The following is a 53,400-nucleotide window of genomic DNA, read 5'->3' on the forward strand; positions in this document are numbered from 1 at the left end:
ATTGAAAAGGCAAGAAGACGCACATGGCCTGGATGTGCATACCCCGGAGTGAACATGGCTCTCTCGAAACGGCAGATTTCGAACCTCAAGAAGATCATTGCGACAGCCCAGAAGATTCTTGCCACTGAACAGTCAGAAGATACACGCGGAGCAGGAGACGGAGTGATCAGGCGTCGCCGCAGCCGTGTGGAGGCAAGCAAGATGCGTGCTGAAATCCTCACACAGCGCGAGAAGGGGGTCCCGGCAACGCAGCTCGCTAGGAAGTATGGCGTCAGCACCGCCTATGTTTACATGATCAAGAACATCGGCGACTGAACAATATTTCACATCCAAGGTTGTCTTTTGGCTCAGCGCTACAACCCTTTAGCTCAGGAGCGAGTCACATCCGTCGCTTCCTCCTTACCGCCATCGTAGGATGGCGTTAGGGGTTGTCTTGGGGATTCTGGCTGAAGTTGTTATTACAAGATTCGCGGACATGAGCTTTGATTGCGGGACCAGAGCAACAGGCTTGCCGAACCTTCCTCAGCACGAGTGGGTTGACCGAGTCAGACCTCGGCATTTCCTCCTGCCGAACCCCAAAGCACACAGCCGCTCCCATTGACGTCTTCGTTTAGGGAAGTTCAGGAAGACACGCACTGAATCCAGACATGGAACCCTGAAGACTCAGCAGTGTTGCCCGGGGACTTCCAGTGCCGCCTGGATTCTCAGCTCACTGACCGCCCCTGAAAAGGCACGACCTGTCCATCGTCTCTAGCGAGGGTTGGAGCAGCTGGCCGTTCAGTGGCCATAGCTCGTTTCTAGAGTCGGCAGAGACTTTCACCTCCCAAGGTGGTAGAAACTGGAATGGCCTGAAGCCGTTTCCTTGGGGCAGAAGGGCAAGTGGAGGTTGGCCAATGACGCTTGAAGAGCTTTACCGGCTCCTTCGCGCTGGCCATGTTCAAGCCCAGGGAGTCGTCGATACCATTCAGATGCCCCTTGTGGTGCTCGATCAGCATCTATGCGTGACCAATGCCAATCCGGCGTTCCTGAAACAATGTCACGTCAGGCGGGATGAAACGGTTGGCGAGAACTTCCTCCAGCTGGGGAACGGACAGTGGAACAACCCCGAACTCGAGACACTCCTTCGTCGCGTTATCCCCAGGACGGAGATTGTCCTGGGATACGAGATCGACCACAACTTCCCTCACATCGGCCGGCGAACGATGTTGGTGAGCGCCCGGCGTCTGGTTCATCCGGACAGCAACAGCCAATCCATGCTTGTCGTTTTCGATGATGTGACAGAACAGAGGGCTCAGCTCGCCCGGCATGACATCGTCGAGGCCGAGGTGCGGCACCGCTTCAAGAACTTCCTCGCCGTCGTGTCGTCCCTCGCACGGCAGTCTCCGGCAGATGGGCTCTCTGCCGCAGAGTATCGCGATACGCTCCTGGGCAGGATCGATGCTCTCGCAGAGGCTGAACTCTCGGCCTTCCGCAATGAGCCTTGCGAGCTCTCGGAACTGCTGGTGAGAGTTCTGGCACCATATGGTGAACAGGTACAGATCGGTCATTGCCCTCCGCTAAAGTTGGAGGCGCGGCGCGCAGCATCGCTGAGCATGGTCCTCCATGAGCTGGCCACCAACGCAGCGAAGCATGGTTCCCTCTCCGTGACTGGAGGCCGGGTCCTGATTAGAGCCACTGTTATCCGGGGCCAACACTCGCGACTGAGCATTCATTGGCGCGAAGTGGGAGGGCCCTCGCCTGAGGGCGACCCGCAAAAGGGCTTCGGAAGCAAATTGATCCAAATGGTTGCAACTCATCAGTTGGGGGGCAGCGCTGATCTTCACTTCCGCCCTGAGGGACTCACCGCTGAGATCTCAATTCCGCCCGCGGGGTGAGTGGATCCCGCGGAGCCATCCTGTCCCTGCTCTCCGGCCACCTGCATCTGGTTACGCAGCCGGAACTCGAGCACGACCGTCGTGGAGCGCTTGAGAGGCAGGAGTTCACCGCCGTTCGAGGGGTTCAACAATGTGGCTAACGTTTGGTAGACTTCTGACTGGATCCCCTAGCATTATGATAGCAGGGAGAGAGCGAGCCGATGTCCAAGCCCAAGGTCACCTATTTCGATTTCCCCGGAAGCCGGGGCGAGGAAGTGCGATTGGCTCTGGTACTCGCCGGCGTTGACTTTGACGATTATCGGGTCGGGCGCGCGGAATTCGCCAGGATCAAGCCAGATCTACCATTCGGGACCCTTCCCACTCTCGAGGTCCCCGGCCACGGCGTGCTTGTGCAGACGAATGCAATACTGCGCTTGATCGGTCGCCTTCACGGTCTGCATCCCGGGGATCCTTGGGAGGGTGCGAGGCACGATGCAGTGTTGGAAGCTTGCGAGGACCTGCGCCAACGTCTCTCGGCAACTTCACGCATGTCGGATGCAGCGGAAAAGAAGGCGGTCCGACAAGCGCTCGTGGCAGACTTTATTCCGCGCTGGGCAGAAGGCATCGAAGGGCTGATCGGCGAGGGCTCATTCGTTGGTGGGACTCGGCCCGCCGTCGCGGACATCAAGATCTATATGATCCAAAAGGCATTGAGCAGCGGAACGTACGATGACATTCCCCCAAAGATCCTCGACCGCTTCGCCAGAGTACAAGGCGTGGCCCAAAGGATCGCGAGCCACCCCGCGGTGCTAGCGTGGATCAGACGGGCGTGAGAATGTGAAGCCCGGTTGGAACCTTGATAGATGCGCGTCTATCGGCTGTCGAAATTCTTGGACTGAGACTGTCTTCACGGAATCCTGCGGCCGGATCGAGCAGTGGATCGGAACCGAAAATCCCTAGTCGGTCGGCAACGCAGACCTACGGAGACCCGCTCGCCTCAGTCCCTCCACATAGAGGTCCACAAAGGACGGGTCAGAAAAATGACTCAGGTCCTTCCTCGCCGTGGAAAGACTGTAGTCCGGACGGCGGTACAGAAGGCCGCGCAGGGCTTCTTGCGCCTGCTCGGGCCTGTTCGCCACACCCAGAACTGCCGCCAGCGTGACCCAAGGCCAATGAGTTGCATTTGGAGCGCGGGCGGCGGCTCGTGCATCCCGTTCCGCATTTGCAAGGCTGCCAAGCGCGAACTGTGCTTCGGACCGGTCGTGCAGGAACGTCCACCGATGGGGGTCGTGCGGATTCAGCTCGACGGCCGCATCAAGGAGGCGAACCGCGTCCTTCGCCTGGCCGGCGTAGCAGAGCGTCTGGCCGAGCGCGAAGTGGAGTTGTGCCAGGCTGGGATCCAGCCCGACCGCAGCCTCGAGTTCCGGAATGGCGTCGTCGAACTTGCGACTTAGCGCCCAGGCGCGGCCAAGCGACATGCGCCCGAGCGCATTCTTGGGATCGAGCGCCACGGCCTGGCCTGCACCTGTCATGGCGCGCCTCAACACCGTGTCGCGTGCTTCGGCCGATCCGTACCAATAGAGTTGGATGTCCACGTATGACAGCCGCGCATGAGCGGATGCAGACATGGGATTCTGCTGGATGGCCTTTGCAAAGTATGCCCGCGCATTGACCAGGCTCTCGTGCGTGAAGCGGTACAACTCGCGTGAGCCCTTCCAATAGGCGGCGTGAAAATCAAGCCCATCTCCGGAGGCCACCTCGGCCTTCGTCGTTTCATTGGCCTCGATCTCGGTGCGGATCGTGGCCGCGAACCTTCTGGCAAGCACGTCGTCCAGCGTGGGCAGACCATCCATGATGGGAGCGCGGCGCTCCACCCACAGGAGCCGCCCATCCACCCCGTCGATCAGCCTGAGCGTGACAGCCGGAGAGCCGCCCATGTGGCGAACGCCTCCGTCCACAATGTATTGTGCATCCATCTGGCCTGCGAGTTGACGGACGTCGGACGGAAGCCCGTTGCTGTCGAAACTGTTATCGTGAGGCGTCATGACCGCCAGGCTGCGGTCACGAGAGAGACAGGCGGCGAGGTCCTCGGTGAGCGCGTCGGCAATCTCGCTTGCAATGTGATCGTCGCCCGCGAGCCGCAGTGGCAGCACGGCGACACACGGCCAGGTCCTCCTGTTGAGATAGGGCGACGTCGCCTCGCTCGAAGATTGGGCCCCCCGGGCGACGGCAGCGGGTCCGCCGGCCGCAGAGGGAGGACGGCGGGTCTCGCCCAATGGCGCGGCGGTGCCGGATGCCTCCAATGAGGGTCCCGGAACCCCGCTGGCGGTTTCGATGACGGAGCCGACAAAGCGGAACCCGCATCCGTGGATGGTCCGGATGTAGCGCTGTCGCTGCCCGTCGTCGCGAAGTACCCGCCGCGCAGCGCTGACGGCACTCGAAATTGCGGCATCCGATATTATTCGACCCTGCCAGACCGCCGCGACCAACTCGTCCTTGGACACCATCCGATCACGCCGTTCGATGAGATTCACGATGAGATTCAGGACTTTTGGCTCGACGTGCACAGACACGCCAGAGGCGATCACCTCCCGCGTTCCGGTGTCGATGACAAGAGAGTCAAACGCGTATCTCACAACCAAGAATTACCACAGCCGCCCAACCTTTCATACCCCGCCGGCGGGTCCTGGCGCTCTTCATCTGCATTGACCTTCACTTTCTTCGGAGAGCGGCTCAACGTCCACGTTCCCGCAGGCTGCTCCTACACGGCCCGCATGCCGCTGGCCCAGCATTGGCAAACGACTGACTTCGATGCTGCAATGGGTTATCGTTTCCGCTTCTCACTCGGGCCACGGCAGGCGGGCCCATGAGGGCGAGACCGTGGGCCGGCGGCCGGACACAGATCGGAAACCGCATTGATCACGAAGAACCTTACCATTGCAGGCCTGTTCACCGCACTCGACAATCAGGCGGTGGAAAAGCGCATCGCGGCGCTCCGCGGCGTTCATCATGCCCATGTCAACCCGACGGCCGCCTCCGCTTCCGTGATGTTCGATCCCCTCGTCGTCACAGAGGTCGAACTCGTGGCGGCGATCAGGGCATGCGGCGTGCATTGCAGCGGCGAAGCGGTGCCGAACCACGTCTGCCCGCCAGGAGCCGGAACGCCCGTTTCTCATGCTGCACATGAGGCGGCCGGTGCAGCCGGGCATGACATGCATGCCGACATGGGCCACGGGCCCGGCGGCGACATGAAGGCCATGGCGCGCGACATGCGGAACCGGTTCTTCGTGGCGCTGGTCTTCACCCTTCCGGTGTTCCTGTGGTCCGAGATGGGTCACATGATCGGCTTCACTGCGCCTCCACCTTTCGGCATCGACCGCAACGTGCTGCTCTTCGTCTTCGCGGCCCTCGCGGTCGTCTATCCCGGCTGGCCGTTCTTCAGGGCGGCTTTCCGGGCGCTGCGGAATGGCGTGCTGAACATGGCCGTCCTTGTGCTGATGAGCGTCGGCACCGGCTACACATTCAGCGTGATTTCGACCTTCTTCCTCGAAGGCGTGCAGTTCTTCGAGGCGGCGGCCATGCTGATGGTGTTCATCCTGCTGGGCCACTGGCTGGAGATGCGCGCGCGCGCCGGTGCCTCCGATGCGATCAGGGCACTGATGGATCTCGCCCCGCCCAAGGCGGTGGTGTTGCGCAAGGGCGCCGAAGTGGAGGTGGCCACGGCCGAGGTGATGCTGGACGACACGGTGGTCGTGCGGCCTGGCGGCAAGATTCCAGTGGACGGCACGATCATCGAGGGCTCCTCTTCCGTCGACGAGTCGATGCTCACGGGCGAATCCCTTCCTGTTTCGAAGAGACCGGGCGATATCGTCATCGGTGCCACGATCAACAAGAGCGGCCTCATCCGCTACAGGGCCACGAAGGTCGGAGCGGACACGGCGCTGGCACAGATCGTCAAGCTCGTGCAGGAGGCGCAGAATTCAAAGGCTCCTTCGCAGATGCTGGCAGACCGAGCCTCGCAGTGGCTGGTGCTGGCGGCCCTCGTGGTCGGCGTGGCGACCTTCCTGGCCTGGTATGGGGTGATGGGCGCGTCGCTTGTCTTCGCGGTCACCCTGATGATCACCGTCTTCGTGATCGCCTGCCCCGATGCGCTGGGTCTCGCAACGCCGATGGCCATCATGGTGGGCACCGGGCTTGGCGCCAACCATGGCATTCTCATCAAGAACGCCCAGGCGCTCGAGGATGCGGCGAAGCTCGACGCCATCGTGTTCGACAAGACTGGAACCCTGACGCAGGGAGCGCCGCAGGTGGTCGACATCGTGACTGCCGAAGGCACCAGCACGGAAGAGCTTCTTTCTGCGGCGGCCTCCCTCGAGGCCAACTCGGAGCATCCGCTGGCCAAGGCGATCATGCAGCGGTCGGAAGGTCTTGCCATTCCGGCTTCGGCCGATTTCGCGAACGTGGAGGGCCAGGGCGCCCGGGCGCTGGTGGAGGGGCAAGAGGTGCTCGCGGGCAGCGCCAGGTTCATGACGGACCAGAAGGTCGGGTGGGCCGGCATGGAGCCAATGTCGAACGAGCTCCAGGGGGCGGGCCGCACCGTCGTGCATGTCGCCAGAAGTGGGAAACTCCTTGGCCTCATCGCCATCGCCGATGCGGTTCGCCCCACCTCCCGCACAGCCATCGAGTCGCTGCGGGCACGGGGCGTGAAGGTCGTCATGCTCACTGGCGACAATGCCGGCACTGCGGGCCGGATCGGCAAGGACCTCGGGATCGATGTGGTGCTCGCCGACGTGCTGCCGGGCCAGAAGGCAGACAAGGTCAAGGAGCTTCAGGCACAGGGTTGGCGGGTCGGCATGGTGGGGGACGGCGTCAATGATGCCCCTGCCCTCACCCAGGCGGATGTCGGGTTCGCCATTGGTGCGGGAACCGACGTTGCCATGGAGAGCGCCGACGTCGTGCTCATGAAGAGCGACCCCTTCGATGTGGTGCGGGCGATCACCATCTCCCGGGCAACCCTGCGCAAGATGCACCAGAACCTGTGGTGGGCCGTCGGCTACAATGCGCTCGCCTTCCCGGTCGCCGCGGGCGTCTTCTATCCCTTCACGCTGAGCCCCGAGATGGCGGCCATGTCGATGTCGGGTTCAACCGTGATCGTCGCGGTCAATGCCCTGATGCTCAGGCGCACGCAGCTCGCCCCAGGGCAGAAAGACCCCATGCAGAGGGTGCCAGCTTCGGTTCCGCAAACCTGATGTCATTCATGATCAAACCTCCGGTTCGCTGCAGTTGAAAACCCGGCGTTCAGGCCGGTCGCGCCGGTGCGTCACTTTGGTACCCCGTGAGATATGGAGCGACGAGTTTCGCGAGCAGCGGACCCACATCGAGCCTTGCCGCCGCGCCCGGTATGGTGTTGGTCGTCACCACCTCCGCACCGGCCTCCTCGAGCCGCGCTTTGGCATCCTCCGCGAGGACGCCGTGCACTGCCAGACATATGGGTGAGGCGAAACCCAGTCGGACGAGCTGGCGGACGGCAACCTCCATGGTCTTGCCCGAGGAGATCACGTCGTCGACGAGAACGGGCGTGCGACCTTGGAACACCCCCAGCCCCGAGAAGGTGATCGATACGTCCCGGTCGCCGCGCCGCGTCTTCTGCATGACGATGTGCGGAGCCCCGGCCGCGGCGGCGACGGCCGCCACCCACTGTTCGCTCTCCTCGTCCGGACCAAGCATGAAAACCCTGCCTTGCCTCGGCCGGAGATAGGCGGCGAGCACCGGGGCCGCGTGCCCCACGCCGACTGGCACCGTGTAGAGCTCATCAAGAGACTTGTAGCGATGGAGATGGGGATCGACCGTGACGATCCAGTCGAAGGAGGCGGACACAAGGCGCGCGAAGCCCCTGGAGGTGACCGCCTCCCCGTCGTTGAACTGCTTGTCCTGCCGCATGTAGGCAAGGTAGGGGGCGACAAGCCCCACACGAATCGCACCCTGGTCCCTCAGCGCGGCAGCAGCGAGGAGCAGCGGCAGCACTTTGTGATCGGGGTTGAACAGCGAGCAGGCGAGCGCCACCGAGCGCCCTGCCACAGGCGTCAGGAACCGGAGATAGCTCTCCCCGTCGGGGAAGATGCGATGTTCGAGCCGTCCATCCTCCACCTTCAGGAGGCCGGACAGGGAAGAAGCCAGCGCCTCGTTGCCCGGCATGGCGAAGATCACCGGCCTCATGTCTGGGTAATCCCAATGATGTCACCGTGGGCGCGAGCAAAGCTCAAGGCATAACCGAGTTCTCCCCGCGTCTGCGCATGGACGGTGTAGAGAGGCTGGCCCCTCTCCACCGGCGTTCCCAAAGCCGCATGGAAGTCGACCCCGGCGAGCGGATCGTGGGGAGCGCCGGCAAGCTTCGCCACCTTTGCCAAGCGGCGGTTGTCGATGGCCGTCACCCTGCCGGGCCGCTCGGCGAGGATCTCGGCGCGATGATCCGCCACTTTAGGCTCACGCATGCCGCCCTGCGCCTCGCAAATCGCCTGGAATTTCCTCCAGGCCGCCCCCGTGGCAAGCAGACTGCGTGCCCTCGCGATTCCCGCGCCTTCCGGGCAGGCCCCCATCAGTTCGAGAAGCCGGGCAGAGAGAGCCACTCCACGCGAGGCCAGTTGGGCGGAAGCGCCGGAACGGTTCTGCAGAACTTCCAGAACGTCACGTGCTTCGAGGGATGGCCCGATCCCGCGGCCCACGGGCTGAGAGCCATCGGTCTGCACGATCCTCAACTCCAGGCCAAAGGCGCTGGCGACATGCCGGAACCTTGCTTCGAGGCGCGAAGCGGCCTCCATCGTTCGCAGCTTCGCGGTCGGGCCAACGGGAATGTCGAGCACCACATGGGTTGAACCGGCCGCGATCTTCTTTGACAGCACCGAGGCCACCAGCTGTCCCTCGCTGTCGAAATCGAGGGGACGTTCGACGCTGATGAGGATGTCATCCGCCGGGCTGAGCTGCATGGCGCCGCCCCACACGATGCAGCCGCCCTCCCGCTCGACCACCCGGCGCATGGCAGCGATGTCGAGATCGACACGGGTCAGCGTTTCCATGACGTCTGCCGTGCCGGCAGGCGAAGTGATGGCGCGCGAGGATGTCTTCGGTATGACCAGTCCCGCCGCCGCGATGATGGGAACCACGATCATGCTGGTGCGGTTCCCCGGCAGGCCGCCGATGCAGTGCTTGTCGGCGACCTTTTCCGCCGGCCAGCTCAGCCTCTGCCCTGCACCGGTCATCGCCGCCGTCAGAGAGACCGTTTCGGCAGCATCGAGGCGGTCGCCGGCGCAGGCGGTGACGAACGCAGCGAGGTGAATGTCGTCGTAGCGCCCGTCGGTAACCTCCCTGATGATGAGGTCGATCTCGGAAGGCTCGAGTCCCCCGCCATACACCTTCTTCCGGAGATAGCTGTCAGAGGCGAGCGGTACGGGATGGGACAGTTCGACAGATTGGCCGATCTGGGCACCCAAAGCCTTCCAGGCGGCCTCCGACAGCGACACCTCATGGACGCTGAGAAGGTCGTCGCCCACCGTGTTCAGCGTGGCCACGATGTGACGCCCATTCATGCGCACGGAAATGCGGGAGCGCACCTCGAAGCCCTCCGAGCGGCAGACCTCGCAATCGCGGTTCATGAAGACCACGAATTCGCGATATGTGTCTATGTCGAGGCGACGGAGCCTGAGAGCGGCACTGCCGTTGCCGCGCTGTGATTGCGTCTCCAATCCTGATGCTCCTCTCTCGCCCGAAACCGCTTTCGGTACACCATGAGAGGAGCATCATTAGCAGGCCCTTCGACCTCGAGGAAACCCGCAGTTCCCCGCTCCACCCGGCTCAGGGCGTGATCGGCGAACATATGCCTGCCGGCACCGTTTCTCCTTCGAGGCCGGCACTCCGGTTCTTACACCTCAGGGTGCGATGTTCTGGTTGAGCCGGAACAGGTTGTCGGGATCGTACTTGCGCTTGACCTGCTGGAGGCGGGAATAGACGGCTTCGCCCAGAGCGTTCCGGACAAGACCGTGATCCTCGCCGAGGCCGGGAAAGTTGAGGTAGAGCCGTCCGGTGGAATGGCGCTGCATCTGCGTCCACGTCCTTTTCACCCAACCGATATTGGCCTCGTCATCTGCCGCGTCCGACCAGATGGCATCGAGGCTCAGCATGAAAGGGGCCGAGCGGTCGCCAAATGCGGAGGCATCGGGTGCCACGCGCTGCATGGCGCCGCCGAATTTCCAGATCGAGGCGTAGGTCATCTCCGAGGGGCGCTGCGCGAGATGCGCGGTGATCTCGTGGACCACCTCGTCATCCAGTCCCTTCAGGTAAGTTGATTTCCAGTAACAGCGGTCCCGTCCCTTGGGAAAAATCGCGTCGTAAAGCGTCTGGATCACGCGGTATGGCATGGGAGCGCTCATGTCGAGGAGAGGCTCGCCGAAGGAGCGCAGCGGCGCGATAACGCGCTCGCCCTCTTCAGCCGGGCCGTCATAGACATGGGCGAGTGCCACGACACGGCGGCCCCACATCTGCTCGGGGTATCCCGGATCCTGCGGAATGGTCGAGAACTCCGCAAGTCCGCTCAGCCGTTCCGGCGCGGTCGCCATGAAGTCGCGCCACAGCGGAACAATCTCGTTGGCACGCTCCTCGGGATAGATGGGGGCGCAGAACATGAGTTCGGGCGGAATCTCGTGCAGCGCGAACTCGAAGCTCACCACGACGCCGAAGTTCCCCCCGCCACCACGCAGCGCCCAAAGCAGTTCGGGGTTCTCCGTCGCGCCGGCATGAACCAGCCGGCCATCCGCCGTCACCACATCGGCGGCCATGAGATTGTCGCAGCTCAGGCCATGGCGGCCGCGAAGCCAGCCGATGCCGCCCGACAGGGTCAAGCCCGCAACCCCGGTGGCGGAGATGAGGCCCCCAGGGGTGGCGCGGCTGAAGGGCGCCGTGGCAGCATCGACATCGATCCACTGCGCGCCGCCTTCGATATAGGCGCGGTCCAGGGTTGGCGAGAGGCGGACGCCATTCATCAGCGACATGTCGATCATCAGGCCGGCCTCGCACACCGCATAGCCGGCCACGTTGTGCCCGCCCGAGCGGATGGCGATCGGCAGGCGATGGTCACGGGCGAAACCGACAGCCGCCACGACATCGGCAGCATTGCGGCAGCGGGCGATCAGCAAAGGCCGGCGGTCGATCATGCCGTTCCACACGACACGGGCGGCATCGTAGCCGGATTGTCCGGGCTCCAGCAATTCCCCCCTCAGTTTCGATCTAAGCGTGTCGATCTCGCCGCCCGTGAATTTCCGGCCCAGTTTGTCAGCCATGGCTTTCTCCTCCGGTGAGAGCCCACCCTAGTCGCTCGCGCCGCTACACGCTAAAGTCGATAGGACACGGAACAGGTCATTTGTGCCATGGCGAAGGTGCCTGAGCCATTGAAGGTCGCGGTGGTGGGGGTGCCGGAAGTGACGGCCTCCACGCTGTTCGGGATGTTCGACCTGTTTTCCTCTCCTGGCCGTGACTACCAGTTCATCACCCGCGGTGTTCCCGGAGAGCAGCGGATGATGCCTTACATCGTCGCGAGGAGTCAGCGGGCCTTTTCCGCGGCGAATGGCGTGCGCGTGACCCCGCATCACAGTTTCGCAACTGCTCCGCAGCCCGACATCGTGTGCATTCCGGATTTCTTCGTGAACCCGGGCGACAGCGTGGCGGGACAATACGCTCCCGAAGCGAAGTGGCTGCGCGAGGTGCATGCAAGAGGCGCGGTACTCGCCAGCGCATGCTCGGGTGCGGTGCTGCTCGGCGAGGCGGGGCTTCTCGCCAATTGCGACGCGACCATCCATTGGGGCTATGCGAAGACCCTTACCAACAACTATCCCGGCGTGAAGGTGTACCTCAACCAGCCGCTGGTGATGAGCGGCCAGGCGCAGCGCATTGTCATGGCGGGGGGCGGCACCAGCTGGCAGGATCTTGCACTTTATCTCATCGCGCGGCACGTCGGACTGAAGGAGGCGATCGAGGTCGCCAAGACCTACATGCTGGAGTGGCACGAGCTGGGCCAGCAGCCCTTCGCCACGCTGCTGTCCTTCCGCCAGACGGGTGATGCGGTGATCAACAGGTGCCAGTCCTGGGTGGCGGAGAATTACCGAACTGCCTCTCCCGTGGCCGCCCTGGTGGAGGTTTCCGGCCTCACCAAGAGGACATTCATGCGGAGGTTCCAGGAGGCCACGGGGATGACGCCGCTCGACTATGTGCACGCCCTGAGACTCGAGGAAGCAAAGCAGATGCTCGAGACGGGAGATGAGAGCATCGAGTCCATCGCCAACGAGGTGGGTTATGAGGACACGAGTTTCTTCGGCCGTCTCTTCCGCCGAAAGGTGGGGCTTGCGCCCGGCGAATACCGCCTGCGCTTCGGCGCGCTTCGCAAGGTCTTACGTTAGTTCGAACCCTCGTTCCGCCGAATTCATCAGTCAGACGGCTGAGCACCTTCATAACCGGCCACGATCGCCAGATCCATGACGGAGCGGCCCTTCCTCAAGGCAATCGCGTCCGCGTATTCAGGTGATCCGTAGCAATCGAGCGCAGCCTGGTAGGTCGGAAATTCGATGACGACGACGCGGGAGCGCGGGCTGCCCTCGGGGGCCTCGCGCGGGCCGCCGCGCACGAGGAAGCGGCCGCCATATTTACGGAATGCCCGGGCATTCTCGGCGATGTAGGCCTTGTAACCTTCAGGATCATGCACATCGGCGAATGCGACCCAGTAACCTCTCGGCATGGCGGCCCCTCTCCTTTTGGCGGTTGTCAGAACCCGAGGCGCGCGAGTTCCGCCTCGATGCGCGACCTGGCATTACCGTCACGAATCGGGAAGGCGGCGCGGAATTGCGCGGCATCCGCCCCGGGCTTGCGTCGGCGCGCCTCCTGGGACCAGCGCTCGGCCTGCTGGCGACGGCCGTCGAGGCCGTTCGCCACGGCGGCGATCATCGCGATGAGGTGATGCGCGCCCGGCGTCGACGCGGCTCGATCTCCCCAGCGCGCGGCGGCGCGCGTGTCGCCCGCCTGGAGCAGGGTTAGCGTGCGCACGCCATACATGCCGTAGAGAAGAGGGTCGAGCGGGCTGAGCAACAGCGCGGTGTCGAGACTTGCGTTCACCTCCTCCGCATTTCCCGTCAGCATGGAGGTGAAGGCGCGGGCATAGAATCCCTGCGCATAGTTGGGGTTGAGTTCCACCGCGCGCTGCAGCCAGCCGCGTGCCGCCTCGGGCTCGGCCGTGAGCCAGAAGGAGCGGCCCATGTTGAAGTGGGTGAAGGGGTCGAGCGGGTCGAGCTCCATGGCGCGCTCGGCATGGCGGCGCGACTGAAGAGCCGCGGCGGGCGCCTCCGGGCCCAACTGCAGAAAGGCCTCGAGGAAGCTCGTGAAGGACAGCCCGGCATGGGCGCGCGCGAAATGGGGGTCGACCGCCACGGCGCGCTCGAAATGCTGTCGCGCCTGGAGGACAGCGTCGGCCGTGAAACGGTAGAGCTGGTGCAGACCGAGGTGGAAATTGGCCCAGGCATCGAGCCGCTCCGTGCCCCGGAGCGTGGCACCCCGCGCCTCGTTCTCGGGAACGTGAAGGTCGAGCGCCGCCACGACGCGGACGACGATGCGCTTGCGCAGATCCTCGATGCCGTCGAGCGGGGCGGACAGGCGGTCGCCCCAGATCACTTCGTTGCGGCCCGCATCCGCAAGTTCGAGCGTCACGGCGACAGTGCTGCCGCTCGCCTCGATGAGGCCCGAGAGCACGTAACGGGCTCCGAGGGCCGTGCCGACGAGCTCGAGTTCCGGCTCACGGAATCGGAAGGAGGAGCCGCGTGCGATCACCGCAAGCCAGCGCAGCCGCGACAGGGCCTGGATGATCTCGTGCGGAATTGCATGGGAGAGAATGGCGAGCTCCGGAGCCACCGCAAGCGGGCGGAAGGGGAGGACGGCAATCGAGGGCCGGGTCAGTTCCGCCGCGTTCGCAAGTTGGGGCTGAGGCGCCTCTTCGCTCTCCGAGGCGACGGAGGCAGTCTCGTGCAGCGGGGCGACGAAACGGTAGCCGCGGCCGTGAATGGTACGGACAACCTCCTGCCGCTTGCCATCGTCGCCCACCGCCTGCCGCGCCGAGCGGATGCGGCTTGCGATGCTGGCATCGGATGCAATTCCGCCGTTCCAGATCGCGGCGACGATCTCGTCCTTGCTCACCATGCGCTCGCGGTGGCGCACGAGGTGGATGAGAAGCGCCAGCACCTGAGGCTCGAGCCGGACCGGCGCGCCGCCACAGGTCAGCTCGAAGCGGTCCGGGTCGATGCAATATGCGCCGAAGGTCCAAACCATGCCAAAGGATACTCCAGAAAAGAGAATTTCTGCATGAATTCTTCAGGAATGCATCAAGCAAGGGGCCGCTTCGGAGCGTAGTTTCCCCCTTGAAGGGCAACGGAGCTTCCGCTGCCCACCCGTCCCATTCAACCTCAGGAGGAACGACATGGATGCAAGGGCCATTCGCACAACGTCAGGCCGTGGTCGCCTGTTCGACAGCATTCTCGAGACGATCGGCAACACGCCGGCGATCCGGGTGAACAACCTCGCGCCAGCAGGCGTGAGGCTCTATGTGAAGGCGGAGTTCTTCAACCCAGCAGCATCCGTCAAGGACCGCCTGGCCATCAGCATCATCGAGGCCGCGGAGCGGTCCGGGGCGCTGAAGCCGGGCCAGACGGTGGTGGAGGCGACGAGCGGCAACACCGGAATAGGCCTTGCCATGGTGTGCGCGCAGAAGGGCTATCCGCTGGTCGTCACGATGGCGGACAGCTTCTCGGTGGAGCGCCGCCGGCTGATGCGCATGCTGGGAGCGAAGGTCGTGCTCACGCCACGGACCGAAAAGGGCACCGGCATGTACATGAAGGCGGTGGAGCTTGCCGAGAAGCACGGCTGGTTCCTGGCCCGGCAGTTCGAAACGCCGGCCAACGCCGACATCCACGAGGCGACCACGGCGCGCGAGATCATCGGCGATTTCGCAGGCGACAGGCTGGACTACGTGGTGACCGGCTATGGGACCGGCGGCACGGTGACCGGGCTGGCGCGCGTGCTCCGCCGGGAACGGCCGGAGACGAAGATCATTCTCTCCGAACCTGCCAATGCCGCGCTCGTCAGCAGCGGTACCGCGCAGGAGCGGGGTGCCGACGGGTCGCCCAAGTCAAGCCATCCGGCCTTCCAGCCGCACCCGATACAAGGCTGGACGCCCGACTTCATCCCCTTGGTGCTCCAGGAGGCCCTCGACAACGGCGGCTATGACGAGCTGATCCCCGTTTCAGGCGCCGACGGCATGGCATGGGCGAAGAAACTCGCCTCCCGCGAGGGAATCCTCACCGGCGTTTCTGGGGGGGCAAGCATTGCCGTCGCCATGCATGTCGCCGAACGCGCCGCGCCTGGTTCCGTCATCCTCGCGATGCTCCCGGATACGGGCGAGCGCTACTTGAGCACCCCGCTCTTCGAATCCATTCCCGAGGGCATGGATGAAGAGGAACGGTCGCTCTCGGAATCAACACCCGGATATCGCATCGCGTGATCAATCCGAACACGGAGAAATGTCCATGAACATCGACCCTCGCCTCACCGGTGGTGACGGACTCGACCCTGCCGACTGGGCGGACTCCGCCGCTGCAGCCCATCGCATGGTTGATTATGCGGTCACCCGCCTCCGGGAGGCGGGTGACCGGCCTGTCTGGCAGCCGATGCCGGAGAGGGTGCGCGCCGCATACGACGCCCCTCTCCCGCATGGACCCCAGCCTCTGTCCGGCATCCTGGACGAAATGCAGCGCAACCTCTTCCCCTACGCCATGGGGAACATTCATCCGCGCTTCTGGGGCTGGTACATGGGGTCGGGCGACTTCACGGGAGCACTGGGCGACTTCCTCGCGGCGATCGACGGCTCGAATCTCGGAGGCGGCGACACGGCGGCAAGCCTTGTCGACCAGCAGGTGACGCGCTGGATCGTTGAGATGACGGGCTTTCCGGCAGGAGCAAGCGCAGCGCTGGTGAGCGGCGGTTCTATGGCCAACATCGTAGGGCTGACGGCGGCACGAAACGCCATGGCGGGCGTCGATCTCCATCACGAGAGCGTTGCCGACATCCCCGCTCCCTTGCGCTTCTACGCCTCCGACCAGGTTCACAGCTGCCACATGAAGGCAATGAACCTGCTCGGTCTCGGCAGCAAGGCGCTGCGCAAGGTAGCCTCGGACGGTGCGCTGCGCATGGATGTCGAGGCATTGCGCGCGGTGATCGCCGAGGACCGGGCCAAGGGCCTACGGCCGGCCTGCGTGATCGCCACCGCCGGCACCACCAATACCGGCGCCATCGACCCACTGCCCGCCATCGCTGATCTTTGCCGCGAGGAGGGCCTCTGGCTTCACATCGACGGCTGCATCGGCGCGCTGATCGCGCTCGCACCCGGGCACAGGCACATGATCGCGGGGATGGAGCGGGCAGACTCGCTGGCCCTCGATCTCCACAAGTGGCTGCATGCGCCTTTCGACGTCGGATGCGCCGTGCTGCGCGACCGCGAGCTCCACCGCAGCACCTTCGCCGAGCACGCCGAATACCTCACGCAGGCGAAGCGCGGCTTGTCGGCGGGAGAGTTCCTCTTCGACTACACCCTGGAGACCACCCGCGGCTTTCGGGCGCTGAAGGTGTGGATGATGCTGAAGCATCACGGTGCCGACGCCTTCGGCAGGCTGATCGACCGCAACATCGAACAGGCGCGGCACCTCGCGGCGCTGGTCAGGGCCAGCGGGAAGCTCGAGCTCATGGCTCCCGTGGAGACATCGATCGTCTGCTTCCGGCACAATCCCGGCGGAATGGACGAGGATTCGCTTCGCGCCCACAACACGGAGATCCTGTTGCGCCTGCAGGAGAACGGCATCGCCGTGCCGTCCGACACGACGATCCGCGGCCGCTATTGCCTGCGCGTGGCGATCTGCAACCATCGCACCCGTAACGAGGACCTCGACCTCCTCGTCAGCGAGGTGCTGCGGATCGGCGATGAGGTGGCTTCAGCCTGACACGGCGCAGTTGTGTGCCGCCTCGCCCTTGCGAAGAACACGGAGCAGCCATGCCGGAAGCGACAGCTCTCACTGTTGCCGCATGCATGGCCGAGCCATAAAGTCTCTCCGGCCAATACGTTCGGCACGGCAGCTGGAAGGGCGATGTGAGGGACGATCAGGCTCGCATTGAAGTCGGCCGCGTCTACGATCCTCTGGATCATTCGGGTGCCTTGCGCCTGCTCGTGGACAGGCTGTGGCCGCGCGGGGTTTCGCGGCAGGAGCTGCAGCTCGAAGCCTGGATACCGCAGGTGGCGCCGAGCACGGAGCTGCGCAAGTGGTTCGCACATGATGTGAGGAAATGGCCGGAACTCCAGCAGCGTTACCGCGCCGAGCTCGCCGCCAATCCCGACGCCGTGGAACACTGCCTTGCATGGTGCCGGAAGGGGCAAGTGCGGCTCCTCTATGCCGCCCGCGACCGCACGCAAAACCACGCCGTCGTGCTGCGCCAGTATCTCGAGGAACAGATCACCAGGAAGGATCGACCGAAATGAGAGGCACCCCAGCACTTCGCACGCCGCTTTGCAGCCTGCTCGGCTGTGACTTTCCCGTGCTTCTCGCCGGAATGGGTGGCGTCTCGCGCTGGGAACTCGCCGCCGCAGTAGCCGAGGCGGGTGGCTATGCCATGCTCGGCATGGTGCGGGAAGATCCCGCCCTCATCGCCAGCGAAGTACAGGCCCTGCGGCAGGCGACGGCCCGCCGCTTCGCCGTGAACGTCATCCCCGCGGCGACCGAGCAGGGCCTGCTCGATCGCCAGATCGCGACCTGTCTCGAACTCGGCGTCACCGACTTCACATTTTTCTGGGATGTGGTTCCGGATGCGGTGAGCCGGGTGAAACGGCATGGCTGTTTCCTCCTGCACCAGGTCGGCACGCTGGAGGCGGCCCGGCAGGCGGAAGACGCTGGCGCCGACGTCCTGATCGCACAAGGTGTCGAGGCCGGAGGGCACGTGCACGGTCGCACCGGAACGCTGGCGCTGGTCGAGCAGATCGTCGGCAGAACGCGCCTGCCGGTGGTGGCTTCGGGCGGCATCGCGACGGGAGCGGGGCTGGCGGCGGCGCTGAGTCTCGGTGCGCAGGGGGTGCAGTGCGGCACCGCCTTCCTCGCCACGACGGAGTCATTCGCGCATGACTACCACAAGCGCCGCATCGTTGAAGCGGGCGCCGAGGATACCGTTCTCACCGATGTCTTCGTCCTCAACTGGCCTGCCCATGCCGCGGTGCGCGTGATCGCCAACAGCATCACCGCAAAGCTCGGCTTCACGCTCCTGGGGCATGATCCGGAGAGCCTGCCGCGCGAAATCATCGCCCATGAGGGCGAGCGTCCGCTCCATCGCTACAGCACCGATTCCCCTCTGCGCATCACCACGGGCGATCTGGAGGCGATGGCGCTCTACGCGGGCCAAGGCGTTGGCGCAATAAAGGACATCGTGCCCGCGGGAGAGCGCCTGCGGCGGATCGTGGGCGAGGCCGAGGAATGCCTGGCCCGGCTGTCGCAGAAGGACTATGCGGAGGCGAGCGAGGCATGAGCGGGGGGGGTCCCGCCGATCTCCCCGGATGGCGGAGTGGCGAACGCAAGAGGCTCCGCGCCGAGCGGCTGGCGGTCTCCGCCGAAGAGCGCGGCATGCTTGCCCATGAGATCGCCCGCCATCTCGACCGCCTGGTGGCGGAGCAACTCGGCTCCGTGGCGGGCCGCGTGATCTCCGGCTACTGGCCGATCAAGGCAGAGCCCGACCTCCGCTTCTGGATGGAGGCGATGAGCGGGCGCGGGGCCTGCATGGCGCTTCCCGTGGTGGAGGTGCCGTCAAGCCCGCTCGTCTTTCGGGCCTGGGCGCCTGGCGCACGCATGGAGCGGGGACACTGGAACATCCCGGTCCCCTCCTCCGACGCAGAGCGGCTGGTGCCGGAGATTGCGCTCGCGCCCCTCGTGGGATGGGACGGCCAGGGCTTTCGCCTGGGCTATGGCGGCGGCTATTTCGACCGCACGCTCGCGGCCCTCTCGCCCCGACCCTTCGTCATCGGCGTCGGGCTGCAATCGAGCCGGATCGACACGATCTTTCCCCAGCGCCATGACATCAGGCTCGACGCAATCGTGACGGAAGAGGGCCTGCAGTGGCTAGCTGGGCCTGCGAGCCTTCAGCGCGGCGTCAGCACATAGGCGAACTCAGCGGCATCATAGCCGGTGATCGCATGGCCTTCGGCGAAGGCGCGCATCAGTTCATCGCGCACGCGCTGGCGATGCGCAAGGGCTGCGGAGTAGTCCTCCTTGAGCAGCCTGTCGAGATCGGGCGGGATGGCGACGCGCCGGACGTTCCGCGCCGCGGGCATGGGCAAAGCCCCGTCACGCGCAAGCGCCGTGGCACGCTCGCTGCCGAGGCGCCATTCCGCGAGCAGCCGGTCGGAGGGCAATCCCGCATTGATGCCCTTCATCTCCCCATAGTAATCCTTGAAATAGGTGAAGACCTCGGCGCCGAGCCTTGCGATGTTGAGATGCGCATTGGTATGGCGCAGGGGATCGAAGGTCCAGCGCACGAGCGTGATTCCGCGGGCCATGCACCATTCGCGCTGATAGCGCTTGAGACGGAGCGCCAATCCCTCGCCGCGGGCGCGCGGGTGAACGGCCAGCCGGTGCGAATGCTGCGCATGGGGCTCGCGCGTGGGGAAGCCGAACACATAACCCATCAGATCGCCGCCCGCGAATGCGCCGGCGACCAGTCCGCCCTCATGCTGGATCACCATCATCAGGTCCGCAGGGTCCTCCTTGTCTCCCTCTCCCCACACCGTGCGCTGCAAGGCCTCCGCGGCGAAGAACTCCTCCATGCCCGCGAGGTCGCGAATGATGATGCCGCTCACGAGGGAAAACGCTCCGTGCGCGCCGTCACCGTGTCGAGGAATTTCCAGTCGAGCGTCACGCCGATGCCGGGACCCTGCGGCACCGGCATCACGCCGTCGTGCGTTTCGAGCGGCTCATTCACGATGTCGCGGGCGAAGTAGCGGCTGGCGCTCGATGTGTCGCCGGGTTTGGTGAAGTTGGGGAGCGTCGAAAGATGGATGTTGTGGGCGCGGCCGATCCCGGCTTCGAGCATGCCGCCGCACCACACGGGAAGCGACCATGCGGCCGTCACGTCATGGATGCGGCGCGCCTCGAGATGGCCGCCCACCCGGCCGACCTTGATGTTGATGACGCGCGCCGCGCCGCTGGCCAGCGCCTTGCGCGTATCGGCCGCACTGCGGATCGACTCGTCGAGGCAGATCGCCGTCTTCAGCCGTGCCTGCAGCGTGGCGTGGTCATGAATGTCGTTCCAGGCGAGCGGCTGCTCGATGTAGTCGAGCCCGAATTCATCCAGCGCCAGCATCACGTCCATGTCGGCCAGCGTATAGGCGCTATTGGCGTCCACCGTGAGATGAGCGTCCGGCAGAACCTTGCGCACCGCGCCGACCAGCGCGATATCGTGGCCGGGCATGATCTTGAGCTTGATCCGCCTGTAGCCGAGCGCAAGGTGCTTCTCGGCACGTGCGACCGTATCTGCCACCGTGCCGATGCCGAGCGAAACGCCGACTTCCACGCCCTCCTTCTCACCGCCAAGCAGCGCCTTGAGGGGAAGGCCCAGCGATTTCGCCCAAAGGTCCCAGAGGGCCATCTCGACCACGGCCTTGGTCATGTAGTGGCCGCGCCAGGGCGACAGCAGACTCTCCACCGCAGCGGGGCTGGCGAAGCGCCGGCCGACGATCTGCGGCAGAAGGACGTCGCGCAGCAGCGCCATGCCGCTCGGTATCGTCTCCTCGAGATAATCCGGCAGCGGGTCCATCACCGCCTCGGCATAGCCTTCGAGCCCCCCGCTTCTCAGGATGAGGAGCGGAAACACCTTCTCTTGCATGGTGCCGGTTGCGATGGTGAATGGTGTGAGCAGCGGCAGGCGGACAAGCCGGAGCTCGGCGCTCTCAATCCTGAGCGCGGGCGTTTCCGGTGCAGCGGGCGGTTTCAATCCGGTCCTCCGGGAGAAAGGGACGAGAGCCGGAGCTTATGCAGCTTCCTCGCCGGTTTTTCCAGAGCGGTCTCTTGCACATGAAAAGGAGCGCCGGTTCGGCGCTCCCCTTCCTTGACCCAATGTCGTGCGGTCTACTGGAGGCCGGTTCTCGAGCGGAAATCGGAGGCTGTCTCCTTGAGGGATTGGCCGCCCAGGCCGTGCTGACGCGCCTCCTCGGCCGCGGCGCCGGCAATGTCCTTTGCCTGCCCGACCACGTCGGCCGCCTTGTCGTGGAGCGTTTCGCTGGCATTCCCCAGCATTTGCCGCTCGCGCGTCGTCATCGGAAGCGAGGCGGCGAGGCCCGCCCCGATGGCGAGGCCGGCAACGCCGATCGCGACGGGATGACGTTCGAAGAGGTCCTGCATGTTGTGCTGGACCATGCGGAGCGAGAACGGGCGGATGCGCCTGCCGCTCTCCCAGCCGGTATGCGTATCCGTGTCCCACGCCTCGCGTGTCGCGGCGGCGTTTCGATACTCCGACTCGGCATCGACGCCCCTCACGCTGCCGCGCACGTAGTCGCTGACCTGCCCGGCGGCATCGCCGATGCGTTCGGCAGCACCGCTGACCGTGCCGGCGACACCGCTCGCGGCTGACGAGACACCGGAAGACACGGCGCTGCCGACGCGGCTCGCGGCATGCGCTGCGCCATGTCCAAGATCAGAGGCGCCATGGGAGACTGTGCCGATCAGCGACCGCTTGCCATGGCCGCCGGCGAGCGAGGTGCGGTTCCCGCCCATGTAGAGCCACAGCGCGCCCATGCCGATCAGGGCGGCCGACATCGGATTGTCGCGCACCGCGTCGGTGAGCGCACCGATGAAATCGCCCCGGCGTGGGCCGCGGTGGGCGGGGGCGCGCATCGCGGGGGCGCTGGCGGCGTAGTCCCTTCCGAACCGATCCTTCTGGTATTGTGTCATCTTGGCCTCAAATATGTTCCTTCATCGTGGCTGCATCCCGATGAAGCTGGTTGATCGTGCGGTTCGGCATGAGGGCGTCAGCCCTCAGGCGGTTCAAGCCGACCTTGGCGAGAATGCCGGCGATGATGAAGCCGATGACCGCGGTGATGAGATAGGAGAGCGAAGCCGCAAGCCCCATCTCCACCAGGAAGGCGGCGAGCGCCATCATCAGCAGGAAGAGGCTGGGAAGGGCGACGACCGCCGCGACCCCGAGCATGGCGCTGCCCCGCGCGGCCTGCTTGGCCTTGTCCGACACCTCGGCGCGGGCGAGGGCTACCTCGCTGCGCACCAGGCGGGAGAATTGCTGGAGAGCGTCGGAGATCAACTCCGAGACCGGCTTGCTGTCGAGCGGCCGCTCGTCCATGCGGCGGTTTTCGTAGACCGATGCCATGGCGTGCCTCACATGCCGCTGCCGGAACCCGGGTAACGGGTCTCGCCGGCCTGGGGCGCACCGTAGCGGCCGGTGTCAACGGCCTCCTCGTCATCCCACATGCCGCTCTCGCCGCCTGACGATCTCTGCGCCGAAGCCGGAGAGCCGCTGCGCAGGAAGCGAACGGCGGCGAAGCCCGCGAGGAAGCTCATGCCGAGGAAGGCCGTGGGCTGACGCCGCGCAAAGGACTGCACGTCGGCCATCATCTGGCCGATGTCGCGGCGGCGGAGCGAGTCCGACATGGTTTCCATCTGATCGGCGGCATAGCGGATGTAGTGAGCGGCCTGCGGCATCTGCTCTTCGAACTCGCCGGCCGCGCGGCGAACCGATCCCGCCATGTCGGTCACGAAGTCGGCCCCGGCGCGCTTCTGCTGCTCGGCCGTGTTCATGAGCTTCTCGCCGGCCTTGGAGGCGACGTTCTTCATGCCGCCCGACATTCCACCGGATTCGCCGAAGCCCTGGCCGGAACCGGGCTCTTCCATCGCGCCGCCCATGCCCTGCTGGGAATCGCCCATGCCCGAGCCGAAGGAGGAATGCTGCGTGTTGCCATTGTTGTTCATGTCATTGATCTCCCGATGTCAGTTCGTCTGGTTGCGCGGAGAACGCCCGGGGCGCGGCTTCGGTTGCCTCATCGTCCCGTTCTCGAATGTCTGGTCGACGGCGTCGCGGACGGCATCCGAGGCGGCACGGACGGTGTCGCGTGCGACGTCCGGGCTCAGGCCCTCCTCCTTCACGCCGGCCGCCGCAGTCTCGTAGATGTTGCGGGCCGCCGTCTTGGCCTGGTCGAGGCCCTCAGACGCCACCTGTTGCGTCCGGCGCCTCACCTCTTCGCTCGTACGGCCCATGAGCCGGTTTTCCTGGCGGGTCACGGGAAGGGCGGAGGCGACGAGGCTGCCGATCGCGAAGGCGAGGCCGCCGACGAGCAGCGGATAGCGCTCGATGGTCTCTCCCATCGTCTCGCGGGTGCGAACATAGCTGTCGCTGGCCTGGCGCATCGCGCCGGATGCGGCCTCGCCGCCGCTGCGGTAGGTATCGTGCAACATGTCGGAGGCGGTGGTCTTCGCATCCGTGGCCATGTCTCGCACGCTGCTGATGGTGTCGCTCACCTTCTCGGAGATCTGGTGGCCGATGTTGCTCACCTTCTCCTTGGCAGTGGCGGCGATGGAGCCGCCTTCCTCGCCATGGAGGTGCGCGGGATCGCCGGGGCGCTGGTAACCCTCGCCGAGGCTGGTGGACCGATGGCTGTTGCCGCGGCCCGAGAGCGCCAGCCCGGCGCCGATCATCAGGAGCGGGGCCGGCACGCTGCCGATCAGCCGCCAGAGCGGGTAGGCGATGCCGGCGGCGATCGCCACGGCCTGGAGCGGGTTTTCCCGCGCCCGCGCCTCGATGCTGTGGAGCATGTGCTGGCTGCGGTCGCGGGCGTAGTTGCGCATGTCCTCCTTGAGCGTCTGGGGAGATACGCGGTTGTGCAATTCGTCGACGGTCTGGGCGAGTTCGGCGCGGCTGCTCTCAGCCTGCCTCTCGAGATCCGTGAGGGAGTCGCCATGGGTGGTCGCCATCTCGTTCCTCGGTGCTGTTTCATGCTGACGGGACTTCAACTCCAGGAAGCGCGCTTCGTTCCGTGCCGGGAGAAAATCGCTCCCCGCACCAGCTCCCCAAAGCACGGCAACAGCAGGCCGGAACGACGGTTCCGGCCGGCAGGCGGCGAGGGGTCAGGCTGCAGGCGGGGACTCTTCCGCGGCGAGGCGCTGCCCCCGCCATGCGGCCAGCAGGTCATAGGCCACCGCCAGCAGCGTGGGCCCGATGAAGAGGCCGAGGAAGCCGAAGGAGATGAAGCCGCCGAAGACGCCGAGGATCACGAGCATGATCGGCAACTTCATGCGCGCCCCGATGAGCAGGGGCTTGAGGAGGTTGTCCACGAAGGTGACGAAGATGCCCCACACCACCACGAACCAGAAAGCCAGTCCGGTGCCGGACGTGGTATAGAGCCACCAGGCCGCCCCGCCCCACACGATGTTGATGAGAACCCCGCCGAACTGGCTGATGGCCAGGATGAGCGTGACGAAGCCCAGGGGTGCGGCGCCGGGGACCCCGACGATCAGGAGGCCGAGGCCCATGAGGACGCCCTGGATCGCAGCAGTGCCCACGATGCCATAGAAGACGCCGCGCACCGCGTTGCCGGCGACGTCGGTGAGATCCGCGAGCTTGCTTCCGCCCAGTTGCGCCAGGCTGTCACGCAGGACCTGCACGATGGCGCCACCGCCTGCCCAGAAGCTGGTGGCGACGATCAGTGCGACGGCCAGATGCACGACGCTGCTGGCAAGGCCCACCGCTGCGTCGGTGAGGAATTTCCGGAGGGGCTCCGCATAGGAAACCAGCATCGCCTGCGCCTCTGGCGTCTGGTGAAGGATGGCCTCCCACTGCGTGGCGAGCTTGCCGCCGACGAAGGGAAGCCCGGTGATCCAGGCCGGCAGCTGCGGCGAGGTCGCAAGCCATGCCGAGCCGCGCTCGACGAGCGCCTTGACCTCGAGGGCGAGCCCGGGGGCGGACAGCACGACAGGAAGAAGCACGAAGAGCAGCAGTGCGGCCAGCATGATCACTGCTGCGAGCGTCCCGGAAAGCCCGGCCCTCACCAGCCAGGCCCTGACAGGCCAGGCGGCAATCGCCAGGATGCAGCCGAACACGAGACCGATGGCGAAGGGCTTGAGCACGAGATAGACGCCCGCCAGAAGCAGGCTGAACAGGAGAAGCAGGGCGAATTTTTCCGTCAGCGCGGCGGGCCCCGCGCGGTCCTGCCTCTCGCCTCCAGGCTGCTCCATCCTGATCTCCCTTACCGAAGGATGCGGCAGGTTTAGCACGTTCGGAGGCGAAGGAGTACCTCCGGAACGCAAAGAAGGCAGGGCTTGACGCCCTGCCTTCCGAGGTGAGGATGCGCCTGCGAGCCTACTTCGCGATGCAGGTGTCGGCAGTCTCGGGCGTGCAGATGTCGAGGCCGGTATAGGTGGGATCGGCCGGAGGCGCCTTGCCGTCCTTCATGTCGCGCAGGGCGTTCATCGTCTTGTAGCCCATCTCGAACGGCCGCTGGCCGACCTGGCCAAGCGACAGGCCTTCCTTCATCTGCTCGATCTGCACGGGCAGCGTGTCGGCCACGACGAGCGCGAGCGACTTCGAGGCGATCTTGTCCTTGTACTTGCCCACCGCGGCGCGGTTGGCGTCCGGGATGAACTGAGGGAAGCCGCCCGTCGGCACGAAGGCGTCGACGTTCGGGTTCTTCGCCATGAAGTCCTCGAACTGCTGGACGGCGCGCGGGAAGTCGTCGTCGGTGTAGAGCGGGCAGCCCTCGGCCTCGGTCCAGCCGCCCTGGCCGGTCAGCGGGTCGCCCGGCGAGGCAGCCGACTTGGTGCCGGAGAGCTCGTCGCGGATGCCCTGCATGCGCTCATTGTGGTTGGCCGCGGCCGCACCGCCGGACTGGATGCAGACCGTGCCGCCATTGGGCTTGATCGCCTTGATCAGCTTGGCGAGATTGGTGCCGATCTCGTAGTTGTGCGTGCCGATGTAGGCGACGCGGAGATCCTTGTTCTCGGGGAGCAGGTCCGAGTCCCAGGTGAGGACGGGAATGCCGGCTTCCTTGGCTGCCTGAAGCGCCACAGCCATGGCCGCGGCGTTGGACGGCGACACGGCGATGCCGTCCACCTTCTTGGCCACGAGATCCTGGACGATGGCCACCTGCTCGTCGCCGCCGCCATGCTCGCCGGGGCCGATGTACATGCATTCGAAGGCGCCGTTCGATTCCGCTTCCGCCTTCTTGCAGCCGTCGCGGGCCTGGTCGAAGAAGGGGTTGTTCATGTTCTTCGGCACCAGCGCGAAAGTGTATTTCGCCTGGGCGGCCGAGACCGCCATGGTCATGGCGCCCAGTGCCACCGCCGCGGTCATCAGGAATTTCTTCATCGCACTTTTCCTCCACATTTGGTTTTCACTGTTCTCTCTCCCGCAGTGAAATTCGGGTTTCCTAGCGGTGCTTCCTGGGGAGGACCCGGTCGAGCGTTGCGGCAATCAGGGACTTGCCGCCGCTCTGGAGACCCAGGAGCACCGCGAGAATGATGAAGGCGCCGACGAACGCGCCCTGCCAGTTCGAATCGATGCCCGCCATCAGGAGCGCATTGCGGATGACCTCGAGGAAGGCGGAGCCGACGACGGCGCCGAAGGCGGTGCCCGCGCCCCCCATCAGGTTGGCGCCGCCGATGACCGTGGCGGCGATCACGCGGAGCTCATAGCCCTGCCCCATCGCGTTGATGGCCGAGCCGTTGTAGCCGAGGAGGAGCAGAGAGGCGATGGCCGCGGTGAAGGCGGAGAAGACATAGGCCTGGAACTTGATCCAGTCCACCGGCACGCCGGTGAGACGCGCGGCGTTCTCGTTGCCGCCGATGGCGAAGAGATGCCGGCCCCAGGCCTTGAAGTTGAAGACGTAGCCCACCCACAGCGACAGCACGACCATGACCCAGAAGTGCGAGGAGAGCTGCGGAATCCAGTCCGGAATCCAGTCGCCCTCGCTCTGCACCGGCCAGCGCGCCTGCCCGATCGCCTTCACGATCGGCGCATCGGGGCCGAACTTGTAGAGCATCTGGTTGCCGGAGAAGACGACGGCCAGCGAGCGCGCGATCGACAGCATGCCGAGGGTGACCACGAAGGAAGGCATGTTCACATAGGCGACGAAGAAGCCGTTCACCGCGCCGCAGACGAGGCCGGTCAGGAGGCCCATCGCGAAGGCGACGTACCAGGGATACTCCCAGGTGAGGAACAGGCCCGCCACGATGGCGACGAGGCCCATGATGGAGCCCACGGAAAGATCGATTCCGCCGGTGATGATCACCACCGTCATGCCGAGCGCCATGATGCCGAAGGGCGCGAAGTTGCGGGTGATGTTGGCGGCATTGTCCACGGTGCCGAAGGAGGGCTCGAGCGCGGCCATCATGACGACGAGCAGGAAAAGCGCCACCGTGACCCAGAAGGCCTGGCTCGAGAATACCCGCTGGAGCAGCGTCTGCTCCTTGATCTTCACCACATCCGAGATGGCGGCGTGCCCGCTCTGGGGCGCCGAAGCGGTGTCAGGCTGCACGGATCGCTCCCGTAATGAGGCCGGTGATTTCTTCGGGGGAGGTCTGGGGCGTGTGCTTGTCCGCCACTTTCTGTCCGCGCCGCAGCACGATGATCCGGTCGCACACGGCGAACACGTCGGGCATGCGGTGGCTTATCAGGATCACCGCCACGCCCTGGGCCTTCATGCGGCGGATCAGTTCGAGGACTTCAGCCACCTGGCGCACGGAAATCGCAGCGGTGGGCTCATCCATGAGGACGAGCTGCGCCTTGGAAAGCCGGGTGCGCGCGATCGCCACCGCCTGGCGCTGGCCACCGGACATCTTGCGCACCAGGTCGCGCGGCCGGGTCTCCGACTTGAGTTCGGCGAAGAGTTCGGCCGAGCGGTCGATCATCGCCTGCTTGTCGAGGACACGGAATGGCCAGACCCCCCTGGTGATCTCACGCCCCAGGAAGACGTTCTGTGCGGCCGTCAGGTTGTCGGCGATCGCGAGGTCCTGGTAGACGACCTCGATCCCCTTGGCGCGGGCTTCGATCGGCTTGTGGAAGTGGCAGACCTCGCCGTTGACCAGGACGTCGCCTTCAGTCGGGGGGAAATTGCCGGCGACCAGCTTGACCATGGTGGACTTGCCGGCGCCGTTGTCGCCCATCAGCCCGACCACTTCGCCCGGCTCGATCGAAAAGCTCACGTCGTTCAAGGCGCGGATCGCGCCGAAGCTCTTCGATACGTTGCGCACCTCGAGAAGCGCCACACTCACCCTCCCGTCGCCACCGGACTCTGCAGGTCCTTGAGAGGAAAAACTGGCGCAACTGCCGTGGAATTGCAACGATTATTTCACCCTCAGAAGAAATGAAGCATTCGTTGCAGGAAGGTGCCTGCGGCGGATCGCAATGTCAGCTTCCGCGCTTGTGCGGCCGGCGCACCGCGAGTGCACTTTCCACCTCGTGAAGCCGTTCGGTGACATCGGCCCAGCCGCGCCCCTGGGCTTCGTTGGTGAGGAATCCGACGAGGCTCTTGAAAAGCACGATCATCGAGGTGTCGGGAACGCTTCCCAGGTTCTTGTTGTCCGCCATCTGCATCTGTTTGCCCCATCATATGATCACGCCCGTCCGATTCGGGCGGATTGATCCCGCAAAGGTTGCCGCAGGCTGGATGACAGAATCCTGACATACCGGTTTTCAGCCGGTGCTGCTCCGATCCTCAGGGCGGCGAGGTCGCCCAGTCGATGCCGTTGCGGCCCATCTGGTAGCCCACATCGTAGAGGGCGCGCATGAAGGCCGGGTCGAAGGGCCGGGGCTCCGTCAGGGTGAAGCTGTCGGGGATCCAAACGGCGCGGAAGGCAATGCCGTCACGCTGGGCATTGGTGTACATGCGGTAGAGATCGCCGATGCCCTGGTTCTTGATCAGGGAGCTGATGGACTTGCCGACGATCGCGGCGAGGCGGGGTTTCACCTTGCTGAATTCCGGCGTGACCTTGCCATTCCTGATCACATAGAGCGTGCGGCTGACCTTCGCCCGCTTCAGCTGCTTGTCGGTTTCGCGCAGCGAGAAGTTGGAAGGGAACATGAAGGCCTGGTTGCTGGTGCCGCCGTCGACGTGCATCTCGTCGAAGGTCTGGCCGTCGGCCACGACCTTGATCTTCACGGGCGGAAACACCCCGGGAATCGAGGCCGAGCCGACGAGGATGTCCTGGATCAGCTTCTTGCTGCCCGGCACGCCGCTCGAGGCGATGGCGCCGATGTCCCACACCACCGGCCTCTCGGCGTCGAGGTTGGTGGTGCCCACCAGAAGCCGGCGGCCGCGCTTGTGCTCGCGCGTGATGTCGGCCAGCATCTGGTCGGTCACATAGCGCGAGACGAGATTGCGCAGCGGCGTGTTGTCGGCGACGGAATCCGAACCGATGACGCCGAGGAAGCCCCGCCTCCTGTAGATGTCCTCGCCGGAGATTTCGGTGTAGGCCTCGGTGAGGTAGCGGTCGTAGGGCGGCCCCAGGAACGCAAAAGGCGCAATGAGCGAGCCGGTGCTGACGCCCGTCACGACGGTGAATTCCGGGCGCGTGCCGGACGACGTCCAGCCGGAGAGGAGCCCCGCGCCGAAGGCCCCGTTGCTGCCGCCGCCGGAAACGGCGAGGAAATTGCGCTCCGCGGGATTGTAGCCCGAGGCCTTCTGCTGCGCCGCGATCTCCGCGATGACGGCGGGTGTCAGCCCGTCGCCGTTGTCGCCCCAGTAGCGGATCTTCGAATAGCCGGGGACTGCCGAGCGCGTGACGAGCGGTTCGGGCACGGGATCGCGCAGCGACTCCACGGTCGGCCCGGCACAGGCGGCAAGCAGCAGGCCGAGCAGAAGGGCTGCTATGACGTTCGCGGGTTTCAATTCATCCTCTCGGGAGCCTCCTTAGAGGCTTTGTGTTCACTTTGGAAACAGGAATGTGGCGCCGAAGCGCGCGCCCCAGCCTTCGGGCCCGGCGTCCTTCGGGGTGCTTGCCCAGTACCGCAAGCCGCCATAGAGGCTCACGGGCTGGTTGCCGAACTTCACCAGCTTGGAGATACTGGCGTTCACCGGCACCGACCATGCCTCGGCCTGCCAGTCGTAGGTCGATTCCGTGTTGAGCAGGAACGTCCAGGCGTCCGCGGTGGTGTAGGCGACAAAGGGCTGGAGGTAGGTTGCGTCGACGTCCGGCTCGTCATCAGCCCCGGCAAACGACCAGATGTGGTTGGCGAGCGCGCCCACCGTCCACCCGCCGCCTTGCCACAGCAGGACGCCGGTGGGCCCTGCCCCCCATTTTTCCGGCCCAAACTGGACGTCGGTGCTGGTTGGCAGCAGAAATGCCGGCCCGGCGCCCCAGGTGATCCCGTTCACCGTGCGGCTGGGAGAGAGGAAGAAGCTCTGCACCGTGTTGCCGAAGCCAGCCTTGCCGCCAGCGCCCGGAAAAACCTTCTGCTGGTTCAGGAAGACCGGGAGGACCGTCCGGGAGATCAGGTACCAGTCCTCATCCAGCGCGAAGGGTACGACCGGCTCGAGGTTGAAGAACACCTGCTCGCCCTCGCCCTCGGGGCCCAGCCCGCGATTGTAGTTGCCCTGGACCGGAACGCTGATGAGCGCTGCCACCGGGTTCACGAGCTGCTTGGCGAGATCCTGCGACTCATCTGCCGCAACCGTTTGCACGGCGCACGACATTGCCAGGGCGGCAAGAACCGGTCTCCGTGGCATCAGCAGGAACCCTGCCGGGCGAATCAGAACCGGAAAGCAGCGGCCAGGATCGGGCCCTGCTCCACGATGTCGTAGACGAGACCGTCGTCGCTGTAGTCGACGCTCACCGCGCGGTAGCCGGCGAAGAGCGAGAAGGAGTCGGTGAAGTCGTATCCGGCGCCGGCCATGACATCCCACATCAACTCCGAGCCGGAGCTCAGCCCGCCGCCGACCAGGCCCCAGGCCGTCACATAGACGTCGGGCATCAGGTCGAGGCGCATCTTGGCGCCGACCACGGGGTCCACCCAGCTCGCGCCGTCGCTGTCAGTCATGCCGTCGAGTGCGCCGCCGTCATAGTTGAACTCGGTATCGAGCGACCACAGCCGCGCGCCGCCCACGAGGTCGAGACGGAAGGACTCGGCATCGACGATCGAGTAGCCGGCATAGCCGGTGACCATCCAGGTCGCGACGGAAATGTCGATCTCCTCCGCGGGTGCGCCTTCCGGGAGCCCGGTTTCGGCGCCGAGCTTCACATAGGTGAGGTCCATGCCGAGCACGAACGGCCCGTTCCGCGCCTCGGCGAGGCCCATTGCGGCGAAATCCAGGTTCTCCAGAATGTCCGAGAAGCTGGCGTCGATGTCCTCGGGGGGCTGATCCAGAACGCCGGTTTCGCCATTGATGCCCGAAGCCCAGAGATAGGCTGCGACGGTGAAATCCCATCCGCTCTCCGCTTCAGGCGGCAGAACGTCGGCGGCGAGCGAGGGCCCGGCGGCGAGCCAGCATGCCACGCCAACGCCGAGCCATTTCAGCAACTCTTGTCTCATGTGGGGTCCCCTGCGATGAGAATGTCTTACAGGGACCGCACGGGCTGAAAAGCTCAACCTGCAGCAATCTCAAATCCAGGGCAGGACTGTTGCGTGCAGGCAACAGTTGCAGAGGGCGGGAAAGACCTGCGGGCGACGGCCGCCCGCAGGGGCAGGTTCGTCAGGCGGAGGCTTCTTCGCCTTCTTCCCGTCCGGTCATGGCTTCTCCCTCGGAAGCTCCGGCCGACGCTTTCCCACGGCTGCGGGAACGGGAAGTGGAGGCGCGTTTCGCCTTTCCTCCGGAAGGCTTGCGAGCCTTCGTATTGGCCTGTTCGGCGATCATGTTGAGCAGTTCGTCGGTCTGCGATTCTTCCTTCAGCGAACGGTCGAGCAGCGAGGCCGCATTGCGCTTGCCCAGCATCTCGGCCCAGCGGCGCAACGTGCCGTAGCGCGTGATCTCGTAGTGCTCCACGGCCTGGGCGGAAGAGATGAGGCCGGCATCGAGCGCCGCCGTGCCCTTGAACTCCTTCATGATGGTCTCGCCCTCGGCGATGATGCCCTCGATCGCCTCGCACTTCTTGCCGCGCGCGGGTTGGCCGAAGATCTCGAACACCTGCTCGAGCCGTTCCACCTGACCTTCGGTCTGCGCCAGGTGCTTTTCGAAACCTTTCTTGAGTTTGGGGCTTTCCGCGCCCTTCGCCATCTTCGGCAGCGCTTTGAGGATGCGCTTTTCCGCGTAATAGATGTCCTTCAACGTATCGAGGAAGAGGTCCTCGAGGGTTTTTTCCTTCGGCATCTGGTATTTCCTCCGGGCGTCTTGACTGTCGCGTCAGCACGCGTGCTGCCGCAACGGGAAAGAGTGGAACCGGTTCCACCGCCCACCGGCATGGATTAAAATTTCCGAACACAAGCGGAGCTATCGGTCAGGTGGAACCGAAGTGTGCCCCGCGGCGTTGCTGCCCGACGGGGACCTGCGCGGGGACGCAACATGGGGGTATCGAAAGGCGCATGGCCGGTGGGCGGTGGCGAGATGGGCGACCTCATCCGCAGTCACGACTGGTCGGCAACGCCCCTCGGCTCCATTCGGGACTGGACGGATGGCCTGAAGACCGCCGTCGGCATCATGCTCGGCACCAGGCATCCCGCCGCGATCACCTGGGGCGAGGAACTCACGTTCCTCTACAACGATGCCTATGCCGGCCTCCTCGGGCGGGAGAAGCATCCGAAGATCCTGGGATTGAGCGCGGAGGAAGCCTGGCCGGAATCGCACGACATCGTTTCCGCCGAGATCCGCGAGGTGCTGCATGGCGGGAACAGCATCTGGCATGAAAACCGGATGATCCCCATCCGCCGCAACGGTGCCGTCGAAGAGGCATGGTGGACCTACAGCCGCAGCCCGATCCACGATGCCCGCGCACCCTCGGGGGTGGGCGGCGTTCTCTGCCTCGTCGCCGAGACGACCAAGTCCATGCAGGCGCGTCGCGAAAGCGAGTCGAGGTTCCGCGCGCTGTTCGAGCAGTCTCCCCTGATGGTGCACGTGCTGGACGGCAAGGGCCAGACGATTGCCGTGAACCCCGCACTCGAGCGAACCTTCGGCGTTTCGGCCGAAGCCATGCGCCGCTACAACGTCTTCCAGGATCCGCAGCTGCAATCGGGCCCGATCCGCGACCTCCTCAACCGTGCCTTCGCGGGGGAGGTCACGCACACGCCGCCGATCCGGCACGACGCCGCAGTCTCGGTGGGCGAGGGGCGCAGCCGCTGGGTGGAGGCCACGGCCTACCCCCTCACAGACGAGCACGGCACCATGCGCGAGGTGGTGATCCTCACCCAGGACGTGACGGCGCGGGTGGAGGCGCAAGCAGCACTCCGTGACGCCGAGGCCCGCTTCCGCATCGCGCGCGAGGCGGCCCAGCTCGGCATCTTCGACTATCATTTCGAGACCGGGAACTGCGTGTGGGACGAGAGGATCCGCGAGCTCTGGGGCGCATCCGCGGAGGAGGTCATCACCGACACGGTGTTCATGAACGGCATCCATCCCGATGACAGGCCGGCCGTTCGGCAGGCGCTGGAGAAGGCCTCCGACCCGGCAAGCGGGGGCGAATACCGGGCCGAGTACCGGGTGATCCACCGGCACACCGGGCGCCGCCGCTGGCTGATGGCGACCGGCCGCGTGTTCTTCGAAAGAGGCAAGGCGACGCGCCTCTTGGGAACGGTGCAGGACATCAGCGATCGAAGGCGCTACGAGGAAGAGCTGCGCATGAGCGAGGAGCGGCTGCAGATCGGGCTCGCTGCCGCGAAGCTCGGCCACTGGAGCTGGGATGCCGGAACCGACCGGCTGGATTTTTCCGACCAGGCCTGCGCCATCTTCGGCGTCGTGAAGAGCCCCCGCCTCACCTGGCGCAGGCTGCAGAGGCTGCTCCACCCCGAGGATGCGCCACTGGCGGTGAAGGCGGTCAAGGCATCGCTCGAAAGCGGCGAGGACTACACCATCGAATACCGGGTGCTGCGGCCGGACGGCACCCGCGCCTGGGTGGCGGCGCGCGGCCGCCCCGTTTATGGCAAGAACGGCATGCCCCCCGGGATGATCGGGGTCGTGCAGGACATCACCGAGCGGAAACGGAGCGAAGAGAAGATCCGGCTCCTGATGGCGGAGGTGAACCACCGCTCCAAGAACATGCTGGCCGTGGTGCAGTCGATCGCGCACCAGACCTCCGCCAAGGGATCGCCGCGCAGCTTCGCGCACCGCTTCAGCGAGAGGCTCCAGGGTCTCGCCGCCAGCCACGACCTTCTCGTCAACAATGCCTGGCAGGGTGTGGAGCTCTCCGACCTCGTCGCCTCGCAGCTCTCGCATTTCCGCGACCTGGTGCGACAGCGCATCGTGTTCTCGGGCCCCTGCATCGAACTGCGGCCGGCAGCCGCCCAGGCCCTCGGCATGGCGCTCCACGAGCTTGCCACCAATGCCGGCAAATATGGCTCGCTCTCCGGCGAGAACGGCTGCGTGGCGATCGATTGGCGCATCTCGGCTCAGGGGGCCGAGCGGCGCTTCCACATGAGCTGGCAGGAAAGCGGCGGACCGGCGGTCGAAGCCCCTGCGGCCAGCGGTTTCGGCACCAAGCTCATCGCCCACCTCACGGAGGTGGCGCTGCAGGGGCGCGTCAGCCTCGCCTTCCCGCCCGAGGGCGTGAGCTGGACCATCGACGCGCCGCTCGCACGCATCACGGCCTCTCCGGAGGAGGAGGAAACGGTCTGGCCCAGCCCCGCGCCGGGGCTGGCGCATTGAGGGCGTGAAACCATCGCCCTCCCGTCACGTTCTGGTGCGGGCGCGCCAGAGGAGGAGTCCGGCCATCACCACCTTCATGTTCTGCACCGGGATCGAGAACAGCAACCCGACCATCGACCACGGCCGCACGCGGGTGGACGAGATGGAAAGCTGCTTCCATTACCAGCGCTGGCGGGAAGACTTCGCACTGGTGAAGGAGATGGGCATCGGCTTCCTGCGCTACGGGCCGCCCATCCACCGCACCTTCCTGGGCCCGGGGCGCTACGACTGGAGCTTCGCCGACGAGACATTCGCGGAACTGAAGCGCCTCGGCATCACGCCGATCGTCGATCTCTGCCATTTCGGACTGCCCGACTGGCTCGGCAATTTCCAGAACCCCGATTTTCCCGCCCATTTCGAGCGGTACGCCCTGGATTTCGCGCGGCGCTTCCCGTGGGTGCAGCTCTACACGCCGGTGAACGAGATGTTCGTGTGCGCCACCTTCTCGGCGCGCTACGGCTGGTGGAACGAGCAGGAAACCTCCGACTACTGCTACGTCACCGCCATCAAGCACATCGTCAAGGCCAATGTGCTCGCCATGATGGCGATCCTGAAGGTGAGGCCGGATGCGATCTTCATCCAGTCGGAATCATCGGAGTATTTCCACGCGGAGAATCCTGCCGCCATCGGCCCGGCCGAGCACCTGAACTCGCTCCGCTTCCTGCCGCTCGACCTCAATTACGGCCGCCGCGTGGACAGCGAGGTCTACGACTTCCTGCTCGACAACGGAATGACGCGCGAGGAATACCGTTTCTTCCTCTCGCACCGGCTGAAGCAGCACTGCATCATGGGCAACGACTACTACGTCACCAACGAGCACCGCGTGCGCGCCGACGGCCATGTGCGGCCGGCGGGAGAGGTGTTCGGCTACGACGAGATCACGCGACAGTACTTCGATCGCTACCGCCTGCCGGTGATGCACACCGAAACCAACCACGTCGAGGGCCATTCCGGACAGGAGGCGGTGAACTGGCTGTGGAAGGAATGGGCGAATGTGCTCCGGGTGCGCAACAACGGCGTGCCCATCGTGGGCTTCACGTGGTACAGCCTCACCGACCAGGTGGACTGGGACACGGCACTCCGCCACCGCAACAACCGGGTGAACCCGCTCGGCCTCTATGATCTCGACCGCAACATCCGCAATGTCGGGCGGGCCTACCGGCAGCTCATCTCCGACTGGCGCAACGTGCTCCCCACCCAGAGCCTATGCCTCGTCGTTCCGGTGGTGATGCCGGAAGAGAGCGGTGAAATTCACGCCGAGGCGCAGATGAGCCGGGCGCGCGAATTCGCCGACGGCGAGCCGGCACAGCCCTCGACGAAGCACGGCTAGGACAACCCGCGGCCCTTGCAAGCCTCACCGCGGTCTCCTAACAAGCGGGGACCACGACAACGGAGGGGCTTCTCACATGACCAGGCGCATCGTCTTCACCGGAGGCTCGGGAAAGGCCGGCAAGCATGTCGTTCCCTTGCTCAGGGACAGGGGCTACGACATCCTCAACGTCGACCTGAAGCCGCTCGATTGCGCGGGGGTGAACACGCTCATCGCCGACGTGACGGATTCGGGCCAGGTCTTCAACGCGCTCACCATGCATTTCGGCTTCGAGGGCTACGACCGCGGCAAGGTGCCGAACGTGCCCGATGCCGTCGTCCACTTCGCCGCCGTGCCGCGCGTCCTCATCAATCCGGACAACACCACCTTCGCCGTCAACACCGTCTCCACCTACAACGTCATCGAGGCGGCGATGAAGCTCGGCATCCGCAAGGTGATCATCGCCTCGAGCGAGACGACCTACGGCGTGTGCTTCGCGGAGGGCGACAAGGACTACCACCACTTCCCGCTGGAGGAGGACTACGACATCGACCCGATGGATTCCTACGGCCTCTCCAAGCTGGTGAACGAGAAGACCGCCAGGGCTTTCGCCATGCGCTACGGGGCCGACATCTATGCGCTGCGCATCGGCAACGTCATCGAGCCGCATGAATATCGGATGTTCAGGGGCTTCCTCGAAAAGCCGATGAGCCGCAAGCGCAATGCCTGGAGCTACATCGACGCGCGCGACCTCGGCCAGATCGTGCATCTCTGCATCGAGAAGGACGGGCTGGGATTCCAGGTTTTCAACGCGGTGAACGACAGCATCACGACGAAGGAGCCCACGGCTGAATTCCTCAAGGCGCATTGCCCGCAGATTCCGCTGAAGCGCGAGCTCAAGGGCCATGAAGCGCCGCTCTCCAACCGCAAGATCCGCGAGGTTCTGGGCTTCAGGGAGGAGCATGACTGGCGGAAATACGTCTGATGCCGCTGCCCTTCACGCCGCTCGTCGAGACGCTTCCCTCCTCGGTGCCCTTCGTCGGGCCCGAGGCGCTGGAGCGGCGGAGCGGCAGGGCCTTCCGCGCGCGGATCGGCGCCAATGAGAGCGTCTTCGGCCCCTCGCCCCAGGTGATCGCCGCCATGCGGGAGGCGGCGCCGGAGATGTGGAAGTATTGCGACCCGGAGAACCACGAACTCCGCGCCGCGCTGGCACGGCACCTCGGCGTTTCAGCGTCCAACGTGATGGTGGGCGAGGGCATAGACGGGCTGTTCGGACATGCCGTGCGCCTCTTCGTGGAGCCCGGCGTCACGGTCGCGACCTCGCTCGGCGCCTACCCCACCTTCAACTTCCATGTGAACGGCTTCGGCGGCAGGCTCGTCACCACGGCCTATGTCGAAGACCGGGAAGACCCCGCCTCGCTCATCGATCTCGCAAGGCGGGAGAAGGCGCGGCTCCTCTACTTCGCCAACCCGGACAACCCGATGGGCGGCTGGTGGGATCAGGAGGCGGTGAGCGGAATGATCTCCGCGCTTCCCGCGGGCACGTTCCTGATGCTCGACGAGGCGTATGGCGAATTCGCGCCCGAGGGCACGCTGCCGCCGCTCGATGTCTCGAACCCCCGGGTGCTGCGCTTCCGCACCTTCTCCAAGGCCTATGGGCTCGCCGGCATGCGGCTCGGCTACTGCATCGGTCACGAGGATCTCATCCGCGCCTTCGACAAGATCCGCAATCACTTCGGCGTCACGCGGATGGGACAGGCCGCGGGCATCGCGGCCCTCGCCGACCAGGAGCATCTCCGCCGCGTCGTGGCGCAGGTTGCCGCCGCGCGAAATGAAATCGCCACCATCGCGCGGCAGAACGGCCTGTCGCCGCTTCCCTCGGCCACCAATTTCGTCTCCGTGGATTGCGGCCGCGGCGGCGATCACTCCAAGCGCGTGCTCGAGGCGCTGGCCGCCGCCGGCATCTTCGTGCGCATGCCAGGCGTTGCGCCCTTGAACCGCTGCATCCGCATCACCGCCGGAACCGCGGACGACCTGCGCCTTTTCGCCGAAGAGCTGCCGAAGGCCCTGAAGGCGGCGGGATGAACCCATCGCCCCGGCACGCGCGGGATCGGGCCAGCGCGTCTATTCGTTTCCCCCAACGAACATGGCCGGGTCGAGGCCCGGCCATGATGGGTTAAGGCGTGGGGCGTGAGGCGACCTACGCCCTGGCCAGCTTCGCTGCGACCTCGGCCACGTGGCGGCCCTGGTAGCGAGCACCGTCCAGTTCGTGCTGGGCGGGCTGGCGGCTGCCGTCGGAATTGGTGACGGTCGATGCGCCGTAGGGCGAGCCGCCGCGGATCTCGTCAACGCCGGATTGGCCCGCCCACGTATAGGGCAGGCCGACGACGACCATGCCATGGTGCAGCATTGTGGGAATGAAGCCGAGAAGCGTTGATTCCTGGCCGCCATGCTGGGTGGCGGAGGAGGTCATGGCCGAGCCCACCTTGCCGAGCAGTGCCTGCTTCGCCCAGAGAGGGCCCGTCTGGTCGATGAAATTGCGCATCTGTGCGGCCATCGTGCCGTAGCGCGTACCGCAGCCGAAAATGATTGCGTCGTAGTTCGCCAGTTCCTCCGGCTTGGCGATCGGCGCCTTCTGGTCGAGCTTGTAGAAGGCGGACTTGGCCACCTGCTCGGGCACGAGCTCTGGAACGCGCTTCACGTCCACCTCGGCACCCGCCTCCTTCGCCCCCTCGGCGGCGGCATAGGCCATCTGCTCCATGTGGCCCCAGGCGGAATAATACAGCACGAGAACTTTCGTCATCAGTCTTTCCTTCAGTGTTGCGTGTTGAGGAGGTCGTCGAGGTCGAGGCGCTGGGTCACCATGGCGAGGCTGCCGTCGGGCTTACGCGGCCAGAGCGCTTCCGGTTTATCCCAGTAGAGCTCGATGCCGTTGAAATCGGGATCGTGCAGATAGAGCGCCTCGGAGACGCCATGGTCGGAGGCGCCGTCGAGCGGCACCTTGCTGGCGATCAGCCGCTTCAGCGCGCCGGCGAGGTCGGTCCTGGTGGGGTAAAGTATCGCGACGTGGAACAGCCCGGTGGTGCCCGGCGGCGGCGGGGAACCGCCTTCGCTCTCCCATGTGTTGAGGCCGATGTGGTGATGATAGCCGCCGGCGGACACGAAGGCGGCCTGCCGGCCATACATCTGCTGGAGCTCGAAACCGAGGACGCCGCAATAGAAGTCGAGCGCCCGCTGCAGGTTCGAGACCTTGAGATGGACATGCCCGATGCGGGTTCCCGCCGGAATGGGGGCCGTTCCTGCCATGGCGTCTTCCTTTCTGTAACGACATTCGTTACCGATATAGGCAACCCCCGGTTCCGGATCAAGCCCCCGTGTGGGAGGAAACGCGCAAAACCGTGGATGAGTGCCGCGCAGGCTTGAATTCGGGGGAGGCTTTCCGCAAAACGGGCCCCGAACAGGAGAGGAGCAAAGCCGTGGCAGAGACGGATCTTCCGAAGTCACTCGTGGTGGTCGATCATCCGCTGGTCCTGCACAAGCTCACCCTGATGCGCGACAAGAACACGCCCTCGGCGGTGTTCCGGCAGCTGCTGCGCGAGATCAGCCTGCTGCTCGCCTACGAGGTTGCGCGCGACCTGCCGATGACGACGCAGACGATCGAGACGCCGCTCGCCGAGATGGAGGCGCCGATCCTCAAGGGCAAGAAGCTGGTCATCGTCTCGATCCTCCGCGCCGGCAACGGCCTGCTCGAAGGCATGCTGGACCTGATGCCCTCGGCACGCATCGGGCACATCGGGCTCTATCGCGATCCGGTGACGCTGCAGCCCGTCGAATATTATTTCAAGGTGCCGGCGGACATCGAGGAGCGCCCCGTCATCGTGGTCGATCCGATGCTGGCCACCGGCAACTCCACCTCCTATGCCATTCACAAGCTGAAGGAGAAGGGTGCGAAGGACGTGCGCCTCGTCTGCCTTCTTGCCGCGCCCGAAGGCGTGCGGCGCGTGGCCAGCCAGCACCCGGACGTTCCGATCTACACCGCCGCGGTGGACAGGTGCCTTAACGATCATGGCTATATCGTGCCGGGCCTCGGCGATGCGGGCGACCGCATGTTCGGCACCAAGTAGGAGCATACATTCAGAGTTAACCATAAGCCGTCGCGGCACGGCCAGATCACCAATTGAAAACCATTGACCGCTAGCGTCTGAACCCGTGGGAAGAGGTCAGGTCGGGTGATGGCACAGGCAGCGGCGGGCATATGCGGCAAGGAGAAGAAATCGCTGAGCCTGCGTGCTTCGGACGGCAGCCGTCCGCGGCTCCTGCTGGCCGAGGATTGCGATCCGGTCCGCATCGTGACGGCCGCCATGCTGAAGGCCATGGGCTGCGACGTCGAGGCCGTGGTGCATGGCGAGCAGGCAGTGAAGAGCGCCTCCGAAAGCCCCTTTGACGTCATCGTTCTCGACATCGAGATGCCGATCATGGACGGCATCACCGCGGCACGCTCGATCCGCAGCATGGGCGGAGCCGTCGCGGGAACGCCGCTGATGGCGCTTTCCGCCTTCCTCGCCGATTCGGTGCGCACCGGAGACTGGCGCGACACCTTCGACATCGCGCTCCCGAAGCCCGCCAACCGCAACGAGCTGCATGAGGCCGTCAAGGCGGCACTCTCCTGCCAGCCCATGCCGGAGGCGAATGCCGCCGAAAGCATGCCACCGCTGATGGACGAGGCGCAGTTCGGCAAACTGCGCTGCGGCATTACCCAGCCGATCTGGCGGCAGCTCTCGGACGTGGCCTGCCGCGACATCGAAGTCTGCATCAATCAGCTCGAGCACGTGCGCTCGGGCAGGTCCGACGGCGCTCTCCTCGTCTTCGCGGAGAAGCTCGGCACGCTGGGCCGCACCTTTGCGGCACGCCGCCTCGGCTGGGCAGCCGAAAAGGTGCGGCGCGCCCGCTCGGAAGCTGCCCGCCACGAGGCCCTGGGCCAGCTCATCGCCTCCGCGCGGGAGACGGTCGCGGCGCTGCGGGGCTGAGCGCCAGTCCCCCGAGAAACGGCAAAGGGCGGGAAAACCCGCCCTGCTCCACGTTCCAGCCGTTGCGCCTGGTTTCAGCCTGCCTTCTTCAGCGCCAGTTCCGCTTCGAGCGACTTCAGCATGTGAAGGATCTCGCTCAGCTCCGGGCTGATCGCCCGCTTCGCCCTCGGCTGCCGCCGTGCCTCTTGTGCCTGAGCCTGGCTCATCGTCGCGGTCCTCGTCTCGTCCATTTCACTCATCACGTTATTCGCATGAACTTAAGGACACGCTAAACCGCTCCGGCTTAACCCCTCCGGAACGGGGCATTCATCCCGTATTCATCCGCTGCGGAGCGATTCATGCGCGTGGCTTGCGGCGCGCCCGCGGCTCCAAGCGGGCGGTTTTCGGGCAGCGTAAACGCCGGCTTACCGGCGGCTTCCGCCGGACACCAAATTGTGATGAGATAAGTGACATTATCCCTGCATAGTATGCCGGGGGCGGATCACGCGATCGCACAAGCAAGGGAAGGATGGAGCAGAGGATGTCGAAGGTCATTCTGGGAGTGCTGACGGCCGGGGCTCTGACGCTGGGGCTCGCTTCGGCGGCAATGGCGCAGGAGGGCCCCATCAAGGCGCGCCAGGCCTGCATGAAGGCGAATGGCGAGATGATGAAGGTGGCCGTGCCGATCATCAAGGGCGAGCAGCCCTACGACAAGGCCGCCCTCGACAAGGTCACGGCCGATGCCGAGGCCGCCTGCGCCGGGTGGGCCGGCTGGTGGGGCGAGGACACGAAGCCGGGCGGGCCGGTCGAGACCTGGGCCAAGGAAGAGATCTGGACCGACATGGCCGGCTTCGAAGCCGCCGGTGCCGCCTACGGTCAGGCCTTCACCGCGGTGAAGACCGCGCCGGACGAGGCGGCCTTCAGGGCAGCATTCCCGGCGCTCGGCAAGTCCTGCCAGGATTGCCACGAGAAGTTCCGCCGCCCGAAGGAGTAGGATCTGACCTTCTCCAGAAAACGTACGCTCACGGCCCTGGCGCTCATCTTGGCGCTGGGGCTTGCGGCCTTCTGGGCGCTGAGCGAGCCGCGGCCGCTCACGGCGGCGGAACTTCCGGCGCATACGCCCGACGCTGCCAACGGCAAGCTCCTCTATTCCGCCGCAGGCTGCCGCTCCTGCCACCAGCCCGGGCCGGACCTCAAGGACGTGGACCGTTCGATTCCCGCCGGCGGCGCCCCGTTCAAGACGCCGGTCGGCACCTTCTACCCGAGGAACCTGACGCCCGATCCGGAGACCGGCATCGGCGCATGGAGCGATCTTGCATTCGTCAATGCCGTGCAGCGCGGCATTTCTCCCGGAGGCGCGCATCTCGTCCCGGCGCTGCCCTACACCTCCTATGCCCATATGAGGACGGAGGATGTGCTCGACATCCGGGCCCATCTCGCCACCCTGCCTCCCGTGTCCTCGCCGGAGCGCGAGGCCGATCTTCCGGCCGCTTTCCTGACCCGCCGCGGCATCGGCCTATGGAAGTGGATCGGGCTCGATACCACGCCCTGGCAGCCTGAGCCTTCGCAGACTGACAGCTGGAACCGCGGCTCCTATCTGGTGAACGGCCCCGGCCATTGCGCCGAGTGCCACACCCCGCGCAACCTCTTCATGGCGCTCGACACCTCCCGCGCCTTCGCCGGCGGGCCCCATCCCGAGGGCGAAGGACGCGTGCCGAGCCTCAGGGGCCTGATCGAGCGCGGCCGCTACAAGGATGCGAAGGACATCGCGTCAGCCCTGCAATATGGCGAGATCATGGGCTACGACAAGATTTCCTCGGGCGGAATGGGACAGGTCCAGCGCAACATCTCGGAGCTTCCCGAGGCGGACATCCTCGCCATCGGCGAGTATCTGGCAAGTCTCAAGCAGTAGGCGAGAGGCCCACGTCCTCCATCCAGTGGTCGATCGCGGCGGCGGTCTCGTCGGGGTATTCGAGCGTCGGGAAATGCCCGCACGCGGCCAGTTCCACGTAGCGCCCGTTGCGGATCGCCGCCGACATCCTGAGGCCGTCGGCGGCGGGGGAGAACTGGTCATGAACCCCCCACAGCATGAGGGCGGGGCAGGCGATCTCCTTCAGCCTCGGCCAGAGGTCGCCTCGCCGGGCCAGCGCCTCCGCCTGGCGCGTCATCACGTCAGGGCCGACGGCGGCACACATCTCGATGAAGCAGTCTCGCGCGGCAGGGCCGTGGGGCCCGTCCAGATGGGCGATCATCTCGCCCATCTCGGCGGCCACCTGCTCCCACTCGCCCGCCCTCAGGCGCTCGACGCGGCGCTGGCCGGCGCGCGGATCAGCGACCGGCCCCGGCCCCGAGCCGATCACCACCAGGCCCTTCACCCGATCAGGCGCCGCGAGTGCCGTCTCGAGCGCCACGCGGCCGCCGAAGGAGGTGCCCAGCACCACGAAATCCTGCGGGGCCTGGGCCAGCACCTGTTCGACGCAGCCGGCGAAGTCATCGGCATCGGCGATGAGCGTGGAACTCAGGACATTCGACGGAAGCAGGGGTGCCAGGTCGGCATAGAGCCGCTCGTCACAGCCGAAGGCGGGGATCATCACGAGATTTGTCATGGCCGCCATCCTGCACCGGGAGGCGGCAAAGGAAAAGCCCGTCGGCTCACATGGCAATCACGCCAGGGACGAGCCGTCACGAAATCGTGACGAACCGGCACGGCCGGTTCTCCGATCCACGATGGGAAAGCTTTCGTTTCCGATTGCAGCGGATTGCACGAGGCGGGAAAGACGGCGAGGGCGCTCCGCATCACGTTTCAACATTCCTGGAGACTGCTTCATGCACAAGTCAATCCTTGCGGCAGCGCTGGCGCTCGGCCTCGCCTCCGCCACCGCCTCCGCCGCCAACATCGTGGACACGGCGAAGGAGGCCGGCAGCTTCAACACCCTGCTGGCCGCTGCGCAGGCAGCGGGACTCGCCGATGCGCTGGCGACGACTGAGAACATCACGGTCTTCGCACCGACCGACGAAGCCTTCGCCAAGCTCCCCGCCGGCACGGTGGAGAACCTGCTGAAGCCCGAGAACAAGGACCAGCTCGTGGCGATCCTCACCTATCACGTGGTGCCCCGGAAGCTCGCCTCGAACCAGATGATGGCCGGCCCCTTCCATGTGCGCACGCTGAAGGCCAGGCCCGACCGCACGCTCGCCATCACCAAGGGTGCGGGCGGCGTCAGCGTGGACAACGCCGCGGTTATCAAGGCCGACATCATGACCGACAACGGCATCATCCACGTGATCGACGCGGTGATGCTGCCGAGCAAGTGAGCGGGCGGGTGAGGGCGGCGCCCTCACCCTTCCCACAATTTTCTCAGCCCTTCGGCATGACCGGCGGGGCGACCACGATGTAGGGCGTCTTCGGCTCCTGCCCGGGAGGCACGAACTCCGGCGGCGCATCCCCCGGCTCTCCGAGGGACACGAGATACTGGTAGAGCGAGCGGAGATCGCCCTCGTCCATGGCATGGACGTTGAAGTAGGGCATGGGCGGACGCGCCTTGAAGGTCTTCGCATACTGCACGAAGGCGTCCTCGCTGCCCCGTTCCTTTGCCATCAGGCGGAGATTGGCGGGATAGGTGGTGCCCCACGGGCCCTGCCAGCCGAGGCTCGTGCCCTTCAGCGCCGCCGCGGGATCGAGCTTGCCGCCCGTCTCGAGATATCCCGCCGTGTGGCAGTCGTGGCAGCCGCCGGTGATCGCCACCTGCGCGCCGCGTTCCGCAGAGACCTCCGCGGCATGCGCATGCGCCGCCGCGGCCATGGCGATTCCGAGTGCGAGAGCCGCGCGAAAGCTGGTCTTCATGTCGTTCTCCCTGTCAAAGAAAGGGAGGGACTAGGCCGCGAGCGCGCCCGCGGCTGTGATGCCGGTCACAGAAAAGGCGCGGGGAACGTTCCCCGCGCCTCGCAAGATCTTCCGTAGGCGGAGGATCATTCGCCCTGGGGCGATCCTTCCTCGGACTGGCCCTCAGCCTGCTGCTTCCGCGAGATGTCCTCGCCCGTCGTCTGGTCCACCTGCTTCATCGAGAGGCGCACCTTGCCGCGGTTGTCGAAGCCGAGGAGCTTCACCTTCACCGCGTCTCCCTCGTTGACGACGTCGCTCACCTTGGCCACGCGCCGCGGCGCGAGTTCCGAAACGTGCACAAAGACGGCAAACGAAACGAAGAAATTCACGAAGGCGCCGAAGTCGACGACCTTGACGACCTTGCCGTCATAGATCTCGCCCACCTCAGGCTCGGAGACGATGGACTTGATCCACTTCACGGCCGCCTCGATCGACGGGCCGGAGGAGGAGGCCACCTTCACCGTGCCGTCGTCCTGGATGTCGATCTTGGCGCCGGTCTTCTCCACGATTTCGCGGATGACCTTGCCGCCGGTGCCGATCACTTCGCGGATCTTGTCGGTCGGGATCTTCATGGTCTCGATACGCGGCGCGTGCTCGCCGAGCGAGGCGCGGGCGCCTGTCAGGGCTTCCGCCATCCTGTCGAGGATGTGCAGGCGCCCGTCCTTGGCCTGCCACAGGGCCACCTTCATGATCTCCTCGGTGATGCCGGTGATCTTGATGTCCATCTGCAGCGAGGTGATGCCTTCCGCCGTGCCGGCCACCTTGAAGTCCATGTCGCCCAAGTGATCCTCGTCGCCGAGGATGTCGGAGAGCACCGCGAAGCGCTCGCCTTCCTTGATGAGGCCCATGGCGATGCCGGCGCACGGCGCCTTCAAAGGCACGCCCGCATCCATGAGGGAGAGCGAGGAGCCGCAGACCGTGGCCATGGAGGAGGAGCCGTTCGACTCGGTGATCTCCGAGACGACGCGGATCGTGTAGGGGAACTGGTCCTGCGCGGGAAGCAGCGGGTGGATGGCGCGCCAGGCTAGCTTGCCATGGCCGATCTCGCGGCGGCCCGTGGCGCCCATGCGGCCCGTTTCACCGACCGAGAAGGGCGGGAAATTGTAGTGCAGCATGAAGGTGCCCTTGGTCGTGCCGTCGAGCGAGTCGATGTACTGCTCGTCCTCGCCGGTGCCCAGCGTCGTCACCACAAGGGCCTGCGTCTCGCCGCGGGTGAAGAGCGCCGAGCCGTGGGTGCGCGGCAGCACGCTCGCTTCCGCCACGATCTGGCGCACGGTGCGGGTGTCGCGGCCGTCGATGCGGAGCCCGGTGTCGAGGATGTTGTTCCTCACCACGTCCTTCTCGAGGTGCTTGAACACCTCGGCCAGCTTGTTGGCGGGCGGGGCGTCGGGCTTGTCCTCGCCGGTGAGCGCGGCCATGACCTTTTCCTTCGCCTTGGCGACGGCCTCGCGGCGGTCTTCCTTCTTGACGATGGCATAGGCGGCACGCACGTCCGCCTCGGCGATGGCCTTCACCTGGCCGTAGAGCGCCTCGTCGTCCGGCGGCGTGAAGTCACGCGGGCTGCGGGCAGAGCGCTCGGCCATGCGGATGATCGCCTCGATCACCGGCTGGAAGCCGCGGTGGCCGAACATGACGGCACCGAGCATGATTTCCTCGGAGAGCTCCTTGGCCTCCGACTCCACCATCAGCACCGCGTCCTGCGTGCCGGCGACGACGAGGTCGAGGGAGGAGAGCTTCTGCTGCTCGATCGTCGGGTTCAGCACGTATTCGCCGTTGATGTAGCCAACGCGCGCGGCACCGATCGGGCCCATGAAGGGAATGCCCGAGAGGGTGAGCGCGGCGGAAGAGGCCACCATGGCGAGGATGTCGGTGTCGTTTTCGAGGTCATAGGAGAGAACGGTGGCGATGACCTGCGTCTCGTTGCGGAAGCCCTCGACGAAGAGCGGGCGGATCGGCCGGTCGACGAGGCGCGAGATGAGCGTTTCGCGCTCCGTCGGGCGCCCTTCGCGCTTGAAATAGCCGCCGGGGATCTTGCCGGCGGCATAGGTCTTTTCCTGGTAGTTGACGGTCAGGGGGAAGAAGTCGATCCCCGGCTTCGCCGAACGCTCGGCAACGGCAGTGGCCAGAACGGTGGTCTCGCCGAGCGAGGCCAGAACGGCGCCATCGGCCTGGCGGGCCATGCGGCCGGTCTCGAGGCGCAGCGTCTGCCCGCCCCACTGGATTTCTTCGACGTCGATATTGAACATCTGGTTTTCCTTTGTGCCCTTCGCCGCCGCTTGAAAAACGTGCACCACCACTGTGGACGGCATCCCCCTTGGGCCTCTCGCGAGTCCGGCCCCATTGCCGGACTCTGAAGGTGGGGACGCGGGCGGCTACTCGGTGATCCGCCCGCTCGTACCTGTTCCCGGAACCCGCTTAGCGGCGGATTTCGAGGCGCTTGATGAGCGTCTGGTAACGCTGATCGTCGATCCGCTTCAGGTAGTCGAGAAGCGAACGGCGCTTGCTCACCATCGTCAGGAGCCCACGTCGGGAGTGATTGTCCTTCTTGTGGGCCTTGAAGTGTTCGGTGAGATAGTTGATGCGTTCCGTCAGGATCGCAACCTGGACTTCGGGCGAGCCGGTGTCACCGGGCTTCGTGGCGAATTCCTTCACGAGAGCGCTCTTGCGCTCGGCAGTCATGGTCATTCGGTCATCTCCAAATGGTTTACAGGTTGAACAAACGCTTCGGCTTGAGCATTCCCTCGCTGACCTGGCCGATGCCGACGGGCTTTCCCCCGCTCGTCACCAGAACCGCTTCTTCCGCGATGGGAGCATTCGCGCCTCTGAGAAGGACGGGCTGTCCTAGTCTCAGGCGTCGGGCCTTTTCCCCGTCTATGGCCAGTGCCGGGATGCCGTCCAGCACGGTCTCGATCGGGAGCAAGGCCCCAGTTTCGGCGTTGCCGCCGGGGGCCTTATGGCTGAGTTCCGTAAGGTTTTCCAGTGAAATCATGTGGGCTTCGGTAAACGGCCCCACCGCCACCCGGCGCAGCATGGAGACATGGGCAACCGTGCCGAGCGCCCTGCCCATGTCGCGGGCGAGCGAGCGGATGTAGGTGCCCTTCCCGCACGTCACCTCGAAGGTCGCGTGATCGGCGTCGGGGATCTCCACCAGGCGCAGCGCCTCGATGGCGACGGGCCTCTCGGCGAGGTCCACCGCCACCCCTGCCCGCGCCAGGTCATAGGCGCGCTCGCCCGCCACCCTGATTGCCGAAAAGGCTGGCGGCGCCTGCAGGATTTCGCCGGTGAAGCGCGGCAGTATCGCCTCGATGTCCTGTCGCGTGGGCCGCCGGTCAGAGCGCGCCGTCACCTCGCCTTCGAGGTCGTCCGTCTGGCGCTCCTCGCCCCAGCGCGCGGTGAAGCGGTAGATTTTCCGTCCATCCATCGCATAGGAAACGGTCTTGGTCGCCTCGCCAAGCGCGATGGGGAGAAGGCCCGAAGCCAGCGGATCGAGCGTGCCGCCATGGCCCGCCTTCTCGGCATTGAACAGAAATCGCACCTTGCCGACGGCCTGGGTTGAACTCATGCCGAGTGGCTTGTCGAGGATGACCCAGCCGTGAACGGGGATGCGCTGCTTCTTGGGCATGATCTTTCCATGCATGTCCCTTCTCCCATCGGCAGGATGGGAGAAGGCGGCCGGCAGGCCGGATGGGGGCTCTTTCGTGCGGCAAGACCTGCTGAAACAGGCCCTCATCCGCTCTCCGGGCACCTTCTCCCATCGCTTCGCAACGGGAAAAGGGAAACTATTCTTCCTTCTTGAGATCCCGCGCCACTTCCGGGCTCCTCAGGAGCTGGTCGATCTTGTTGGCGTAATCCAGCGCGGTGTCCACCCGGTAGCGGATCTCGGGGGTGAACTTCATGTCCAGCTTCGGCGCGACGAGCCCGCGAATGTAGCGCCGGTTGCGGTTCAGCGCCTCGAGCAGCGCCTGCTCCTTGCCGGGCACGAGGGTCCTGACGAAGGCGGTGGCGATCTTGAGGTCGGGCGAGATCTGCACCTCGACCACGGTCGGGTTCAGCCGCTCGAGCTCGGGATCGCCCGATTCGCCGCGCAGGAAGATGTCCGCCAGCGCATGGCGGATCAGCTCGCCGGCGCGGAGCTGGCGTTGGGAAGGGGCGCTGCCTTTGCTCATCTCGACTCGTCAGTCCAGCGTGCGCTGGACCTTCTCCACCCGGAAGCACTCGATGATGTCGCCGGCGCGGATGTCCTGGTAGTTCTCGAAGGCCATGCCGCACTCCTGGCCCACCGGCACTTCCTTCACCTCGTCCTTGAAGCGCTTCAGCGTCGAGAGCGTGCCCTCGTGGATCACCACGTTGTCGCGGATGAGGCGCACCTTGGCGCCGCGCTGCACGGTGCCCTCGGTGACCTGGCAGCCCGCCACCTTGCCGACCTTGGTGATGTTGAACACCTCGAGGATCCGCGCATTGCCGAGGAAGGTCTCGCGCAGTTCCGGCGCGAGCTTGCCAGCCATGGCCTGCTTGATGTCGTCGACCAGGTCATAGATGATGTTGTAGTAGCGGATCTCGATCCCCGCCCGCTCCGCCGCGTCGCGCGCCTGGGCCGAGGCGCGGACGTTGAAGCCCAGCACCACCGCCTTCGATGCTTCGGCGAGGCCGATGTCGGACTCGTTGATGCCGCCCACCGCGTAGTGGATGACGCGCGCCTTGATCTCGGCGTTGCCGATCTTCTCGAGCGCCTGCACGATGGCTTCCGCCGAGCCCTGCACGTCGGCCTTGACGAGGATCGGGAACTCGGTCGCCGTGCCCTCCTTCATCGCCGACATCATCTGCTCGAGCGAGGAGCGTGCGGCGGCCGCACCGCGCGTCTCGCGGCGCTTCCTCTCGCGGTACTCCGTCACCTCGCGGGCGCGGGCCTCGTTCGGCACCACGTCGAACTGGTCGCCCGCTTCGGGTGCGGAATTGAGGCCCAGCACCTCGACCGGCGTCGAAGGCAGAGCCTCCTTCACCTGCTGGCCCTTGTCGTCGACGAGGGCGCGCACGCGGCCCCAGGCGGAGCCGGCGACGAAGATGTCGCCGAGCTTCAGCGTGCCGCGCTGCACCAGCACCGTGGCCACGGGCCCGCGGCCCTTGTCGAGCTGGGCTTCGACGACCATGCCGCCCGCCTCGCGGTCCGGGTTGGCCTTGAGGTCGAGCAGCTCGGCCTGCAGCAGGATCACGTCGAGCAGCTTGTCGAGGTTCGTGCCCTTGAGTGCGGACACCTCCACCTCGAGCGTGTCGCCGCCCATGCTCTCCACCACGATCTCGTACTTCAGGAGCTCGTTCCTGACGCGCGTCGGGTTGGCGGCCGGCTTGTCGATCTTGTTGATGGCCACGATGATCGGCACGTCGGCCGCACGGGCGTGGTTGATGGCCTCGACCGTCTGCGGCATGACGCCGTCATCGGCGGCGACCACGAGCACGACGATGTCGGTCGCCTTGGCGCCGCGCGCGCGCATCGAGGTGAAGGCCTCGTGGCCGGGCGTGTCGATGAAGGTGACGACGCCGTTGGTGGTCTCGACCTGGTAGGCGCCGATGTGCTGGGTGATGCCGCCGGCTTCGCCCGAGACAACGTTGGTCTTGCGCAAAGCGTCGAGCAGCGAGGTCTTGCCGTGGTCGACGTGGCCCATGATGGTGACGACCGGCGGGCGCGCCTTCAGCTGCTCGGCCGAGTCCTCCTCGCCCGAGAGGCCTTCCACGACGTCGGCTTCCGACACGCGCTTGACCTTGTGGCCCATCTCCTCGGCGATGAGCTGGGCGGTGTCGGCATCGATCACGTCGTTGATCGTGTGCATCTCGCCCTGCTTCATCAGGAACTTGATGATGTCCACGGCGCGCTCGGCCATGCGGTTGGCGAGTTCCTGGATGGTGATCGCCTCGGGGATCACCACTTCGCGGCTCACCTTCTCGGTGGGGAGCTGGAAGCCCTGCGACTGCTTTTTCAGCCGCTCGGTGCGGCGGCGGAAGGCGGCGACGGAGCGGGCGCGCTCGTCGTCCTCGTTCATGGCGTTGACGACCGACAGGCGGCCGCGGCGCTTGTCCGCCTCGCCCTTCGCGGGGCGGGTCGGGACGGGAGCCTTGACCTCGCGCTTGATGGTGCCGGGGCCGACGCGGCGCGGCGCCTCGTCTTCCTCCTCGGCGGCGCGCTTGGCGGTCGTCGGCAGGGCCTTGCCGGTGAGCGGCTTCACCGGCGCGGTGGCGGGCGTGACGACGCCGGGCTGGGTGCCGCGGGGGCTGAGCTTCTTGGCGGCCTCCTCGGCCTTGCGGCGGCCCTCCTCCTCGGAGCGGTGGCGGGCCTCTTCCTCGGCCTTGCGCTTTGCGGCGGCTTCGCGCTCGATGCGCTCGCGCTCATCCTGCTCGGCGCGGCGGCGGGCCTCCTCCTCCTGGCGCTTGCGGTCCTCGGCCTCGCGCACGCGGGCGCCGGCCAGCGCGCGGTCACGCGCTTCCTTCTCCTCCGGCGTCAAGGTGCGCAGCACGACGCCCGAGCGCTGGGTGGCCTGCGGCTTCGGCGCCTGCGGCGTCTGGGTGTTGGACGGCGGCGAGGGGGTGACGCGCGGCTGCGGCTGGAAGGCGGGCTTGGCTTCGGGCGCACCCGGCTTGTCGTCGCCGAAGCGCTTGCGCTTGGTCTCGACGACCACCGTCTTCGAGCGGCCCGCGCCAAAGCTCTGCCTCACCTTGCTCTGCTCGATCGCCGGCCGTTTGAGGGTCAATGTCCCGCCACCCGGGCGGTTGCCTTCGGGCTTGCGGTCTTTGTCGTTGCTGTCAGTCATCTTCTCTCTTCAGGTCCTCGGAAGGCCCGCCAAGGCCCTCAAACGTCTCGATCCGGCGCACCGCTGCGGAGAGCTTTTCGGCAAGCCCTCCCTTGGCCACGGCAGCATGTACCACATTTGCCCGGCCAAAAGCCAAATCCAATTCTTGGCGATCGAAAAGAACGATCCTCTCGACGCCGGGCTCCGCCAGCCTGTCCAGTTTCCGGCAACCGTCGGGCGCGGCATCCGTTCCATGGAACAGCAATTTTGCCCGTCCCCGGCCCAGCATCTCCTCAACCTTGGTGAAGCCCGAGACGGCCTCGCCCGCCTTCCTGGCGAGCGAGAGGAGCGAGAGCGCGTTCTGGCGGAGCAATTTCGCCACCATATCGGGCAGATCGGGCGGGATTGTGGTCTCCGCCTGAAAGCCGCGCGAAAACAGCCGCTTTCGCATCGCCTCGGCCAGCGCCGCGCGATCGAGGCTCACCCACACCCCGCGCCCCGGCAGCTTGCGCGCCAGGTCGGGCACCACGAGGCCCTCCGGGCTCCGGACGAAGCGGATGAGATCCGCCTCCTCCTTCACCTTCCGGGTGAGAATGCACATGCGGTCGGACAAGGGCTGATCCGCCTCGTCCTCAGGGCCTCGGGGCGATTCGATCAGGCGCTCACCTCGCCTTCCTCGGATTCCGCCTCGGGCTCGACCGGGGCCTCGATCCAGCCCGCCTTGATGCGGGCCTTGAGGATCAGGTCATTGGCCTCGTCCGACCCGACCTCGAGGTCGGAGAAGGCGCCCTTGTGCTTCACCGCACCGCCCGCCTTGCGCTCGGTCCAGCCGATGAGCTCGTCGGTGGCGCAGCCGGCGAGATCCTCCACCGTCTTGATCCCCGCCTCGCCCAGCGCCACCAGCATGGCGGGCGAGAGGCCCTCGATCTCCTTCAGCTCGTCCTGCACGCCAAGCTCGACGCGGCGGGCATCGAGTTCCGCGGCCTGACGGTCGAGATATTCGCGCGCCCGGTTCTGCAATTCTTCCGCCGTCTGCTCGTCCAGGCCCTCGATCGAGGCGATCTCGCGGAGGTCGACATAGGCCACCTCCTCGACATTGGCGAAGCCTTCCGAGGCCAGGAGCTGTGCCAGCGTCTCGTCGACGTCGAGCGCATTGACGAAAAGCTCGGTGCGCGCGGCGAATTCCTTCTGGCGGCGCTCGGATTCCTCGGTCTCGGTCATGATGTCGATGTCCCAGCCGGTGAGCTGGGAGGCGAGCCGGACGTTCTGGCCGCGCCGGCCGATGGCGAGCGAGAGCTGCTCGTCCGGCACCACCACCTCGATCCGCTCGGACTCCTCGTCGAGCACCACCTTGGTCACTTCCGCCGGAGCGAGCGCGTTGACGACGAAGGAGGCGACGTCCGGCGTCCACTGGATGATGTCGATCTTCTCGCCCTGGAGCTCGTTCACCACGGCCTGGACGCGGCTGCCGCGCATGCCCACACAGGCGCCGACCGGGTCGATCGAGCCGTCCTTGGAGCGGACCGCGATCTTGGCACGGCTGCCGGGGTCGCGGGCCACCGCCACCACCTCGACCACGCCGTCGTAGATCTCGGGCACTTCCTGGCCGAACAGGCGGGCCATGAATTCGGGATGCGTGCGGGA

51 protein-coding genes and 1 pseudogene are annotated in these 53,400 nt (G+C 65.7%); 19 read left to right on the top strand and 33 right to left on the bottom strand.

Annotated elements, in window-relative coordinates; translation table 11 throughout:
* Window positions 1–54 precede the first annotated feature (54 nt).
* The 3 genes from ACK4HL_RS09765 (at window position 55) to ACK4HL_RS09775 (ending at window position 2,686) form a co-directional block, all read left to right on the top strand.
* Window positions 55–315 (top strand): hypothetical protein, encoded by a 261-nt coding sequence (locus ACK4HL_RS09765; RefSeq protein WP_409759360.1) that lies wholly within the window; start codon window positions 55–57, stop codon window positions 313–315.
* Between the two features lie 578 nt (window positions 316–893).
* A complete protein-coding gene (locus ACK4HL_RS09770) occupies window positions 894–1,874 on the top strand; it encodes an HWE histidine kinase domain-containing protein (protein ID WP_409759363.1) in 981 nt (326 codons plus the stop codon).
* A 200-nt stretch (window positions 1,875–2,074) separates the two neighbouring features.
* Complete coding sequence (locus ACK4HL_RS09775) at window positions 2,075–2,686, top strand: glutathione S-transferase family protein (RefSeq protein ID WP_409759367.1); 612 nt, start codon at window positions 2,075–2,077, stop codon at window positions 2,684–2,686.
* Between the two features lie 123 nt (window positions 2,687–2,809).
* Here the strand turns inward: ACK4HL_RS09775 and ACK4HL_RS09780 are convergent, their stop codons facing one another.
* Window positions 2,810–4,441, bottom strand: coding sequence for a winged helix-turn-helix domain-containing protein (locus ACK4HL_RS09780; RefSeq protein WP_409759370.1), 1,632 nt, complete (start codon window positions 4,439–4,441; stop codon window positions 2,810–2,812).
* A gap of 327 nt (window positions 4,442–4,768) precedes the next feature.
* Between ACK4HL_RS09780 and ACK4HL_RS09785 the strand changes: the two genes are divergently transcribed.
* A complete protein-coding gene (locus ACK4HL_RS09785) occupies window positions 4,769–7,102 on the top strand; it encodes a heavy metal translocating P-type ATPase (protein WP_409759373.1) in 2,334 nt (777 codons plus the stop codon).
* 49 nt (window positions 7,103–7,151) lie between these two features.
* Here ACK4HL_RS09785 and ACK4HL_RS09790 read toward each other — a convergent pair whose 3' ends face one another.
* The 3 genes from ACK4HL_RS09790 to ACK4HL_RS09800 all read right to left on the bottom strand — a co-directional run bounded on the left by ACK4HL_RS09790 (window position 7,152) and on the right by ACK4HL_RS09800 (window position 11,182).
* Entirely contained in the window at window positions 7,152–8,069 is a 918-nt protein-coding gene (locus tag ACK4HL_RS09790) for a ribose-phosphate diphosphokinase (protein WP_409759376.1), read from the bottom strand.
* Window positions 8,066–9,592 (bottom strand): thymidine phosphorylase family protein, encoded by a 1,527-nt coding sequence (locus ACK4HL_RS09795; RefSeq protein WP_409759379.1) that lies wholly within the window; start codon window positions 9,590–9,592, stop codon window positions 8,066–8,068. The genes ACK4HL_RS09790 and ACK4HL_RS09795 overlap by 4 nt, the downstream gene beginning before the upstream one ends.
* 183 nt (window positions 9,593–9,775) lie before the next feature.
* Window positions 9,776–11,182 carry an FAD-binding oxidoreductase gene (locus ACK4HL_RS09800; protein WP_409759382.1) on the bottom strand — a complete coding sequence of 469 codons (1,407 nt, stop codon included), beginning with the start codon at window positions 11,180–11,182 and terminating at the stop codon, window positions 9,776–9,778.
* A gap of 87 nt (window positions 11,183–11,269) precedes the next feature.
* On the opposite strand from ACK4HL_RS09800, the gene ACK4HL_RS09805 reads away from it, so the two are divergent.
* Entirely contained in the window at window positions 11,270–12,295 is a 1,026-nt protein-coding gene (locus ACK4HL_RS09805; protein WP_409759385.1) for a GlxA family transcriptional regulator, read from the top strand.
* Window positions 12,296–12,321: 26 nt separating this feature from the next.
* Here ACK4HL_RS09805 and ACK4HL_RS09810 read toward each other — a convergent pair whose 3' ends face one another.
* Together ACK4HL_RS09810 and ACK4HL_RS09815 are read right to left on the bottom strand one after the other, a co-directional pair.
* Window positions 12,322–12,630 (bottom strand): DUF1330 domain-containing protein, encoded by a 309-nt coding sequence (locus ACK4HL_RS09810; RefSeq protein ID WP_409759388.1) that lies wholly within the window; start codon window positions 12,628–12,630, stop codon window positions 12,322–12,324.
* A 26-nt stretch (window positions 12,631–12,656) separates the two neighbouring features.
* Complete coding sequence (locus tag ACK4HL_RS09815; protein WP_409759391.1) at window positions 12,657–14,207, bottom strand: winged helix-turn-helix domain-containing tetratricopeptide repeat protein; 1,551 nt, start codon at window positions 14,205–14,207, stop codon at window positions 12,657–12,659.
* 148 nt (window positions 14,208–14,355) lie between these two features.
* On the opposite strand from ACK4HL_RS09815, the gene ACK4HL_RS09820 reads away from it, so the two are divergent.
* From ACK4HL_RS09820 to ACK4HL_RS09840, 5 genes are all read left to right on the top strand, one after another.
* Window positions 14,356–15,435: a PLP-dependent cysteine synthase family protein gene (locus ACK4HL_RS09820; protein ID WP_409759394.1), complete on the top strand. Its 1,080-nt coding sequence runs from the start codon at window positions 14,356–14,358 to the stop codon at window positions 15,433–15,435.
* Between the two features lie 25 nt (window positions 15,436–15,460).
* A complete protein-coding gene (locus ACK4HL_RS09825) occupies window positions 15,461–16,927 on the top strand; it encodes a pyridoxal phosphate-dependent decarboxylase family protein (protein ID WP_409759397.1) in 1,467 nt (488 codons plus the stop codon).
* Window positions 16,928–17,073: 146 nt separating this feature from the next.
* Window positions 17,074–17,460, top strand: a complete 387-nt coding sequence (locus ACK4HL_RS09830; protein ID WP_409759400.1) for a DUF488 domain-containing protein — start codon at window positions 17,074–17,076, stop codon at window positions 17,458–17,460.
* The gene (locus ACK4HL_RS09835) at window positions 17,457–18,494 is read left to right on the top strand and encodes an NAD(P)H-dependent flavin oxidoreductase (protein ID WP_409759403.1); all 1,038 of its coding nucleotides are present in this window, start codon (window positions 17,457–17,459) and stop codon (window positions 18,492–18,494) included. The genes ACK4HL_RS09830 and ACK4HL_RS09835 overlap by 4 nt, the downstream gene beginning before the upstream one ends.
* Window positions 18,491–19,123 (top strand): 5-formyltetrahydrofolate cyclo-ligase, encoded by a 633-nt coding sequence (locus ACK4HL_RS09840; protein WP_409759405.1) that lies wholly within the window; start codon window positions 18,491–18,493, stop codon window positions 19,121–19,123. The genes ACK4HL_RS09835 and ACK4HL_RS09840 overlap by 4 nt, the downstream gene beginning before the upstream one ends.
* On the opposite strand, the gene ACK4HL_RS09845 is transcribed toward ACK4HL_RS09840, so the two are convergent.
* The 15 genes and pseudogenes from ACK4HL_RS09845 to ACK4HL_RS09915 all read right to left on the bottom strand — a co-directional run.
* The gene (locus tag ACK4HL_RS09845; RefSeq protein ID WP_409759408.1) at window positions 19,102–19,818 is read right to left on the bottom strand and encodes a GNAT family N-acetyltransferase; all 717 of its coding nucleotides are present in this window, start codon (window positions 19,816–19,818) and stop codon (window positions 19,102–19,104) included. The two genes, ACK4HL_RS09840 and ACK4HL_RS09845, sit on opposite strands and share 22 nt — an antisense overlap.
* The gene (menC, locus tag ACK4HL_RS09850) at window positions 19,815–20,951 is read right to left on the bottom strand and encodes an o-succinylbenzoate synthase (protein WP_409759411.1); all 1,137 of its coding nucleotides are present in this window, start codon (window positions 20,949–20,951) and stop codon (window positions 19,815–19,817) included. The genes ACK4HL_RS09845 and menC overlap by 4 nt, the downstream gene beginning before the upstream one ends.
* 134 nt (window positions 20,952–21,085) lie before the next feature.
* Window positions 21,086–21,907 (bottom strand): hypothetical protein, encoded by an 822-nt coding sequence (locus ACK4HL_RS09855; protein WP_409759414.1) that lies wholly within the window; start codon window positions 21,905–21,907, stop codon window positions 21,086–21,088.
* Window positions 21,908–21,914: 7 nt separating this feature from the next.
* Entirely contained in the window at window positions 21,915–22,337 is a 423-nt protein-coding gene (locus ACK4HL_RS09860; protein WP_409759417.1) for a phage holin family protein, read from the bottom strand.
* Window positions 22,338–22,345: 8 nt separating this feature from the next.
* A complete protein-coding gene (locus ACK4HL_RS09865; RefSeq protein WP_409759420.1) occupies window positions 22,346–22,936 on the bottom strand; it encodes a YtxH domain-containing protein in 591 nt (196 codons plus the stop codon).
* An 18-nt stretch (window positions 22,937–22,954) separates the two neighbouring features.
* Entirely contained in the window at window positions 22,955–23,935 is a 981-nt protein-coding gene (locus tag ACK4HL_RS09870; protein WP_409759423.1) for a DUF3618 domain-containing protein, read from the bottom strand.
* A 153-nt stretch (window positions 23,936–24,088) separates the two neighbouring features.
* A complete protein-coding gene (locus ACK4HL_RS09875) occupies window positions 24,089–25,195 on the bottom strand; it encodes an AI-2E family transporter (RefSeq protein WP_409759426.1) in 1,107 nt (368 codons plus the stop codon).
* A 124-nt stretch (window positions 25,196–25,319) separates the two neighbouring features.
* The gene (locus ACK4HL_RS09880) at window positions 25,320–26,324 is read right to left on the bottom strand and encodes a sugar-binding protein (protein ID WP_409759429.1); all 1,005 of its coding nucleotides are present in this window, start codon (window positions 26,322–26,324) and stop codon (window positions 25,320–25,322) included.
* A 61-nt stretch (window positions 26,325–26,385) separates the two neighbouring features.
* Window positions 26,386–27,492, bottom strand: coding sequence for an ABC transporter permease (locus tag ACK4HL_RS09885; protein WP_409759432.1), 1,107 nt, complete (start codon window positions 27,490–27,492; stop codon window positions 26,386–26,388).
* Complete coding sequence (locus ACK4HL_RS09890) at window positions 27,482–28,222, bottom strand: ATP-binding cassette domain-containing protein (protein ID WP_409759435.1); 741 nt, start codon at window positions 28,220–28,222, stop codon at window positions 27,482–27,484. Before ACK4HL_RS09890 ends, ACK4HL_RS09885 begins: the two co-directional genes overlap by 11 nt.
* Window positions 28,223–28,364: 142 nt before the next feature.
* Entirely contained in the window at window positions 28,365–28,544 is a 180-nt protein-coding gene (locus tag ACK4HL_RS09895) for a hypothetical protein (RefSeq protein WP_409759438.1), read from the bottom strand.
* A gap of 127 nt (window positions 28,545–28,671) precedes the next feature.
* Window positions 28,672–29,844, bottom strand: coding sequence for a patatin-like phospholipase family protein (locus ACK4HL_RS09900; protein ID WP_409759441.1), 1,173 nt, complete (start codon window positions 29,842–29,844; stop codon window positions 28,672–28,674).
* Window positions 29,845–29,880: 36 nt separating this feature from the next.
* Entirely contained in the window at window positions 29,881–30,681 is an 801-nt protein-coding gene (locus tag ACK4HL_RS09905) for a transporter (protein ID WP_409759444.1), read from the bottom strand.
* A 23-nt stretch (window positions 30,682–30,704) separates the two neighbouring features.
* Window positions 30,705–31,484, bottom strand: a complete 780-nt coding sequence (locus tag ACK4HL_RS09910; protein WP_409759447.1) for a hypothetical protein — start codon at window positions 31,482–31,484, stop codon at window positions 30,705–30,707.
* A 289-nt stretch (window positions 31,485–31,773) separates the two neighbouring features.
* Window positions 31,774–32,259: pseudogene (locus tag ACK4HL_RS09915) on the bottom strand (ferritin-like domain-containing protein); the annotation flags it as partial.
* A 192-nt stretch (window positions 32,260–32,451) separates the two neighbouring features.
* On the opposite strand from ACK4HL_RS09915, the gene ACK4HL_RS09920 reads away from it, so the two are divergent.
* From ACK4HL_RS09920 to ACK4HL_RS09935, 4 genes are all read left to right on the top strand, one after another.
* The gene (locus ACK4HL_RS09920; protein WP_409759450.1) at window positions 32,452–34,743 is read left to right on the top strand and encodes a PAS domain S-box protein; all 2,292 of its coding nucleotides are present in this window, start codon (window positions 32,452–32,454) and stop codon (window positions 34,741–34,743) included.
* Between the two features lie 64 nt (window positions 34,744–34,807).
* Window positions 34,808–36,112 (top strand): family 1 glycosylhydrolase, encoded by a 1,305-nt coding sequence (locus tag ACK4HL_RS09925; RefSeq protein ID WP_409759508.1) that lies wholly within the window; start codon window positions 34,808–34,810, stop codon window positions 36,110–36,112.
* A gap of 76 nt (window positions 36,113–36,188) precedes the next feature.
* Entirely contained in the window at window positions 36,189–37,076 is an 888-nt protein-coding gene (locus ACK4HL_RS09930) for an NAD-dependent epimerase/dehydratase family protein (protein ID WP_409759453.1), read from the top strand.
* Window positions 37,076–38,176 carry a pyridoxal phosphate-dependent aminotransferase gene (locus ACK4HL_RS09935; protein ID WP_409759456.1) on the top strand — a complete coding sequence of 367 codons (1,101 nt, stop codon included), beginning with the start codon at window positions 37,076–37,078 and terminating at the stop codon, window positions 38,174–38,176. Before ACK4HL_RS09930 ends, ACK4HL_RS09935 begins: the two co-directional genes overlap by 1 nt.
* Before the next feature lie 115 nt (window positions 38,177–38,291).
* Here ACK4HL_RS09935 and wrbA read toward each other — a convergent pair whose 3' ends face one another.
* Together wrbA and ACK4HL_RS09945 are read right to left on the bottom strand one after the other, a co-directional pair.
* Complete coding sequence (gene wrbA / locus ACK4HL_RS09940) at window positions 38,292–38,894, bottom strand: NAD(P)H:quinone oxidoreductase (protein WP_409759459.1); 603 nt, start codon at window positions 38,892–38,894, stop codon at window positions 38,292–38,294.
* An 11-nt stretch (window positions 38,895–38,905) separates the two neighbouring features.
* Window positions 38,906–39,397, bottom strand: a complete 492-nt coding sequence (locus ACK4HL_RS09945; RefSeq protein WP_409759462.1) for a VOC family protein — start codon at window positions 39,395–39,397, stop codon at window positions 38,906–38,908.
* Between the two features lie 170 nt (window positions 39,398–39,567).
* Here ACK4HL_RS09945 and upp point away from each other — a divergent pair, with 170 nt between their 5' ends.
* Together upp and ACK4HL_RS09955 are read left to right on the top strand one after the other, a co-directional pair.
* A complete protein-coding gene (upp, locus tag ACK4HL_RS09950) occupies window positions 39,568–40,215 on the top strand; it encodes a uracil phosphoribosyltransferase (RefSeq protein ID WP_409759465.1) in 648 nt (215 codons plus the stop codon).
* 108 nt (window positions 40,216–40,323) lie between these two features.
* The gene (locus ACK4HL_RS09955) at window positions 40,324–41,118 is read left to right on the top strand and encodes a response regulator (protein ID WP_409759468.1); all 795 of its coding nucleotides are present in this window, start codon (window positions 40,324–40,326) and stop codon (window positions 41,116–41,118) included.
* Between the two features lie 74 nt (window positions 41,119–41,192).
* Here the strand turns inward: ACK4HL_RS09955 and ACK4HL_RS09960 are convergent, their stop codons facing one another.
* Window positions 41,193–41,357, bottom strand: coding sequence for a hypothetical protein (locus ACK4HL_RS09960; protein WP_409759471.1), 165 nt, complete (start codon window positions 41,355–41,357; stop codon window positions 41,193–41,195).
* Between the two features lie 281 nt (window positions 41,358–41,638).
* Between ACK4HL_RS09960 and ACK4HL_RS09965 the strand changes: the two genes are divergently transcribed.
* Window positions 41,639–42,091, top strand: a complete 453-nt coding sequence (locus tag ACK4HL_RS09965) for a c-type cytochrome (protein WP_409759474.1) — start codon at window positions 41,639–41,641, stop codon at window positions 42,089–42,091.
* 48 nt (window positions 42,092–42,139) lie between these two features.
* A complete protein-coding gene (locus ACK4HL_RS09970) occupies window positions 42,140–43,009 on the top strand; it encodes a hypothetical protein (RefSeq protein WP_409759477.1) in 870 nt (289 codons plus the stop codon).
* Here ACK4HL_RS09970 and ACK4HL_RS09975 read toward each other — a convergent pair.
* A complete protein-coding gene (locus ACK4HL_RS09975) occupies window positions 42,999–43,703 on the bottom strand; it encodes an alpha/beta fold hydrolase (protein WP_409759480.1) in 705 nt (234 codons plus the stop codon). The two genes, ACK4HL_RS09970 and ACK4HL_RS09975, sit on opposite strands and share 11 nt — an antisense overlap.
* A gap of 220 nt (window positions 43,704–43,923) precedes the next feature.
* Here ACK4HL_RS09975 and ACK4HL_RS09980 point away from each other — a divergent pair, with 220 nt between their 5' ends.
* The gene (locus ACK4HL_RS09980; protein ID WP_409759483.1) at window positions 43,924–44,409 is read left to right on the top strand and encodes a fasciclin domain-containing protein; all 486 of its coding nucleotides are present in this window, start codon (window positions 43,924–43,926) and stop codon (window positions 44,407–44,409) included.
* A 43-nt stretch (window positions 44,410–44,452) separates the two neighbouring features.
* Here the strand turns inward: ACK4HL_RS09980 and ACK4HL_RS09985 are convergent, their stop codons facing one another.
* The 8 genes from ACK4HL_RS09985 to ACK4HL_RS10020 form a co-directional block, all read right to left on the bottom strand.
* The gene (locus ACK4HL_RS09985) at window positions 44,453–44,938 is read right to left on the bottom strand and encodes a c-type cytochrome (protein WP_409759487.1); all 486 of its coding nucleotides are present in this window, start codon (window positions 44,936–44,938) and stop codon (window positions 44,453–44,455) included.
* A 125-nt stretch (window positions 44,939–45,063) separates the two neighbouring features.
* Complete coding sequence (pnp, locus tag ACK4HL_RS09990) at window positions 45,064–47,223, bottom strand: polyribonucleotide nucleotidyltransferase (RefSeq protein ID WP_409759490.1); 2,160 nt, start codon at window positions 47,221–47,223, stop codon at window positions 45,064–45,066.
* Window positions 47,224–47,392: 169 nt separating this feature from the next.
* The gene (gene rpsO, locus ACK4HL_RS09995) at window positions 47,393–47,662 is read right to left on the bottom strand and encodes a 30S ribosomal protein S15 (RefSeq protein ID WP_409759493.1); all 270 of its coding nucleotides are present in this window, start codon (window positions 47,660–47,662) and stop codon (window positions 47,393–47,395) included.
* Between the two features lie 19 nt (window positions 47,663–47,681).
* Window positions 47,682–48,614, bottom strand: a complete 933-nt coding sequence (truB, locus tag ACK4HL_RS10000) for a tRNA pseudouridine(55) synthase TruB (protein ID WP_409759496.1) — start codon at window positions 48,612–48,614, stop codon at window positions 47,682–47,684.
* Window positions 48,615–48,756: 142 nt separating this feature from the next.
* Window positions 48,757–49,143 (bottom strand): 30S ribosome-binding factor RbfA, encoded by a 387-nt coding sequence (rbfA, locus tag ACK4HL_RS10005; protein ID WP_409759499.1) that lies wholly within the window; start codon window positions 49,141–49,143, stop codon window positions 48,757–48,759.
* Window positions 49,144–49,152: 9 nt separating this feature from the next.
* The gene (infB, locus tag ACK4HL_RS10010) at window positions 49,153–51,777 is read right to left on the bottom strand and encodes a translation initiation factor IF-2 (RefSeq protein WP_409759502.1); all 2,625 of its coding nucleotides are present in this window, start codon (window positions 51,775–51,777) and stop codon (window positions 49,153–49,155) included.
* Entirely contained in the window at window positions 51,770–52,471 is a 702-nt protein-coding gene (locus tag ACK4HL_RS10015) for an RNA-binding protein (RefSeq protein WP_409759511.1), read from the bottom strand. Before ACK4HL_RS10015 ends, infB begins: the two co-directional genes overlap by 8 nt.
* Window positions 52,411–53,400, bottom strand: a 990-nt coding sequence (locus tag ACK4HL_RS10020; RefSeq protein ID WP_409759505.1) for a transcription termination/antitermination protein NusA, incomplete at its 5' end; no start/stop codon positions are given. The genes ACK4HL_RS10020 and ACK4HL_RS10015, both read right to left, overlap by 61 nt.

Origin of the sequence: Aestuariivirga sp. (genome assembly GCF_046294715.1) — a bacterium.
Taxonomy (GTDB): domain Bacteria; phylum Pseudomonadota; class Alphaproteobacteria; order Rhizobiales; family Aestuariivirgaceae; genus Aestuariivirga.

What these genes read in the sequence shown, in the direction of transcription:
- ACK4HL_RS09820 (WP_409759394.1), top strand. Translation starts at nt 14,356, where the DNA reads ATGGATGCAAGGGCCATTCGCACAACGTCAGGCCGTGGTCGCCTGTTC.
- ACK4HL_RS09975 (WP_409759480.1), bottom strand. Translation starts at nt 43,703, where the DNA reads ATGACAAATCTCGTGATGATCCCCGCCTTCGGCTGTGACGAGCGGCTC.
- ACK4HL_RS09800 (WP_409759382.1), bottom strand. Translation starts at nt 11,182, where the DNA reads ATGGCTGACAAACTGGGCCGGAAATTCACGGGCGGCGAGATCGACACG.
- ACK4HL_RS09770 (WP_409759363.1), top strand. Translation starts at nt 894, where the DNA reads ATGACGCTTGAAGAGCTTTACCGGCTCCTTCGCGCTGGCCATGTTCAA.
- pnp (WP_409759490.1), bottom strand. Translation starts at nt 47,223, where the DNA reads ATGTTCAATATCGACGTCGAAGAAATCCAGTGGGGCGGGCAGACGCTG.
- ACK4HL_RS09875 (WP_409759426.1), bottom strand. Translation starts at nt 25,195, where the DNA reads ATGGAGCAGCCTGGAGGCGAGAGGCAGGACCGCGCGGGGCCCGCCGCG.
- ACK4HL_RS09790 (WP_409759376.1), bottom strand. Translation starts at nt 8,069, where the DNA reads ATGAGGCCGGTGATCTTCGCCATGCCGGGCAACGAGGCGCTGGCTTCT.
- ACK4HL_RS09835 (WP_409759403.1), top strand. Translation starts at nt 17,457, where the DNA reads ATGAGAGGCACCCCAGCACTTCGCACGCCGCTTTGCAGCCTGCTCGGC.
- ACK4HL_RS09980 (WP_409759483.1), top strand. Translation starts at nt 43,924, where the DNA reads ATGCACAAGTCAATCCTTGCGGCAGCGCTGGCGCTCGGCCTCGCCTCC.
- ACK4HL_RS09965 (WP_409759474.1), top strand. Translation starts at nt 41,639, where the DNA reads ATGTCGAAGGTCATTCTGGGAGTGCTGACGGCCGGGGCTCTGACGCTG.
- ACK4HL_RS09775 (WP_409759367.1), top strand. Translation starts at nt 2,075, where the DNA reads ATGTCCAAGCCCAAGGTCACCTATTTCGATTTCCCCGGAAGCCGGGGC.
- truB (WP_409759496.1), bottom strand. Translation starts at nt 48,614, where the DNA reads ATGCATGGAAAGATCATGCCCAAGAAGCAGCGCATCCCCGTTCACGGC.
- ACK4HL_RS09935 (WP_409759456.1), top strand. Translation starts at nt 37,076, where the DNA reads ATGCCGCTGCCCTTCACGCCGCTCGTCGAGACGCTTCCCTCCTCGGTG.
- ACK4HL_RS09810 (WP_409759388.1), bottom strand. Translation starts at nt 12,630, where the DNA reads ATGCCGAGAGGTTACTGGGTCGCATTCGCCGATGTGCATGATCCTGAA.
- ACK4HL_RS09955 (WP_409759468.1), top strand. Translation starts at nt 40,324, where the DNA reads ATGGCACAGGCAGCGGCGGGCATATGCGGCAAGGAGAAGAAATCGCTG.
- ACK4HL_RS09895 (WP_409759438.1), bottom strand. Translation starts at nt 28,544, where the DNA reads ATGGCGGACAACAAGAACCTGGGAAGCGTTCCCGACACCTCGATGATC.
- ACK4HL_RS09930 (WP_409759453.1), top strand. Translation starts at nt 36,189, where the DNA reads ATGACCAGGCGCATCGTCTTCACCGGAGGCTCGGGAAAGGCCGGCAAG.
- rbfA (WP_409759499.1), bottom strand. Translation starts at nt 49,143, where the DNA reads ATGAGCAAAGGCAGCGCCCCTTCCCAACGCCAGCTCCGCGCCGGCGAG.
- ACK4HL_RS09840 (WP_409759405.1), top strand. Translation starts at nt 18,491, where the DNA reads ATGAGCGGGGGGGGTCCCGCCGATCTCCCCGGATGGCGGAGTGGCGAA.
- ACK4HL_RS09855 (WP_409759414.1), bottom strand. Translation starts at nt 21,907, where the DNA reads ATGACACAATACCAGAAGGATCGGTTCGGAAGGGACTACGCCGCCAGC.
- rpsO (WP_409759493.1), bottom strand. Translation starts at nt 47,662, where the DNA reads ATGACCATGACTGCCGAGCGCAAGAGCGCTCTCGTGAAGGAATTCGCC.
- ACK4HL_RS09880 (WP_409759429.1), bottom strand. Translation starts at nt 26,324, where the DNA reads ATGAAGAAATTCCTGATGACCGCGGCGGTGGCACTGGGCGCCATGACC.
- ACK4HL_RS09920 (WP_409759450.1), top strand. Translation starts at nt 32,452, where the DNA reads ATGGGGGTATCGAAAGGCGCATGGCCGGTGGGCGGTGGCGAGATGGGC.
- ACK4HL_RS09985 (WP_409759487.1), bottom strand. Translation starts at nt 44,938, where the DNA reads ATGAAGACCAGCTTTCGCGCGGCTCTCGCACTCGGAATCGCCATGGCC.
- ACK4HL_RS09860 (WP_409759417.1), bottom strand. Translation starts at nt 22,337, where the DNA reads ATGGCATCGGTCTACGAAAACCGCCGCATGGACGAGCGGCCGCTCGAC.
- ACK4HL_RS09865 (WP_409759420.1), bottom strand. Translation starts at nt 22,936, where the DNA reads ATGAACAACAATGGCAACACGCAGCATTCCTCCTTCGGCTCGGGCATG.
- wrbA (WP_409759459.1), bottom strand. Translation starts at nt 38,894, where the DNA reads ATGACGAAAGTTCTCGTGCTGTATTATTCCGCCTGGGGCCACATGGAG.
- ACK4HL_RS09905 (WP_409759444.1), bottom strand. Translation starts at nt 30,681, where the DNA reads ATGCCACGGAGACCGGTTCTTGCCGCCCTGGCAATGTCGTGCGCCGTG.
- ACK4HL_RS09960 (WP_409759471.1), bottom strand. Translation starts at nt 41,357, where the DNA reads ATGAGTGAAATGGACGAGACGAGGACCGCGACGATGAGCCAGGCTCAG.
- ACK4HL_RS09765 (WP_409759360.1), top strand. Translation starts at nt 55, where the DNA reads ATGGCTCTCTCGAAACGGCAGATTTCGAACCTCAAGAAGATCATTGCG.
- ACK4HL_RS09910 (WP_409759447.1), bottom strand. Translation starts at nt 31,484, where the DNA reads ATGAGACAAGAGTTGCTGAAATGGCTCGGCGTTGGCGTGGCATGCTGG.
- infB (WP_409759502.1), bottom strand. Translation starts at nt 51,777, where the DNA reads ATGACTGACAGCAACGACAAAGACCGCAAGCCCGAAGGCAACCGCCCG.
- ACK4HL_RS09815 (WP_409759391.1), bottom strand. Translation starts at nt 14,207, where the DNA reads ATGGTTTGGACCTTCGGCGCATATTGCATCGACCCGGACCGCTTCGAG.
- ACK4HL_RS09870 (WP_409759423.1), bottom strand. Translation starts at nt 23,935, where the DNA reads ATGGCGACCACCCATGGCGACTCCCTCACGGATCTCGAGAGGCAGGCT.
- ACK4HL_RS09805 (WP_409759385.1), top strand. Translation starts at nt 11,270, where the DNA reads ATGGCGAAGGTGCCTGAGCCATTGAAGGTCGCGGTGGTGGGGGTGCCG.
- ACK4HL_RS09825 (WP_409759397.1), top strand. Translation starts at nt 15,461, where the DNA reads ATGAACATCGACCCTCGCCTCACCGGTGGTGACGGACTCGACCCTGCC.
- ACK4HL_RS09945 (WP_409759462.1), bottom strand. Translation starts at nt 39,397, where the DNA reads ATGGCAGGAACGGCCCCCATTCCGGCGGGAACCCGCATCGGGCATGTC.